Source organism: Fibrella aestuarina BUZ 2, assembly GCF_000331105.1.
Classification (GTDB): Bacteria; Bacteroidota; Bacteroidia; order Cytophagales; family Spirosomataceae; genus Fibrella; species Fibrella aestuarina.
On record NC_020054.1, the window covers coordinates 6,162,574 to 6,220,244 of the forward strand.

Annotated in this window: 49 protein-coding genes (2 of these 49 only partly in view); 19 read left to right on the forward strand and 30 right to left on the reverse strand. The window is 55.6% G+C overall.

Annotation, left to right across the window (positions count from 1 at the left end; all coding sequences use genetic code 11):
- From mreC to FAES_RS25550, 5 genes are all read right to left on the reverse strand, one after another.
- Positions 1-166: the 5' portion of a rod shape-determining protein MreC gene (gene mreC / locus FAES_RS25530; protein ID WP_041258399.1), read on the reverse strand. It extends 671 nt beyond the left edge of the window; 166 of the gene's 837 nt are visible here — the first part of the coding sequence; the start codon lies at positions 164-166; its stop codon lies off the left edge, out of view.
- A gap of 96 nt (positions 167-262) precedes the next feature.
- A complete protein-coding gene (locus FAES_RS25535) occupies positions 263-1,288 on the reverse strand; it encodes a rod shape-determining protein (RefSeq protein WP_015334093.1) in 1,026 nt (341 codons plus the stop codon).
- Positions 1,289-1,591: 303 nt separating this feature from the next.
- Positions 1,592-1,777, reverse strand: a complete 186-nt coding sequence (locus tag FAES_RS25540; RefSeq protein WP_015334094.1) for a BF3379 family histone-like protein — start codon at positions 1,775-1,777, stop codon at positions 1,592-1,594.
- 138 nt (positions 1,778-1,915) lie between these two features.
- The gene (locus FAES_RS25545; protein ID WP_041258400.1) at positions 1,916-3,220 is read right to left on the reverse strand and encodes an aminotransferase class I/II-fold pyridoxal phosphate-dependent enzyme; all 1,305 of its coding nucleotides are present in this window, start codon (positions 3,218-3,220) and stop codon (positions 1,916-1,918) included.
- Positions 3,221-3,381: 161 nt separating this feature from the next.
- Positions 3,382-5,049, reverse strand: coding sequence for an amidase (locus tag FAES_RS25550; RefSeq protein ID WP_015334096.1), 1,668 nt, complete (start codon positions 5,047-5,049; stop codon positions 3,382-3,384).
- 446 nt (positions 5,050-5,495) lie between these two features.
- On the opposite strand from FAES_RS25550, the gene FAES_RS25555 reads away from it, so the two are divergent.
- On the forward strand, positions 5,496-6,632 hold the full coding sequence (locus FAES_RS25555) for a type I restriction endonuclease (RefSeq protein WP_015334097.1): 1,137 nt from the start codon (positions 5,496-5,498) through the stop codon (positions 6,630-6,632).
- Between the two features lie 29 nt (positions 6,633-6,661).
- Here FAES_RS25555 and FAES_RS25560 read toward each other — a convergent pair whose 3' ends face one another.
- The 4 genes from FAES_RS25560 to tssD all read right to left on the reverse strand — a co-directional run bounded on the left by FAES_RS25560 (position 6,662) and on the right by tssD (position 14,930).
- Entirely contained in the window at positions 6,662-8,323 is a 1,662-nt protein-coding gene (locus tag FAES_RS25560; protein WP_015334098.1) for a S8 family serine peptidase, read from the reverse strand.
- Between the two features lie 867 nt (positions 8,324-9,190).
- The gene (locus tag FAES_RS29330; protein ID WP_051054316.1) at positions 9,191-10,030 is read right to left on the reverse strand and encodes an RHS repeat domain-containing protein; all 840 of its coding nucleotides are present in this window, start codon (positions 10,028-10,030) and stop codon (positions 9,191-9,193) included.
- Positions 10,031-10,058: 28 nt separating this feature from the next.
- Positions 10,059-10,700: a pentapeptide repeat-containing protein gene (locus tag FAES_RS29805; RefSeq protein ID WP_083891511.1), complete on the reverse strand. Its 642-nt coding sequence runs from the start codon at positions 10,698-10,700 to the stop codon at positions 10,059-10,061.
- 24 nt (positions 10,701-10,724) lie between these two features.
- Positions 10,725-14,930, reverse strand: coding sequence for a type VI secretion system tube protein TssD (gene tssD / locus FAES_RS25570; RefSeq protein WP_015334100.1), 4,206 nt, complete (start codon positions 14,928-14,930; stop codon positions 10,725-10,727).
- A 239-nt stretch (positions 14,931-15,169) separates the two neighbouring features.
- Between tssD and FAES_RS25575 the strand changes: the two genes are divergently transcribed.
- Complete coding sequence (locus FAES_RS25575) at positions 15,170-16,300, forward strand: ABC transporter substrate-binding protein (RefSeq protein WP_015334101.1); 1,131 nt, start codon at positions 15,170-15,172, stop codon at positions 16,298-16,300.
- Positions 16,301-16,388: 88 nt separating this feature from the next.
- On the opposite strand, the gene FAES_RS25580 is transcribed toward FAES_RS25575, so the two are convergent.
- The gene (locus tag FAES_RS25580; RefSeq protein WP_015334102.1) at positions 16,389-17,453 is read right to left on the reverse strand and encodes a DUF6807 domain-containing protein; all 1,065 of its coding nucleotides are present in this window, start codon (positions 17,451-17,453) and stop codon (positions 16,389-16,391) included.
- 166 nt (positions 17,454-17,619) lie between these two features.
- On the opposite strand from FAES_RS25580, the gene FAES_RS25585 reads away from it, so the two are divergent.
- Complete coding sequence (locus FAES_RS25585) at positions 17,620-18,342, forward strand: Bax inhibitor-1/YccA family protein (protein ID WP_051054318.1); 723 nt, start codon at positions 17,620-17,622, stop codon at positions 18,340-18,342.
- Positions 18,343-18,389: 47 nt separating this feature from the next.
- Here the strand turns inward: FAES_RS25585 and msrB are convergent, their stop codons facing one another.
- The 12 genes from msrB to FAES_RS25645 form a co-directional block, all read right to left on the reverse strand.
- A complete protein-coding gene (msrB, locus tag FAES_RS25590) occupies positions 18,390-18,905 on the reverse strand; it encodes a peptide-methionine (R)-S-oxide reductase MsrB (protein ID WP_015334104.1) in 516 nt (171 codons plus the stop codon).
- A 988-nt stretch (positions 18,906-19,893) separates the two neighbouring features.
- Positions 19,894-20,325, reverse strand: coding sequence for a hypothetical protein (locus tag FAES_RS25595; RefSeq protein WP_148289451.1), 432 nt, complete (start codon positions 20,323-20,325; stop codon positions 19,894-19,896).
- A gap of 81 nt (positions 20,326-20,406) precedes the next feature.
- Complete coding sequence (locus FAES_RS25600) at positions 20,407-20,886, reverse strand: hypothetical protein (protein WP_015334106.1); 480 nt, start codon at positions 20,884-20,886, stop codon at positions 20,407-20,409.
- A 30-nt stretch (positions 20,887-20,916) separates the two neighbouring features.
- Positions 20,917-21,477 (reverse strand): RNA polymerase sigma factor, encoded by a 561-nt coding sequence (locus FAES_RS25605; RefSeq protein ID WP_015334107.1) that lies wholly within the window; start codon positions 21,475-21,477, stop codon positions 20,917-20,919.
- Positions 21,478-21,577: 100 nt separating this feature from the next.
- Positions 21,578-22,531 (reverse strand): transketolase family protein, encoded by a 954-nt coding sequence (locus tag FAES_RS25610; protein ID WP_015334108.1) that lies wholly within the window; start codon positions 22,529-22,531, stop codon positions 21,578-21,580.
- Positions 22,532-22,578: 47 nt separating this feature from the next.
- Entirely contained in the window at positions 22,579-23,154 is a 576-nt protein-coding gene (locus FAES_RS25615) for a DUF4276 family protein (protein WP_015334109.1), read from the reverse strand.
- Entirely contained in the window at positions 23,148-24,125 is a 978-nt protein-coding gene (locus FAES_RS25620; protein ID WP_015334110.1) for an AAA family ATPase, read from the reverse strand. Before FAES_RS25620 ends, FAES_RS25615 begins: the two co-directional genes overlap by 7 nt.
- Before the next feature lie 63 nt (positions 24,126-24,188).
- Entirely contained in the window at positions 24,189-25,061 is an 873-nt protein-coding gene (locus FAES_RS25625) for a transketolase (protein WP_015334111.1), read from the reverse strand.
- A 42-nt stretch (positions 25,062-25,103) separates the two neighbouring features.
- Complete coding sequence (bcp, locus tag FAES_RS25630; protein WP_015334112.1) at positions 25,104-25,553, reverse strand: thioredoxin-dependent thiol peroxidase; 450 nt, start codon at positions 25,551-25,553, stop codon at positions 25,104-25,106.
- Between the two features lie 126 nt (positions 25,554-25,679).
- A complete protein-coding gene (locus FAES_RS25635; RefSeq protein ID WP_015334113.1) occupies positions 25,680-27,695 on the reverse strand; it encodes a M23 family metallopeptidase in 2,016 nt (671 codons plus the stop codon).
- A 91-nt stretch (positions 27,696-27,786) separates the two neighbouring features.
- Positions 27,787-28,497, reverse strand: a complete 711-nt coding sequence (locus FAES_RS25640) for a glycosyltransferase family 2 protein (RefSeq protein ID WP_015334114.1) — start codon at positions 28,495-28,497, stop codon at positions 27,787-27,789.
- Positions 28,498-28,580: 83 nt separating this feature from the next.
- On the reverse strand, positions 28,581-29,192 hold the full coding sequence (locus FAES_RS25645) for a fumarylacetoacetate hydrolase family protein (protein ID WP_015334115.1): 612 nt from the start codon (positions 29,190-29,192) through the stop codon (positions 28,581-28,583).
- Positions 29,193-29,441: 249 nt separating this feature from the next.
- Between FAES_RS25645 and FAES_RS25650 the strand changes: the two genes are divergently transcribed.
- The gene (locus FAES_RS25650; protein WP_041258402.1) at positions 29,442-30,260 is read left to right on the forward strand and encodes a M48 family metallopeptidase; all 819 of its coding nucleotides are present in this window, start codon (positions 29,442-29,444) and stop codon (positions 30,258-30,260) included.
- A 140-nt stretch (positions 30,261-30,400) separates the two neighbouring features.
- Here FAES_RS25650 and sucC read toward each other — a convergent pair whose 3' ends face one another.
- Entirely contained in the window at positions 30,401-31,618 is a 1,218-nt protein-coding gene (gene sucC, locus FAES_RS25655) for an ADP-forming succinate--CoA ligase subunit beta (RefSeq protein ID WP_015334117.1), read from the reverse strand.
- Positions 31,619-31,770: 152 nt separating this feature from the next.
- Here sucC and FAES_RS25660 point away from each other — a divergent pair, with 152 nt between their 5' ends.
- A complete protein-coding gene (locus FAES_RS25660; RefSeq protein WP_015334118.1) occupies positions 31,771-32,436 on the forward strand; it encodes an ABC transporter ATP-binding protein in 666 nt (221 codons plus the stop codon).
- Between the two features lie 306 nt (positions 32,437-32,742).
- On the opposite strand, the gene mce is transcribed toward FAES_RS25660, so the two are convergent.
- On the reverse strand, positions 32,743-33,159 hold the full coding sequence (gene mce, locus FAES_RS25665; RefSeq protein ID WP_015334119.1) for a methylmalonyl-CoA epimerase: 417 nt from the start codon (positions 33,157-33,159) through the stop codon (positions 32,743-32,745).
- Between the two features lie 112 nt (positions 33,160-33,271).
- Here mce and FAES_RS25670 point away from each other — a divergent pair, with 112 nt between their 5' ends.
- The 7 genes from FAES_RS25670 (at position 33,272) to FAES_RS25700 (ending at position 39,940) form a co-directional block, all read left to right on the forward strand.
- On the forward strand, positions 33,272-33,598 hold the full coding sequence (locus FAES_RS25670) for a HesB/IscA family protein (RefSeq protein ID WP_015334120.1): 327 nt from the start codon (positions 33,272-33,274) through the stop codon (positions 33,596-33,598).
- Positions 33,599-33,711: 113 nt separating this feature from the next.
- Positions 33,712-34,548 carry a sensor histidine kinase gene (locus tag FAES_RS25675; protein ID WP_229364536.1) on the forward strand — a complete coding sequence of 279 codons (837 nt, stop codon included), beginning with the start codon at positions 33,712-33,714 and terminating at the stop codon, positions 34,546-34,548.
- Positions 34,549-34,560: 12 nt separating this feature from the next.
- On the forward strand, positions 34,561-35,217 hold the full coding sequence (locus FAES_RS25680; protein ID WP_015334122.1) for a response regulator transcription factor: 657 nt from the start codon (positions 34,561-34,563) through the stop codon (positions 35,215-35,217).
- Positions 35,218-35,315: 98 nt separating this feature from the next.
- Positions 35,316-36,005, forward strand: coding sequence for a hypothetical protein (locus tag FAES_RS25685; protein WP_015334123.1), 690 nt, complete (start codon positions 35,316-35,318; stop codon positions 36,003-36,005).
- Entirely contained in the window at positions 35,992-37,635 is a 1,644-nt protein-coding gene (locus FAES_RS25690; RefSeq protein WP_015334124.1) for a S8 family serine peptidase, read from the forward strand. Before FAES_RS25685 ends, FAES_RS25690 begins: the two co-directional genes overlap by 14 nt.
- Positions 37,636-37,658: 23 nt before the next feature.
- Entirely contained in the window at positions 37,659-39,416 is a 1,758-nt protein-coding gene (locus FAES_RS25695) for a hypothetical protein (RefSeq protein ID WP_015334125.1), read from the forward strand.
- Positions 39,413-39,940 (forward strand): O-acetyl-ADP-ribose deacetylase, encoded by a 528-nt coding sequence (locus tag FAES_RS25700; protein WP_015334126.1) that lies wholly within the window; start codon positions 39,413-39,415, stop codon positions 39,938-39,940. The genes FAES_RS25695 and FAES_RS25700 overlap by 4 nt, the downstream gene beginning before the upstream one ends.
- Positions 39,941-39,946: 6 nt before the next feature.
- Here the strand turns inward: FAES_RS25700 and FAES_RS25705 are convergent, their stop codons facing one another.
- Both FAES_RS25705 and FAES_RS25710 read right to left on the reverse strand, forming a co-directional pair.
- Positions 39,947-40,348 carry a hypothetical protein gene (locus FAES_RS25705; protein ID WP_041258404.1) on the reverse strand — a complete coding sequence of 134 codons (402 nt, stop codon included), beginning with the start codon at positions 40,346-40,348 and terminating at the stop codon, positions 39,947-39,949.
- A 61-nt stretch (positions 40,349-40,409) separates the two neighbouring features.
- Entirely contained in the window at positions 40,410-40,985 is a 576-nt protein-coding gene (locus FAES_RS25710; protein ID WP_041258405.1) for an NUDIX hydrolase, read from the reverse strand.
- A 51-nt stretch (positions 40,986-41,036) separates the two neighbouring features.
- On the opposite strand from FAES_RS25710, the gene FAES_RS25715 reads away from it, so the two are divergent.
- Together FAES_RS25715 and FAES_RS25720 are read left to right on the forward strand one after the other, a co-directional pair.
- Positions 41,037-41,936 (forward strand): DUF2911 domain-containing protein, encoded by a 900-nt coding sequence (locus FAES_RS25715; protein ID WP_015334128.1) that lies wholly within the window; start codon positions 41,037-41,039, stop codon positions 41,934-41,936.
- A 93-nt stretch (positions 41,937-42,029) separates the two neighbouring features.
- On the forward strand, positions 42,030-43,148 hold the full coding sequence (locus FAES_RS25720; RefSeq protein WP_015334129.1) for a zinc-binding dehydrogenase: 1,119 nt from the start codon (positions 42,030-42,032) through the stop codon (positions 43,146-43,148).
- A gap of 15 nt (positions 43,149-43,163) precedes the next feature.
- On the opposite strand, the gene FAES_RS25725 is transcribed toward FAES_RS25720, so the two are convergent.
- From FAES_RS25725 to FAES_RS25740, 4 genes are all read right to left on the reverse strand, one after another.
- Entirely contained in the window at positions 43,164-44,375 is a 1,212-nt protein-coding gene (locus tag FAES_RS25725; RefSeq protein ID WP_015334130.1) for a n-acyl-d-glucosamine 2-epimerase, read from the reverse strand.
- Between the two features lie 89 nt (positions 44,376-44,464).
- Complete coding sequence (locus tag FAES_RS25730; RefSeq protein ID WP_158408814.1) at positions 44,465-45,604, reverse strand: glycoside hydrolase family 10-like protein; 1,140 nt, start codon at positions 45,602-45,604, stop codon at positions 44,465-44,467.
- A gap of 56 nt (positions 45,605-45,660) precedes the next feature.
- Positions 45,661-47,436 (reverse strand): RagB/SusD family nutrient uptake outer membrane protein, encoded by a 1,776-nt coding sequence (locus FAES_RS25735; protein WP_015334132.1) that lies wholly within the window; start codon positions 47,434-47,436, stop codon positions 45,661-45,663.
- Between the two features lie 8 nt (positions 47,437-47,444).
- Positions 47,445-50,477, reverse strand: coding sequence for a SusC/RagA family TonB-linked outer membrane protein (locus FAES_RS25740; protein ID WP_015334133.1), 3,033 nt, complete (start codon positions 50,475-50,477; stop codon positions 47,445-47,447).
- Positions 50,478-50,637: 160 nt separating this feature from the next.
- Between FAES_RS25740 and FAES_RS25745 the strand changes: the two genes are divergently transcribed.
- The 5 genes from FAES_RS25745 to FAES_RS25765 all read left to right on the forward strand — a co-directional run.
- Complete coding sequence (locus FAES_RS25745) at positions 50,638-52,215, forward strand: DUF4127 family protein (RefSeq protein ID WP_015334134.1); 1,578 nt, start codon at positions 50,638-50,640, stop codon at positions 52,213-52,215.
- A gap of 95 nt (positions 52,216-52,310) precedes the next feature.
- Complete coding sequence (locus FAES_RS25750) at positions 52,311-53,618, forward strand: hypothetical protein (RefSeq protein WP_015334135.1); 1,308 nt, start codon at positions 52,311-52,313, stop codon at positions 53,616-53,618.
- Between the two features lie 24 nt (positions 53,619-53,642).
- Positions 53,643-55,790 carry a hydantoinase/oxoprolinase family protein gene (locus FAES_RS25755; protein ID WP_015334136.1) on the forward strand — a complete coding sequence of 716 codons (2,148 nt, stop codon included), beginning with the start codon at positions 53,643-53,645 and terminating at the stop codon, positions 55,788-55,790.
- Positions 55,791-55,804: 14 nt separating this feature from the next.
- Positions 55,805-57,406 (forward strand): FAD-dependent oxidoreductase, encoded by a 1,602-nt coding sequence (locus FAES_RS25760; protein WP_015334137.1) that lies wholly within the window; start codon positions 55,805-55,807, stop codon positions 57,404-57,406.
- Between the two features lie 10 nt (positions 57,407-57,416).
- Positions 57,417-57,671, forward strand: partial view of an ImmA/IrrE family metallo-endopeptidase gene (locus FAES_RS25765; protein WP_041258406.1) — the 5' portion only. Its footprint extends 45 nt past the window's final position; 255 of the gene's 300 nt are visible here — the first part of the coding sequence; its start codon is at positions 57,417-57,419; its stop codon lies off the right edge, out of view.

Consider the following 57,671-nt stretch of genomic DNA (forward strand, 5'->3'; position numbering starts at 1 on the left):
AATTCGACCAGGCCAACATCTGCGCGGCGTAGCGGTTGGACGTGTTGAAGAAGCTCGCACTCCAGTAATTGTTGGTGTTAACCACGAAGTAAAAGCACAGTACTTCGAGCAACACAAACAGGATGAAGTTGCGGCTCTGGGCAATAAAGGCAAAGAGTTGTTCCACGCGGCGGAAGGTGGGAGGGTATAAATCGTAAAATTGCTGGCGCTTGGGGCGTCTAGTCGAAGCCCCAAGCGCCAGCAATTTTTATACGCTTCTGCGTTACGAAATCAGCACCGACTTGTACATATCGAGGTTTTTGATCACCTCGCCTGTCCCTTTCACCACGGCCTTGAGCGGATCATCGGCCACGTGAATAGGGAGTTTGGTTTTCGTCGCCAGCCGTTTGTCGAGGCCGTGCAGCAGCGCGCCACCGCCCGTCAGGTGAATACCGTTGGTGTAGATATCGGCCGAGAGTTCGGGCGGCGATACTTCCAGGGCTTTCATTACGGCTTCTTCGATCTTCGAGATTGACTTGTCGAGGGCGTAGGCGATTTCGCTATACGTCACTTTAATCTCCTTCGGAATACCCGTCATCAAGTCACGACCGCGGATTTCGTAGTCGGTTGGCGGGTTGTCGAGTTCGGGCAGAGCTGAGCCCACTTCCATCTTGATCTGCTCAGCCGAGCGTTCACCGATCAGCAGGTTATGCTCCCGGCGCATGTAATCGACGATGTCGCGGGTAAACACGTCACCGGCAATCCGGATCGATTGTTCACAAACAATACCCGACAGGGCAATAACGGCGATTTCAGTAGTGCCGCCCCCGATATCAACGATCATGGTGCCGTTGGGCTGGGTGATGTCGATACCGATACCGATAGCGGCAGCGATTGGCTCGTGCACCATGTACACCTCCTTGGCACCTGCGTGTTCGGCGGAGTCTTTAACCGCCCGTTTTTCTACCTCAGTAATGCCCGACGGGATGCAAATGACCATACGGTGCGAGGGCGAAAACAGCCGATTCCCCGACTCGATCATCTTGATCAGGCCCCGGATCATCAGCTCGGCCGCCGTAAAGTCGGCAATTACGCCATCTTTCAGCGGACGGATGGTCTTGATGTTTTCGTTGGTCTTTTCGTGCATCTGCATCGCCTTATGACCAATTGCCAGCACTTTCCCGCTGACTTTGTCCATGGCGATGATCGACGGTTCGTCTACGACGATCCGGTCTTTGTGAATAATGAGGGTATTTGCCGTCCCCAAATCAATGGCAATATCGCTGGTCAGAAAATTAAAAAGTCCCATTTCAGGCTTGTTACGAAGATAAGCAGAGCTTGCGTGTTGGGGTCACAGGTCATTAGTCATGGACAATCCGTAGCTAGTAGAAGCAACCAATAATCGATGACTAATGACTAATGACCGATTGCTATTACAAAAGTAGGGATAATTAAATAGAACTTTAGCCCACTGCCTGAATGGACTTTTCTTTTTGTCCGTGAGCGTTAGCGAATTACAGGCAATCGGGTATCGGTTAGCATGCCCTTAAAATACCAAACCCGCCCCAACTTGTTGTTAGGGCGGGTTTGGCCAGTTCAAAACAATGAACGATTACTTTTGAGTAGCAGCGTTTTTCTGATCCTGAACTTCAGCACGGATCTGCTGGGCCATCGTTTTCAAGTCCTGCATGCCTTTCCGTACGCGAGTTCCGGCAGCCTGGTTCTTTTTGTCGTAGAATTTATCAAAGTCTCCTTCCAGCGACATAACCAGGTTTTTAATCTCCTCAAAGCGTGTCATACGATTGGGGTTTAAGTGTGAAAAAGTGCTTAAATGCGCTAAAAACGCGCATTTCGGCGGAAATATAGTTATTCTGACATAGACAACAAGAGCTACGTCAAAAAAATAACCGAATAATCCTACTTAAACCCCGATACCTTACTCAGCGGCAGTCTCAGTGACCGCCGATTCGGCCATTGCAGTCAATCCAGAGGGTTTTTCCTGCACATAGTAGCCATTTTTGATCTTGTCGGAGATAGCGCTGAATGTGTTCAGTGTGTACTCGACATCCTCCAGCGTGTGAGCCGCCGTCGGGATGATCCGAAGCATAATCACCTCTTTCGGTACGACCGGATAAACCACAATCGAGCAGAAGACGCCGTAGTTTTCGCGCAGGTCTTTGATCATGTTGGCAGCCGCTACAACGCCCCCGTTATTCTGCATCAGTACGGGTGTAACGGGCGACGTGGTTTCGCCAATGTTAAAGCCACGCTCACGCAGCCCGTTTTGCAGAGCACGCACGTTTTCCCACAGTTTTTCGCGCAGTTCGGGGTGCTTTTTGATCAGTTCCAACCGCTTCATGCAACCCACCACAAACGGCATCGGCAGGGCCTTGGCGTAGGTCTGCGAGCGCATGTTGTACTTCAGGTACATGATGATGTCGTGGTCGGCCGCGACAAACGCGCCAATAGCGGCCATCGACTTGGCAAACGTCGAGAAGTAAATGTCGATACCGGCCTGGCAGTTGAGCAGTTCGCCTACGCCCGCGCCCGTGGCGCCCATCGTGCCGAAGCCATGTGCGTCGTCGACCAGCAGGCGGAAGTTGTATTTTTCCTTGAGCGCAACAATCTGATCCAGGCTCCCCACTTTACCCGACATGCCGAATACACCTTCGGTGATGACGAGAATACCACCGCCTTTTTCGGCCGCTTTCTTCGTAGCCCGCTGAAGGTTTTTCTCCAGGCTGGCCATGTCGTTGTGGTTGAACTTGTAGTACTCACCCATCTTGGCCTTGTGCAGCCGGATACCGTCGATCAGGCAGGCATGCGATTCGGCATCGTAAACGATCACGTCGCGGTGGTCGACGAGGGCTTCGATAGCCGACATCACGCCCTGATAACCGTAGTTGAGCAGGAAGGCATCTTCCTTACCCACAAACTCGGCCAGGTCTTTCTCCAACTGCTCGTGCAGATCGCTATTGCCCGACATCATGCGGGCGCCCATCGGATAGGCTAGTCCCCAATCGGCAGCGGCCTGCGCGTCGGCTTCACGCACTTCAGGATGATTGGCCAGACCCAAATAGTTATTCAGGCTCCAGTTGAGCATCTTCTTACCATTAAAGGTCATGTGCGGCCCTAATTCACCCGTTAGCCGCGGAAACGCGAAATAATGGTGACCGTTATATTCGCGTGCTGCGCCGCCGATAGGACCAAGATTGGTTCGTAGCTTCTCAAATAAATCCACTTTATATTGCCGTTTTAAGCCTTAATGGCTTGTTTTTAACATGTTTAGTGCAAAAATACATAAATTAAGAATTAAGAATAAAGAATTAACGAAACAGAGTACGCGCGACGGAGCCCAGAACGTGACGCTTGGCTACTGGTAAGCCCCTTTACACTTACTTCTTAATTGAGTACAGGATGCTTCTTGTGCCAGTCGGTGGCATCCTGATAAGCCTTGGCTACAGCCAGTAGCCGCCCTTCGGCAAAGAGCTGCCCGTTGAAGGTAATGCTCGTGGGCGTTTTGGCCGCGTTGAACCCGTTGGGCAGCACCACGCACGGATGTCCCGTCAGATTGGTCAGCGTCAGGTTACCGCCCGCGTAGGTCGGCGTGACGTAGACATCGACTTTCGCCTTCTTAAGTACATCGTACATCTGGTTGATGAGCTGGGTACGTATGCGGTTGGCCTGCACGTACTCGATGGCCGGAATAAACCGGGCCGACCGGAATTCGTTGGGCCAGGCGGCTTTCATCTGCCGCACCATCTGATCGTCGCGCCCCGAGCGGGTGAGTTCGTCAAACGCGGCCCCGCCTTCCACCCCGATAATGAGCGAGAGCGCTCCGTAGCGGAAGGGCGGCAACTCGATCGGTACAAACGTAGCGCCCAACTTACGGAGGGTTTCGAGGGTAGCCTGGTCGTTGGTTTTATTGGGGTATTCGCTATCGAATGCTTTTTGGACAATGCCAATCCGCACACCTTTGAGCGACGGCAGCGCCGCGTAGTTAAACGGTGTTTTCACCACGGTCGGGTCGAAGCCATCGGGCCCCTGAATGGCCCGGAAGACGAGTGCGCAGTCTTCGACGCTACGAGTCATGGGGCCAATCTTATCCATCGACCAGGCCAGCGCCATGGCCCCGTGCCGACTCACACGCCCAAAGGTGGGCCGTAGCCCCGTGACGCCGCAGACCGTCGAGGGTGATACAATGGAGCCGAGCGTTTCGGTGCCGATGGCAAACGGCAACAAACCCGCCGATACCGTACTGCCCGACCCCGCCGACGAGCCGCTCGAACCCGTTTCGGGTTTCCAGGGGTTGCGGCTCATGCCACCAAACCAAACGTCGCCCCAGGCCAGTTCGCCCACGGCCAGTTTGGCACACAGCACAGCTCCTGCCTCTTCAAGGCGCTTCACAACGGTGGCGTCGTAGTTGAGCGTCTGCTCTTTGTAGGGCACCGACCCCCAGGTGGTTTTATAACCCCGCCGGGCCAGCAAATCTTTGGCACCGTAGGGGATGCCGTGCAACGCCCCCCGGTAGTTGCCTGCTTTCAGTTCAGCATCGGCGCGGCGTGCCTGTTCCAGCGCCAGTTCTTCGGTAAGCGTGATAACGTTGAAAAGGCGCGGCCCGTAGGTTTTGAGCCGGTTCAGGAAAAAGCGGGTTAAGTCTTCTGACGAGACCTGCCGGGTACGTATCAATTCGCCCAACTGCGCCACGGTATAAAACGCCAGTTCGTCGCGGTTAGCCGGCATACGTACCTGACCCACCGCCGACGCGGCAAAGGAGTCGGGTCCCTTCGGGAGTTGAAAACCAGTTGGCAGCGGGTTAAAATAAAGCGCTGGCGCCACGTCGTTTTTCAGGTCGACAGCCCGAATGGTTTCGAAGTCTTTGCGCTGATCGTTGAGGTTGTCGAGCATCGAATCGCGCTCGGCCCGGGTGAACGGAATGCCGAATACCCGCGAGGCTACGTCGGCCATTTCGGCCGTAAGGGGCTGGGCGGGGTCGTCGTGGTGGCTGAAAAACGCACCGGCGGCAAAGGAGACGGCGCAGAGTGTGATGAAACGTACTACTTTATGCATGACAGGTGTATCATAACTACTTTATCCCTGTCAAGGTACTATATGTAGGCGTCAAATAGCGTACGAAACAAGCCCTCACCAACGGAAATTTCGTGTTTAGAAGCAATAGCCAAATAAGCCTACGGCCGATTACGACGATCAGGTACGTATCGATGACGCTACGGCAAGCTCGCGCCACTCGATCAAGTGCTTTCCGGCTGACAAGCAATCCCCTCATTCCGTCAAACAGCGTACCTGATACCTATACTAATAAATAATAAGTACGTCGTCTGATTGACTCCATAAATCCCAATTCGTACTGGTTGCCACCAAAAATACAGCTATCTTAATTGTAAGTATTGGCTAGTTATGGCACGCTCAGTAAACATTGATGCGGATAAAAAATAATTGATAGCCCTAACGGTACATTAGATGCCTTTACAATCCTCCTATCCCCCTTACCGACAATGGATTTCAAAGATCAGATTCGCCAATTAGGCGATCGCGTGGTTAAACTTAAAGAATCGATCCTTACCGAAGAAGCCACTAAAACGGCGCTCATTCTACCCTTTATTCAATGCCTGGGGTATGACGTCTTCAACCCCCTGGAAGTTGTCCCTGAATTCATCAGCGACATTGGCACTAAAAAAGGCGAGAAGGTTGATTACGCCATTTTGCGGGATGAGAAAACCCCCTGCATGCTTATCGAGTGCAAACACTGGGCTCAAAGCCTTACGCTGCACGACAATCAGCTTCTACGCTATTTTCATGTGACATCGGCTCGTTTTGGTGTGTTGACAAACGGTATTATTTATCGCTTCTACACCGATTTGACAGAGCCCAATAAAATGGACGAAAAGCCATTTCTGGAAATCAACATGCTCGATTTACGGGACAATCAAATTGAGGAGCTTAAGAAGTTTCATAAATCCTATTTCGATGTCGAGCAGATTATTTCGACGGCCAGCGATCTTAAATATACGGGCGAATTAAAAGGCCTGATCCAACACGAATTGGCCAATCCGTCCGACATGCTCGTGCGGCATTTTGCCAAACAGGTTTACCCCGGTATGCTCAACGCCAAAATGATGGATTATTTTACCGGTCTGGTGCGTAAATCATTTCAGCATACCTTTTCGGATCAAATTGCCGATCGCCTTAAAACAGCACTTAGCCAGGAAGAAGGCAGCGTTGCTACGCCCGCAGTCGAGACAGTAGCTATTGACGAGAAGAACGGGTCGCTGATTGTCACGACGGCCGATGAGCTGGAAGGTTTCTACATCGTGCGGGCACTGCTTCGGACCAAAGTCGATCCCACCCGTATTGTCCATCGCGACGCCCAGACCTACTTTGCCATCCTCCTCGACGACAACAATCGAAAGCCTTTATGCCGGCTTTATTTCAACACACAGAAAAAATACATCGCCTTCCTGGATGAGGCCAAGAAAGAAACCAGGTATGAGCTGACAGGTCTGAATGACATTTTCACGCATGAAATGACATTTTCACGCATGAAGAACGCCTGTTGCAGACGTTGGCGTTGTACATATAGCAACCACAAACAAGGCCCGATGATCCATCATCGGGCCTTGTTCACGAACTAGAATTAGGTGGCGCACCGGCCAATTAACTGCTACTTTACCGTCATGGCTAGCTTCACGGCTTCGGCCGCGTTGACGATGCCGCCCGAAATGCTGAGGGTGCTGAACGGGGCCATTCGGTTGGTGCCGGGCACGCGCACCATGATATCGGGTTTGTAAGCACTCTTCATCAGGATTTCCTTTACCTGCACAGCGGTCAGTTTAGGGAAATACGACCGAAGCAGTGCGGCCACACCCGCCACGCACGGAGCAGCCATACTCGTGCCGGTCAGGCTCTGGTAGGTGCTGTGGGGCGTGGTAGCGTCAATATCGGTGCCGGGGGCAAACAGATCGACACTCGTCTGTCCGTAGTTTGACGACGACGCAGGCAGACCCGAATCCATCCGGCGGGTCGAATTACCTACCGTGATGTAGTTTTTCGCGAGTTGGCCGTCTTCGTACTGCGGCCGTGGGTACGTTGGTAGCGAGTCGACATTCTCGGCGTTGTTGCCAGCCGCGTGGACCAACAGCACGTCTTTTGACTCGGCGTAACGGATGGCCGCATCGACGGCATCTTTGTAGGGCGAAAACCGCTTGCCAAAGCTCATATTGATTACTTTGGCGCCATTATCGACGGCATACCGAATGCCATTGGCCACGTCTTTGTCGCGCTCGTCGCCACCGCTGGGCACAACGCCGACCATCATCAGACGGACGTTATCAGCCACACCGTCCACCCCCACGTTATTCCCTCGTTTGGCACCGATGATGCCCGCTACGTGGGTACCGTGCATGGCCAGTTCTTCCGAGTTGCCGATGACCAGTTTCGGGCTACCGTAGTACCGCTCGGTTGGGTCGTCGGGATTGTCACCGACGGCTTTGCGGCCATTCTTGGCGGTAGCGACTTCCTTTTCGTGCTTATCGATCTCGCCTTCGAGCAGCGGTTTTAGCCGCGAGTACACTAGTTTTAGGCGATCGCCCATATTCTGGAAAGTGCCGAACTGGGCCATGAACAGTTCGCTCATAAACGACCGGGCACCCAGCGCAGCTGAGTCTTTGCCAACCTCGGCACTGGCAATGCTTTCGGCCGAAAAGGGTTTGTCTTTCACCGCCTGAATCACTTGGTCGATACCGGCTTCGTAGCGCGTCTGATCTCGGACGACGTAGCGCCAGTACGCAAACCGGGAATCGGCCTCCCCAACGCGGGCTTTGGCTTTCTGGTAGATATCATACTGCTTCTGCTGGGCAGGCGAGAGTTTGGTCCGGTCGGCATTACCGTATTTGGGCTCCCAGAGCGTGATAATCTGCGTGACCTCGTCCTGATCGGCTTCGTAGGTTGTGCCATCTTTCGCTCCCATAAAATTCCAGCCGTTCAGATCATCGACGTACCCGTTTTTATCGTCGTCGGCGTTGTTGCCCGGCTTCTCATTCGGGTTTACCCAAACCACGTCGCGCAGGTCTTCGTGAGCTATATCAATACCCGAATCGACCACCCCAACCGTGACGGGTACCGATTTGCGCCCCTTCAGCAGTTGATAGGCTTTATCGAGGCTAATGCCGGGAATCGAGTCAGTAGCGGGGTCCTTGTAGGACCATTGATCAAATTGGCCTTGTGGTTTCACAACCATCGATTGGGCCAGGGCTTGTGTGGCGATGCCAAGGCCAGCGCAAACGGCCATTGCAACGGGCCGAATCCAATACGTTTTGTGTCTCATTACCGTAAATAACGCAAACGCCCCCCATTTCTGCACACCGGATTTTGTTATTTAAATCAAAAAAAGCGGGCTTAAACGGCTGCTGCACAAGCGCTACTCAGGTACGATAATGACCGATAAATCGCCCATACTAACGATGCGGTTTGCATTATCCAGATACGTTACCCTCTCTGATCGGCCATGTCCAGCAGCGTACCTGGCCGGTCAGGATGCCCTGGCGACTCGCCCCTGCAACTTACCGATGGGGCTAAGCTGGCTCAGATAGCTAATGGAAGAAAACCGTGCTAGTCTCTAGGATACATAACCTCTCTTTATCCAATGTCAACTTGGCTAACTATCTTCTTTATTTAACACACAGGCATTTTATCAGTATGCATTAGATTAATAACTGCTTTATTGACAGACAATAAATTAGGTTAAGCGTTTGATTCTATAATTCGTTCTCTCAGCAAAGGCATCTTACCCGCGTCGACAAGGACATGCTTGATATGTTCTGACCTACTCTGTCTGTCCAAGCTCTTACCAGAGCTATTCGATACATACACTAAAATTTGGTAGTCTTTAAATGCCTCTTCTCGCCAGTCATTCTCGGTGGAATTATAATTACTCATTATACTTAATTCATCAGCTAGTGTCCCCCTGTAAAGACAATAATCACCAGAGTATGAGGAATGCCTACGGGTGAAGGCCACCTCAAGTAATGAGGCAATTTGATCAGCAACGCTATCAACGTCATTACCACTTGCCCCATATAGACAGTAATACTTTTTAACCATACTTGTATAAACGGCTCAAGATGAGTGAAAGTTACTAAATCTTTTCAGTTTAGGTAAGCATCATTTCACTGTCTATTTTAACCTGATTTACTTAAGAACAAGGCATGGTCATGCTCACCGCTTTGGCCTTCTCCGCTTCTTTATCTGGGAAGATCATAAAGTTGACTGGACGACCCGCTAACTTACTGAGTTTGTCACGCATGGGTTTGAGATTCAGCCTATCGGCCAACTCATCCGAGTCGATGGGTTGCACTCGGCTACCGCCCCCTTTGGTCAAGCCAAAAGATTTTGCTTTCTCGTAGAGGTCTTTGTCCGCTAATGCAACGTCGAAGTCGCTCACCCGCCCAACCTCGAACAGCTTGCTCGTATCATGACTAACGCCCGTAACCGCGCTGCCCTGCATAAGCGGAGTTACATTTGGATACCCCATCCGTGTGAGTTGCCCCTTAATAGATTGGGCAAACTGTCGATACTGTCCAAAACTCCTGAATCCTTTAGGGAGCTTAACGAGTCCGAAACCGTCTACCCAAGACGATGGATTATGAGGATAAGCATATAATTCCGCTCCACCCAGCAACCGAATCGGATCCTGACTCACATAGTTCCCTTGCTGCGGATCATAATAGCGGAAGCGATTGTAGTACAGGCCCGTCTCCACGTCCTCGTACTGGCCCTGAAAGCGGAAGGGACAATCTGAACGTGTGCCTGCCTCGATGCGTACCCGCCCGTAGGCCGTCGTCTGGGCCGCCCAGGTACGTTGCCCACGCTGATCCACCATGTCCAGCGGCGTACCCAGGTGATCGGTCAGGATGCTCTGGCGGCTAGCACCCTGTAACTTGCCGATGGGCGCGAAGCTATCTTCCTCGAAAAGCCAGGTGATGACCGCCTCGGTGTTGGTGCCGTCCAGGTCCACCATGGCCTGCTCGTGCACGAAATTGAGCTTTCAATACCAGTAAAAATTATGATTTAATTACGATGCGGTCCTTAGACCCACTACTCAATACATTAGGCTGGCTCTCATACAGTTTGTAAAGTATGGAATCGAATGATTGACCTTTAGGTGGGGTTATTGTAGAAAAATCACAATCTATAAAAGTCACAAATTCACCAAATACACTCTCATAAAAGTTTACATTTTTCAAAACCGGCATTCTTCCTTTATTTGTATCATATATACCATTAAATGTAATATCGCTCAACTTACCAATGAAATTACATCCATCGAAAGAACTACCATTAAAGTTTATATTTTTTAACTTGCAATTATCAAAACGACAATTAATGAAGTTCGTAAAATTAAACTCTTTTCCCTGAAAATTACATTTAAAAAATAAACAATCTTCATAATTACCATCATTACTGCCAAAAGTGGAATTATAAAAGTTTACTCCCATAAACTGGCAGTTTTTAAAACTTGATTTATGAAAAAGCTTAGAACCTGACACACCTGTCTTATCAAAATAACAGTCTACAAATATTACTTTATCAAAAATAGCACTATTAAAATTAGTTTGAGTAAAATCACAATTACTGAAAACATTTTCAATAATTCTAGTTTTCAAATCCCACGTAACCCCTTTATGATTTGTATTCTTTTCCATAATTTTGACATTTAAAACCCTAAATTACCAGAAAATCCCAGTACCGGCTCCAAAATCCTTGTCATATTTAGCTTGATGTGTCCCCTTATCCCAATCAGCTTTTGTCGTCAAATCCCAATACCTATTAGCCTTAAGATCATAGACATCAGGCCCAACTTTACCACGGGGGGTAGTGCTTAGATGAGCTAAATCAGGGTCAGCATCAACCTTGGCTTTGAACCGCGTATCTACCTGGGTACCCATATATAACCTTTCTTTACGTGTTACGTAAGCTTCATGATATGCCTTAACCTTTGGATCTGTTGCAGCAGCAGCACGATTGCGGGATCGTTGAATTGAAGCCTGCTGCTTAGGAGACAGAATAGCTTCAACACGGGCTTCATCAGCATGTTTTTGAAGTTTCTTGGTTATTTCGCAACTAAGTCCGGAAGGATCAATGTACAACGTTGGATTGATAACGTACGTATAAAATTTGTCACCGCCAATTAGCCGTATCGGATCCTGACTCACGTAGCTTCCCTCCTGCGGGTCGTAGTAGCGGAAGCGGTTGTAGTACAGGCCCGTCTCCACGTCCTCGTACTGGCCCTGAAAGCGGAAGGGACAATCTGAACGTGTGCCTGCCTCGATGCGTACCCGCCCGTAGGCCGTCGTCTGGGCCGCCCAGGTACGTTGCCCACGCTGATCCACCATGTCCAGCGGCGTACCCAGGTGATCGGTCAGGATGCTCTGGCGGCTAGCACCCTGTAACTTGCCGATGGGCGCGAAGCTATCTTCCTCGAAAAGCCAGGTGATGACCGCCTCGGTGTTGGTACCGTCCAAGCCCACCGCTGTCCATTCGTGGAGGGGCTTGTTGCCTTCCCATAGCCAATACGTCGTCTTGCCTTTGTAACTCTTACTGAGACGACGACCCAGCGCGTCGTAGGTGAACGCCACGCGGTGACCATCGGGGCGCAACACGCTAGTCAACGTGCCGTTGCCCGCCCACGCATACTGCCAGACCTCGCCCTTGCGGGTGATCTTCTGCGTCAGTTTGCCCTCCGCGTCGTAGTGATATGTCGCCTGCCGACTGCTGAGAAGCTGCCCACCCGGCCCATACTGTCGGTCGTCTTTGGCTTCGCTTTCGTAGAGGTTACCCACCGCATCGGGCAGCCGCAGTTCCTGGCTCCCATCGCCATAGTGCGCTTTGGTCAACGCACCGAATACGTCGTGCTCGTAGCGGTTTGAGCCCGTGAGGCTGTCCTCAATCTGGCTAAGGATATCCCCCGTTTGCCATTGGTAGGTACGTTGGCGCGTGGCGCTGCCCCCCGCCGTGATGCGCTGCTGGGTAGGCCGACCCACCGCGTCGCGTTGCCAGCCAATCTGGAGGTTGCCACTCAGGGTACGCTGCATCTCCAGCCCCCGGCTGTCATAGCCAAACTGCGCCTGCCAACGCCCCGCCGCCATCTGACTCACGTTGCCCAGCGCATCATACTCAAGCCCCAGATCAGCCCCCAACGACGAACGTACCTGGGTACGTTGCCCCAGCGCGTCGTAGCTGTACTCAATCCAATGCTCGCCCTGCGATTCCCGACGTACCCGGCCCAGCGCGTCGCGCTCTAGGTGTACAGCCGCCACTTCGTTATCGGCCCGGATTAAGGCACCCGCTTCATCGTAGTCGTACCGTTCGGTAGTACCATCGCTATACTGCACCGTCCTGATCTGGCCGGTTGGGCTGTACTCGTAGGCAGTGTATCGGTCGGCGGGGCGCAACACGGTGGTCACCCGGCCAGCCGCGTCGCGTTCATACCGGCGAAGCAAGCCATCGAAGCCTTCTTCTTCAATTACCTGCCCGTTGGCGTCCAACCCAAAGCGATACAGCAGGCCTGCTTCGTTGGTCAAGCCCGTCAGCCGACCTTCTTTGTCGTAGCTAAAACCCACCTGCTGCCCGGCCTGCCGACGCTGACTCAACCGACTTTGGCCGGTATACGTAAACTGGACCACCTGCTCACCCTGACGGGCTTCAATTACATTTCCCACGCCATCGTAAACCAGCGTTTGCTGCGCTCCGTCGGGCTCGGTAAGCTGAACCAGTTGCCCTAACCGATCATAGCGGCGCGCCTGAACGGCACCCGTTGGATCAGTCAGGGTTATCAAACGCCCAAGCGCATCATAACCTCTTGATCGGATTTGCTCGTCCGGAGTGATGATGTGCGCCAGTTGATGCGCATCATCGTAGCGAAGCTGCGTGGTTTGTTCCAGCGCATTGACAACGGTAACGAGCCTTCCCTGCTCGTCGTAGCCATAGCGGGTTTGCGCACCCAGCGGATCGGTTTGCCCAATGAGCAAGCCTTGCTCATTATAGCTGTATAGCCACAGGCTACCTCTGGCATCGGTATAGGCAATGGGCCGATCGTCCTCGTCGTAATCGGTATATTGGCTACTGCCGTCGGCATAACGGGTTGATAGCAGATTACCCGATTCGTCGTAGCGGTATTGTGTCGTCTGGCCCAGCCCATCGGTTTGCGCCAGCAGCTGGTTAAAGTCATTATACAACCACCGCTGGACGTTGCCTAGTGGGTCTGTCTGCTCCGTAACAACCCCACGTTGATGGCTGTACCGGGTTTGCTGGTCGTAGCTATCCCATACCAATGTTGTCTCGCGATCGATGTAGGTGAGCTTCGTGTCGAAGATCCCCCCGTCGCCCCAGGTATGGATGCAGCGGGCCGGTAAACCAGGCTGGGGGTTGGTTTCATACTCAAAATAAAAGCTAAGCCCGACAGCGTTGGTCTCCTGAATCAGTTGATGACCCGCGAACCGATACTGGGCCTGGTTCCCTTCTGCGTCGGTCACGGTGGTCAGGTTCCCCAATGCATCATAGGTATAGCGCACCAGTGGCATCTGCGCACTGCTGTCGTCGGGGTCAGGCCCACTCAGGGCTATCAGTTGCCCGTGCTCGTTGTAGGCAGCAGTAAGGAGACGGCCCGCCGAATCGGTGATCTGATCCAGCTGCCGGTTGGCGTGATAGCGAAATCCGATAAACTGCCCCGTGCTGTTTTCGATCGTATGCAACGGCTGATACGACCCATCCCCTGCTGGTGGCGCAAACGTATACCATAGCCCTTCAGCCCGATTGAAAACTAACCACGGAGTCGGCGATCCATCCGTAACGAGTGGTCGATGCAGGGCCAGTCCGCTTGTTCGGTCGAATACGGGCTGATCGGGCCGTTGTGGTGGTTCAAAGGCCACTTGTCGGCCATCGGCCATTCGCAACACGGCAACGTTGGTAGCCCTGTCAAGCGCTAAGCCCAGATCATAACGATGATGCCAGCCATACCCGAGTGGTCCCCGATAATCGGAAGCCGAGTACCAGGTACGTTCCCAGGCAAAGGGGATTGGGCCGGGCAGGCTGAAATCGACAGCTTCTGTAAACAGCAGGCCCGTGGCTACATCAATGGGGTGACCCACCTTTGTGCACAGTTCCTTGCCGGCGGCTTTCACCTCATCGAGTTTCGTTAGCAGCTTGGTTGGGACTACCCTTTCTGCTTTCTGTACCAACTTCAGACCACGCCGGGCCAACTTCGCCGCACCAACGGCGTTACCGGCCAGCGGAATCATAGACGCCGCGCTCAGGGCAGCCTCGCCATAGCGCCCCTCGGCCAGATAGATGGCGGCATTGGCCGCGTCGGCCACTTCGCCCAGTACCGGAATCATGCCCACCACATCCAGCACGGTGTGTAGACCTTCCGTGAAGGCACTGGGTTCCTCTTCGTTCTTTTTAGGCCTACTAGTAGTAGATGTCTGCTTGCCGAACGATTCGCCGGCGCCGTGGCTTTCCAGCGGCCAATTATTGTCATGCACAACGGCCCCTATCGCAATTCGCTGGGGGCTGATCTGTAGCTGAACTTGACTACTGCCTACCCTGGACGAAGAACCACCACCCTGACCCGGCAGAAAGCTGATGTCCAGCCCCGTACAATAAGCATTGAAGAAGCTGATGGTCTTCTCGGTCGCTTTAGACGCAGCCTCTACTAAGCGCACTTTACCATCCTGCTGCATGGTCGGCGACAGCATCCACTGATACAGAAATGAATCCTGATCGGCAGGAATAGTCAGCGTACACGTGATGGTACCACCCAACACAGGCGAAGCTGGCCGACCCAATTCGTCGACCTCCTGACGCACGTAGAGTTCATACCGATACAGGGGGTATTTCTTCCCGCCTACTTCCAAAAAGGCCGTGAATGATGCCATATCTTACGCAATCCGCCGCGCCATGAGCCACTACGACTGGCTATCTGGCCGTTCGCAACGCAACGGATAAGCTGATTATCCACTAATGTACGTGCCCTACAATTCAACAAGGCCCCAAATGCAACCATTTTGATCAAACGGCGACATCGTCACGTACTTGGCTAGTACCCTCTAGTAAATACTCTTGACGAATCCGGACCGAACGACCACTTTTATGCGCTCGGTTTCTTTCCTACCCTATGACTACCATTGGCTTACTGCTTCCTCAATCATCGCTTTATCCTACCCTACCGTTTGACATCACCGATGGCCTGAAAGCGGGGCTTCTGCAGGCGGGCATCTCCAACACCCGGGTGCTGATCGAGGGCGTCAACTTTGGGACGGATACGCTGGACGTGCAGGCTAAAGTCCAGAAGTTACTGCTTCAGGAAGGGGCCGACGTCGTGGTTGGTATGCTGAGCCGCCGCGTTTCTGACGCTCTTGCCCCCACGTTTGCCACCGCCAACCGGCTGTTGCTGTTGCTCGATGTAGTGGGTGAGTTTTTTGCTGGCCTTCCGCCTTCGTCCCACATCTACCACCACTCGCTTCAGGCCTGCGTGGGCAGCTGGCTCATTGGTCGGGACGCCGCCGCTCTTGGTAAGGTTATGCAGGTGGCCTCGTTCTACGAAGGGGGCTATCTACAGGGCTACGCACTGATGCACGGCGTTTTGGCTGGCAACAGCGAAATGGGTAAGTATGTCATCACGGCCCACAAAGCGGCGGATGTAACGCTGGCCGAGGTGCAAACCGGCCTTGCGGAGGGCAAAGCGCAGGCCATTACGGCCATTTACTCGGGCGACATGGCCAGTCAGTTTTACAACCTCTACGCCCAATTACCACAACACGCCCCGACCTGGGTATCGCCACTGACGCTGGAAGAACAAATGCTGGCTACAGTGCCTTACCGGCTCGACGGCATTCGTGGGTACGTCCCCTGGTCGACGCACTTGTCGAACCCGCTCAACGATCAGTTTCAGACCGCGTTGCGTCGACGGGGCCGGCAGCCTAATCTGTTTTCGCTGCTGGCTTACGAAGCGGCTTCGTTTCTGCCAACGTACCTGGACCAACTCGGTACACAGGATTATGCCGACCTGGGTGAGTTAGATACGCTTATGTTCGACAGCCCACGCGGTTCCATCGCGATGAACCCCGTAACGCATTACTCAGCCGGGCCGATGTACGCAGCCTCGCTGGAAGCCGACCAATCGGGGCTTTGCCAACTGGCAGGCTTAACACCCGAGTTGGCGGTTGGCGAGGCCGTCGACAGTCTGCTGGCTCAGGGCTTATTACCCAATTACGCCAACTGGTACAACACGTACCTGTGCATTTAGGCCTGTCATACGGCAAAACAGGTCTGAAACAGACCCGCTCCGTGGCGCTGCTCCAGACCTGTTGGCCGACGCGAGTCCGGCGTCTATGTTATTTCCCGAAGCGCTCGGCCTCTTTGTTTAGCTGTTGGGCCGTTGCCGTACCCGGCTCAATCAGCAGCCGATGGCGGAACGTCAGCGACTTACCGGCTTTCAGCACGTAATCCATAGCCGCCTCTTTTCCGTTCGAAAACACGCTCGGTGCCATCGGGTTTGCCGCAAACAACCCATAGCCGCGAGCGTGCCAGTAGGTAGGGTAACCCACGTTTTTGGGGTGATCAAAGAGCGTGACGCTTACGGCCTCATTGCCGGGTAACGTACCGGTGAGCTCGACCCAGGGGGCACGCGTACCCCACACGGCATCACCCTCGACCCCTTTGGCACTCAGGTACTTGCCGGTTACGCCTTCGTTGTTGAGCGCGGCCACAGGCGTGGCCTTCCCGCTAGCGTCGGTAAACACCTCGGGCTTGGTAGAGGGGTGTTCCAGCTGCCGGGCCACGCGCACGGCAATCATCCCTTCCTTGTTGTCTTTGAACGTCACGTCCTGATCCAGCGCCGTAAGCGTTGTTTGCCGGTCGATGCGGCGTGTGGCGCCATCGGCCTCAAACGTAAACAGGGTCGTTTCCCGGAGCATGGTCTTACCGTCTTTACCCCGCCAATCGGCCTCAACGGTCAGCTCCGCCCGGTTGCCTACTTCATTCAGCCGGGCAATGTTGGTGGTTACGATGGTACCCATCGGGCTTTTGTGGCTGGGGTCGATATCGTTGGAGTTGTTCCAGAAGTCGTGGCCATTTACGTCGCCGTAGTTGAACCACATACCCACGTGGTGCGGGTGATCGACGCGCTCGCCGGGGCGGGGTTCCATTGGCCAGCCGCGCGTGATCGGGTTCCCGGTGGCGGTCAGGATCGGGAACAGGGCACCTTTCTTCAATACCGACGCATCGGGGTAGATGTAGGCCGTAAACAGTTTGCCGTCAACCAGCACGTCGACCCGCTCTTTGCCTCGTTTCAACGTCACCTGTTGTTTCTTGGCGGGCGGGTTATCCATTCGGTCAAGGGAGGTTTGTGCTGACAGCAACGGCAACGCAAGCAGCCACAAAGCAGGAGAAAAACGCATAGCAATCGGGTTGGTTTAGAACTCATAAAGCCAAAACCAAGACCAGGTTACTTTGCGGCTCGCCATTTAGTCGATAGCGCTGTGACGTCGCACAAGTAGACAGAAAATGTGCGTAAGGCAACCTGTACTTTTTTCTATATTGCGATTACTAAACCGCGTCAACTGCATGGAATCTAGACCAAACCAATCGCCCTTTCAGCCTACCTTTCTCTCACCGGAAGCCATCGAGCGCGAGCAGGCTACCTTCATGACGCAGGTCTACGGCTGGATGACCGTTGCTCTGCTCGTTACTGCCTCCATCTCCATCTGGACAGCCTCGTCTGAAACGTTGCTGACGATCATCTTCGGCAACCGGCTTGTTTTTTACGGGCTGCTCCTGGCGGAAGTAGGGCTGGTGATGGCAATCTCGGCCATGATCAACCGCCTGACAGCCACTACGGCAACCATTCTGTTTCTGGTCTACGCGACCCTGAACGGCCTCACGCTGGCGTCGATTTTTCTGGTCTTCACCGGCGGGTCTATCGCGTCAACGTTTTTCGTTACGGCCGGTACCTTCGGTGCCATGAGCGCTTACGGGTACGTTACCAAATCAGACCTAACGCGCTGGGGGAACCTGCTACTGATGGCCCTCATTGGCCTTATCATTGCCTCGGTCGCCAACCTGTTCATGCACAGCGAGACACTATATTGGATCAGCAGCTTTGCGGGCGTACTGATTTTTACGGGACTAACCGCCTACGACACCCAGAAAATTAAGGCGATGAACGTCATCGGCAACGCCGGTACCGACGAAGACCGCAAGGAAGCCATCCTGGGCGCACTGAGGCTTTACCTCGACTTTATCAATCTGTTTCTGTACCTGTTGCGCTTCCTGGGCAATCGGAAATAAACCCGATTACCTGTCGCAAGAACGGTCTGGCCAGCAGTGGTCAGACCTTATTTTTTGGTGGCTAGCGCAAACGTCAACGCATCCCCGTTGAGGCAATAGCGCAGGCCGGTGGGGTCTGGGCCGTCGTTGAAAACGTGACCAAGGTGCGCATCGCAGACCGCGCAACGTACCTCGGTGCGGTTGCCATCGGGTTCGGTATAGACGGCATTGTCGACGATAGCGGCGTAGAAACTGGGCCAGCCCGTATGCGACTCAAATTTGGTCGCCGACGAAAACAGCGGATTATGGCACCCCGCGCAGTGATACGTACCGGCCCGATGCTCGGTTGTGAGGGCGCTGCTGTTGGGCCATTCGGTTTCGCCGCCCCACATCACCGCATACTGCGCCCGGCTCAGCTGGTCACGCCACGCCCGATCGGTTTTTACCACCCGCCTGCCCAGCGGCGACGTTGCGCCGGGTGGGCGCTGATGCGGTGGCCGGGGCGTAGCGCCATAATAGCCATACAGCACCAGTGCGCCGATCAGCAGCAGCGCACTTATCAGAAAAAGGCGGTTGGTCGACACTAGAAACGGGCGGTTTTAAACAACGTCAGGTACGTTGCTGGCCGCCAGTTTAGCAACAAGGCGATACGCCAATTAGCTCCCGAAACACAGGCATAAAAAAACTCAGAGACAGACCAGCGGTCCGCCCCTGAGTGACACTCTAACCCAAAAAAGAACCTACATTTTCCAGTAAATTCAATCAAACGATCTTACTTAAAAACTAAACAAACCTCACTCTCCAAACTGGTAAACTCGGCGCGGTAGTTATAACCGACTTGACCGCTCATTTTTCGTATTTATTCGTCCGGTTTATTACGCCTGAGATTACGAATAATGAGCACGATCAGAATAGTCAGACAGGCAATGATCCAGAGCCCGATAACGCCCACTATAATTTCGCTGGCCATGCGCTTAGACGTGGTAAAAATGACTTAGTAAGCTGGCGTAATGCAGTGCAATACGGTGAACAAAGGCACCATTAGAGCTCGACGAATACGCGTTGCCTAGTTGCTGCTTTACTCAATCGATTCTGTCCTTCTCACCGATGCCGTCCTCGTAGGGGCAATGGGTAGGACACATTCATTCGCAACGGTCTGGCTTCAGATAAAAGCTGGTACATAAAACGTATAGACTGATTTTGTTCGGTGGGGCCGGTAGTTTCTTCTGCATCACAAACCGGCATGATTCGATAAATACAATTAATACGCCATTATCTTTTTGGCGAGCCGGGCAAAATAATTTCTGAACGTAAAATGACGTATGTGCTAGCTTACAGCGGGCCTTTCAGGTAAAAAAAGACATATGATGCCATCCGGACGTCTCACTTTCTTAAATCCGACAACTTGAGCACCAGCCAATCACCAACTGGCTATTGGGTTAGGCATAGTCTTTGAGTATTGGCGTGGCCTGGTTTGGGCGACTGAAAACAAAAAAACCTGCCTGTATCGGGATCAACAACCGCAGTCATTGATCCCGATACAGGCAGGTTTTTCGGCGAGATCGCGTGGGCTTAGTCTTGCCCGCTATTAAGTTTTTCGAGCAACATGCGGTTGAAATTCCGCTCGGCTTTGTACAATTCCTGAAGCTGCTGAGGGGTAATTACTTTCAGGAAGCGCGACATGTACTGATCGTCCAGTTCACCCAGACTCTGCCGGGCAGCGTTGATCTCCTTCAGGTTCGATAAGGCGGCTTTGTCATCAATGACGCCCTGCTTTGTGTTTTCGCCGGTCAGTTGACGGATTTTGCGGTTCAGTTCCTTCTTCTTGCCGTTATAATCGCTGTAAACGGCCCAAAACTGGGGCGCCTGCTCGGTGGTTAGGTTCAGCCGGTTGGTAATGTAGCCAATCTTTGCCGATTCAATTTTCTGCGAGCCGTTCTGTGCCTCAGCATGGGTCAGCGAGAGGGTCGTCAGTAGTAGAATGGCTAAAAATAACTGTCTCATAGTAGCAATATAGTCATTAGACTCCCTGTTGTCATTCGACATTGTTGTCACGTCCACTGCCGACTGACAGCAGCGTCAAGATTAAGAACCGACGGTGTTTAGTTCTTCACTGATATCCTGCATATCCAACTCGCGCCGGATGGCATCGGGCTGAAGGTCGAGGTATTGAATGGTCGTCGAATCGCTGTTGATGGCCTGATTAGGTTGCATCGTCTGCACTTCGTCGGGGTTAAGCCCCTGTTCATCCAGGTAAGCGACAATCGCGGCATCGCTTACCCCGCTCAGCGACTCCTGCCCCAGGCTATGCTGCTGCTGCGGCCAGGTAATCCAGACCAACGCGGCCACCAGCCCGGCACCCGCCAATGAGGCTACCGTGCGGCCCCACGACCAGCTGATCAGCGGCGTGGTTTCCTGCGGCTTGGCCACTCGTGCCTGCACCCGGGAAGCCAGCGTATCGAAGTAACCGTCGGGAACACCGGCCTGCATCGACTCTATCGGATGCCGACGAAGCGGATGGCCCGCATCCAGTTCTTCCAATCGTATCGGTTGTTTACTGTTCATATTGCTTTGACGTTCAGCCGGTGTAGAGGTTTAACGGTTGGTTAAAAAATCCTCGATCTTTTTGACGGCCAGGTGATACGATGCTTTCAACGCGCCAACCGACGTACCTGTAATCTCCGAAATCTCCTCATACTTCATATCGTCGAAATACTTCATATTGAAAACAAGCCGTTGTTTGTCAGGCAATTTGAGCAAGGCTTTTTGCAACGCCATCTGCACTTCCTCGCCGCTTGGATCGCCGCCGCTGGTGGTGTAGTCGGAGTTGCTCTCGAGCTTCTCCATCAGTTCACCTTCCACGTCGCCAATCGGCAGAAAAAAGCGCCGCCGCTTCTTATTCAGAAAGTTGAGGCATTCGTTGGTGGCAATGCGATAAATCCATGTGTACAACTGACTGTCGCCCCGAAACTGTTCCAGACTCGCCCATACCTTCACGAACGTCTCCTGCACGAGGTCGTCGGTATCGTCGTGGTCGATCACCATCTTCCGGATATGCCAATAGATTTTCTGCTGGTACTTTTTCACCAACAGATTAAAGGCATAGTTCCGACTCGACGGATCGCGGTATTTTTCGAGTAGTTCCTGGTCAGTCATTGTTAAGAATGATGAATGATAAATGATGAACCACCGCTCTGAAAATCAGCAATAGCTGGCGCTCAGGCTTAATTCATCATTCATCATTTATCATTCATCATTATTTCCGTGCCATCGCCCGCTTGACGGCGTCAACAATATTAGCGGCTTTCAGGCCATATTTTTCCAGCAGCTGGTCGGGCGTGCCGCTTTCGCCAAAGGTATCTTTCGTTCCCACAAATTCCTGCGGGCTCGGCAGATTTTGCGTCAGCGTGTGCGCGATGCTCTCGCCCAGACCACCCAGAATGTTGTGTTCTTCCACGGATACGGCGCAACCGGTTTTTTTCACCGACGCCAGCACCGCCTCTGTATCCAACGGTTTAATCGTGTGAATATTGATCAGGTCGATCTCGATGCCTTCGGCGGCCAGTTGCTCGCCAGCCAGCACGGCCTCCCACACCAGGTTACCCGTAACGAACACCGAGCAGGCGTCGCCCTCGCTCATGTGCCAGGCTTTTCCGATCTCGAATTTCTGATCGGCCGGCGTGAACACGGGCAACACCGGACGGCCAAACCGCAGGTATACCGGCCCGTCGTATTCGGCGATGGCGATGGTAGCGGCTTTGGTCTGGTTGTAGTCGCAGGTATTGATGACCGTCATGTTGGGCAGCATCTTCATCATGCCCAGGTCTTCCAGAATCTGGTGCGTAGCGCCATCTTCGCCCAGCGTCAGGCCGGAGTGCGAGGCGCAGATTTTGACGTTCTTCTTTGAATACGCCACCGATTGCCGGATCTGGTCATACACCCGCCCCGTGGCGAAGTTGGCAAACGTGGTGGCAAACGGAATGTGCCCGCCGATGGTGAGGCCCGCCGATACGCCAATCATGTTGGCCTCAGCGATCCCGCACTGGATGAAGCGGTCGGGAAACTCCTTGATGAAATTATCGAGCTTCAGCGACCCGGCGAGGTCGGCGGTGAGGGCCACCACGTTGGGGTTGGTTTTGCCCAGCTCATAAATCCCCGCGCCGAAGCCCGACCGGGTGTCTTTTTTGTCGGTATACTCGAATTTTGTCATAGTCGTTTATGCTGGCGACGTACCCGGCAGGTACGTGTCCCGGTTAATTAATTCGCTGAAGCGAGGGTTTGCAATTTGGTTAAAAAATACCGCGCCGACGGGCAGTTAGGGTGCGCCGCCGCTCGTTCGATGGAGAACCCATTATTGACCATAGCCGTTGCAAATCCTTTCTTGTCTCTGATACCCCGCTGTGTGTACTGCACACGTTGATCATGCAAAAAAGCGGCTGGTCTTGGAATCGTTTCTGGGGCGTCGTGATAAAACGACGTACCGAACAGCACAGACAACGTACCTGAATCCGCTACAAACCAAGCTTCTAACTCTTGCACAGCCAGGCAGGCGATAATGTCATCAGCTTGATAAACCTCCGCTTTCACGGTGTCAAACGAAGCGGCATTGTCCAGGTCACGCAAGACGACAATCCATTCAGCACCCAGATCACGCAATGTTTTCACCTGGCTCTGCATCCGTTTACTGCTCACTGTGAGATTGCCCTTACCATCCATATCAATCACATCGCCGGTTTGCTGAATTTGCTTTTCGGCTAAGTATGCCTGAAAGGCAGCGGATTTCAGCACAATGCGCTCGCATCCGCCTTCCACAAGAAAGCCCACTTTCACCATGGCAAACCTCCTCCTAACGTACCTGTAAGCCACGCTTCATCGGTTGGAATATCATAGATAGCCTTTCCTTTGATCTGCTTCGCTTGCGTGGTGCCATTCACCTTGTTGACCAGAATCAACTCGTCGGTAGTCAATTTCCGAACTACTGCTTCAGAGTGCGTATTGAGCCAGATATAATGACCTTTCTCTGCGCACATCGTTCGGAAGAACTCAATGAGTGACATCAGCACCTGAGGGTGAAGCCCGTTCTCAGGTTCTTCGATACACAGAAACTGCGGTTCCTCAGACTGGTAAACAGCCGTCAGTAGGGCAATGATATTGTATGTCCCATCAGAAATCAGGTCTTTGGTAAACGGCTTTTCGACTGTCTGTTCATAGACGAGTAACGTATCCTTACTATCAAACGCACCTGAAACTACCTCGATCTTTTTGAAGCCAGGAATGAATAGTGTCAGCCACTCGTGAATTTCCTCGTTTACAATTGGATCGTTAAGAAGCCGTTTAAGGACCGCTTCCAGATTAGAAGCAGAGATTGTTAGGCGAAGATCGTCAGTAAAATTCAGCTTGATAAGGCTGTCATTACCAATAAAAAGGCGGGTAAATTTTAATAAAAAACTGTTGACTTCATCTCTAGCGACAACTGCATCAGAATCTTGGAGAAAGTCTGTTGGTATCCTCGGGTCAGTAATGAGGGAAGGATCAACGGTTACAGAATTATGTTCCAACTGAATCTCCATTCTGTAGCTTGATTCAGTTGCTTGTCTTCTTCTGATAGTGTCCAAGCCTCTTACAAAACTTAAAGCCAAATCACGACCAAAAAGACCATTAAGGTTCACAAACTCCAACGCTTCGAAAATAGTCGATTTGCCGGAGCCGTTGGGGCCGACAAAGACCGTGAACGGATTGGGCTCGATGAGCTCGATCCGTTCAATGGACTTGAAATTTTCGATGACGAGGCGTTTGATCTGCATGACTGGCAACCCCAAACCTTATAGGTTTTTAAAACCTACAAGGTTTGATTTATCAGAGGCGGATTAATAATCTTCCTGGCCGGCATAAACGGGCAGTTGGCCGAGGGCGTTGGCGAGTTGCTCGGTGCTGAGCGCCGTGCCGTGCCACTTGTAGTTACCCTGCATAAAGTCGACGCCGTAGCCCATCAGCGTGTGCATCAGGATCAGCGTGGGTACGTCGGGGTCGCTCTTGGCGTCTTTCAGAGTTTTGATGATGTCGGCCATGTCGTTGCCCTGCATCTCCACCACGTTCCAGCCAAAGGCTCTGTACTTCGCCGCCAGGTCACGGTTGTCGTTGACGCCCATCGTGGTGCCGTCGATCTGCGCCAGGTTGTAGTCGATGATGGCCGTGAGGTTGCCCAGTTTCTTGTTGGGGGCAAACTGCGCGGCTTCCCAGATTTGGCCCTCCTGCTGCTCACCGTCGCCCATCAGCACATACACGTGCTTGTCGTCTTTGTTCAGCTTTTTGGCGAACGCGGCACCGGCGGCTACCGACAAACCCTGTCCCAGTGACCCCGACGCGATCCGGATACCCGGCAGGTGTTCGGCGGTGGTGGGGTGGCCCTGCAAGCGGCTGTCGATCTTGCGGAAGGTAGCCAGTTCCGAAACAGGGAAGTAGCCCGCCCGCGCCAGCACCGAGTAAAACACCGGTGAGATGTGGCCGTTGGAGAGGAAGAACAGGTCTTCATCTTTCCCATCCATGTCGAAAATGGGGTGCCCGTCGGCCCCGCGTTTCAGACGCATTACGTCGAAATACAGCGCGACAAATAAATCGGTGCAGCCCAGCGACCCACCCGGGTGGCCTGAATTGACGGCGGTTACCATCCGCAGAATATCGCGACGTACCTGCGACGCGATGTGTTCAAGTTGTTCGATTTCCATAATCTTCAAAGTCATTTGCCTTCGGCGTCACGGGTGCGGTCCGCCAAAGGCAAATGACTACTCTAAAATTTGTTTTGCGTGGTTTTTGGTATCTACTTTCTCGATGATGTTGATGATGATGCCATTTTCGTCGATGATGAAGGTTTTCCGTACCGTACCCATGTACGTCCGACCATACATCGACTTTTCTGCCCACACGCCGTAGGCCTCCACCACCGCTTTGTCGGTGTCGGCAGCCAGGGTGAAGGGCAGGTCATATTTCTTGATGAATTTCTGGTGCGACGCTTCACTGTCAACACTCACGCCGATCACCTCGTAGCCCGCCTGTTTCAGCTCGGTGTAGTTGTCGCGGAGGCTACAGGCCTGCGCCGTACAGCCCGACGTATCATCTTTCGGGTAAAAGTAAAGCACTACCTTTTTGCCCTTGAAATCGGACAACTGCAACGGGTTGCCGTGCTGATCGTGAGTGGTAAAGTTGGGGGCAGGATCGCCGACAGAGAGAGCCATAGCGTCAAAATTTTGGCACAAACATACATTTTGAACCGGCTAAAGTTCAACGTCGTACCGCTTTTCGGTTAGGTAGGTATAGCTAGAATGCACCAGACAGCCCACCATACCCTTTGCCCGGCGCGGTTATCGCCGCCGTTTTACGGGCCGGGGCGCAGCGGGTTTGGCAATCGTGGTGACGGCTTCGGCCACATTACCCGCCCGGTCACGTACCTGGATTTTCACTTCAGTATCAGCCTCGAAAGGGGTAGCCGGGTCCAGCTTATCCGACCAGATCAGCGCCCGTTTGTAGTCATACTGCATGAGCAACCACTCCCCGTTGACAAACGCCCGGAACTTATCAATGCCCGCCAGATCGTCGCTGATCCGGGCCGTGATGCCGTTAGGTGTGGCACTCACAATCCGAATGGCGGGTGGCGTTACGTCGGTGAGCAGGCCAAACCGGCCCAGCGTGCGGGTCGTGAACTCGATGCGGTTACCCGTCCAGGTGCCGCCCACAAAATTCTGCCGACCGTTGTTGAGTGCATACACCTTCGTCCGTAGGGTATCGATACCTACCGGGTACGTTGGCGTGAACCGTACATGAATGGCGTCGTTGAGCGGAATGGTATGCTGGTTAATTTCCAGTACGTTGCCGGGCAGCGTCCGGGTGGCCAGGTAGAGCGTATCGAACAGCGATTCGACGTTGAAGCGGATGCTCACGTTACCCGCGTTGACCACGTCGGGGCGGCCGGGCAGAACCCGCTGCCGGAAGTTGAGCGGCACCCGTCCGCGTCCCACTTGCACGGAGTCTGGCAGGGTTTTGTTCAGGTCGATCAGGTACGTTGCTTTGCCATCGCGCACGTAGGCCACGGGCAGTTCGGTCACGTTGCGGCCCACATAAAGGCGGGCGTTGGGCGGCGTTCCTGGCAGGCCTTTCACCGCCAGTTTCAGCACGTTGTCGTCGGGCGTAATGGTCGCCGAGGGGATGGCTGTGGCCGACAGGGCAGCCAAGGCGGTGGTATCGACCTCGGGCGCCGGACCGGTGGGCAGGGTAGCGGGCGGCGTTTCGGGCAGAACGATAAACCGAAGCGTAGCCCCGTGTTCGTAGCTGTCGAAGAGCGTGATCGTTACCTCGTGCGGTTTACCATCAAGTAGCGGCAGGCGCCCCCGATAAGCGTTGGTGTGGTACAGACTAAGCCGGTTGCCATCGGCGATGTAGCCGCGGTGGTAGCGTTGGCCGGTTAGTTGCTCGGCCTCGTAGTTCATGTGCACGTTGATGAACCGGGTCTGCTCGTGCGGGAAGGCGTTCATGCTGTAGGCAAACACTTCCTGCCCGTCGAGCCGGATTTCGACGCAATTGAGTCCGTTGCGGTAGGGCGACCCGTTGGCTTTGTCGTAGGCGAGCAGTTCGATCCCCAGCAACCCCGACGCCGAAATAGGTTGGCTCAGGGCGTAAGAGCCGTCAGCGCGGCGCACGGGCACAAACGTCTGTCGGCCAAACTCGCCGTTGAGTCGCGAGTCGGGCGTCATCGTACGTAGGGCGATCCGCTCAAAATACGGGGGTACGTCGTCGCTCAGTTCCGAAAAACCGTAGAGTAATGGGTTGATGAGGTTGTCGTTGGGATCACGCACTTCAAAGTGCAGGTGCGGCCCACCCGATCCGCCCGTGTTACCCGACAGGGCGATCACATCGCCTTTCTTGACCGGGAACTGATTGGGTTCGGGGCGCAGGTCGATCTCGAACGTCTGTTTAGCGTATTGGGCCGAGCGCAGGTACGTTCCCAGCGTGTCATTGAGCGTCTTCAGGTGCCCGTAGTAGGTCGAGAGGCCGTTGGGGTGTTTCAGCACGAGCAGATTTCCGTAGCCGCCCGTAAACACGGCAATGCGCGACACGTACCCATCGGCGGCGGCATGCACCGGCACCCCTTCTACCCCACCCGTGCGGATGTCGAGCCCCGCGTGAAAGTGATTGCCCCGCAGGTCGCCCATGCCGCCCGACAGCGAACCGGCTTGCCCCGGATTGATCGGAAACGCCAGATAACCCGGCTGAATCAACGGACTGGAGGGCTTTTTCGATTGGGCGAATACGGCGGTGATTCCCAGCCAACTCAGCAGCAATACAGTACGAACGATCACTCGAGAAGGGTATTTTACAGACAAGAAGCACCATCAGCCGCAGTTGTAGCGTCGACGGCGTCTTTGCCCGGTTGTGCTTTATTTTCCGCCGTTGGTGGTCAACGGCTTTGATAGGCTAACGAAATAAGCCGTACCGAATGATGCAGTAGATGGCCCGGAAACCATCCTGCCAGTTGATTTTTTTACCTTCGGCGTAGGTACGTCCGTAATACGAAATACCCACTTCGTAGAACCGGATGTTCTTGATACGAGCGAGTTTGGCCGTGACTTCCGGCTCAAAACCAAACCGCTTTTCGAGCAAGGGCATCGACTGCACCATGTCGGTCCGGATCAGCTTGTAGCAGGTTTCCATGTCGGTCAGGTTCAGGTTGTTGAACGCGTTGCTCAGCATGGTCAGGATCTTGTTGCCGATCGAATGCCAGAAAAACAGAATCCGGTGGGGACGCCCGCCCATAAACCGCGAGCCATAGACCACATCGGCGACACCCGCCAGCACGGGCTTCAGCAAGATGTTGAATTCGTCGGGGTCATACTCTAAATCGGCATCCTGCACGATCAGGTAGTCGCCCGTAGCCTGCCGAATGGCGGTGTGAATAGCGCCCCCCTTGCCCTGGTTGACCTCGTGCCGAAAATAGCGCACATCGACTCCCGGATTAGCCGCCTGAAACGCCCGGATGCGCGCTTCGGTCTGATCCGTCGAGCAGTCGTTAACCACGATAATTTCTTTGGTCACCTGACCCGCCAACGCAACGTCGGCCACGCGCCGCAAAATGCCTTCGACGGTGCGCTCTTCGTTATAAGCCGGGATTAGTATGGATAGCTTCAAGCAGTGTAGTCTGGTTTATAGGCATACGCCCCGCGGTTAGTCACACAGCCAGCGTTGCTGGTGTGTAACCGACCACCTGGTGATTATTTCACGTCAAAGTTGAGCAGTTCGCGGCCTTCAAGGCTAGCCACCAGCCGGTCACCGACCTGCACCGGCCCAACACCTTTGGGCGTTCCGGTGAAAATGAGGTCACCGGTTTGCAGGGTAAAGTAGCGCGAGACAAACGCGATGAGGTAATCGATTTTGAACAGCATCAGGCTCGTATTGCCCTGCTGCCGGGTTTCGCCGTTGACATCAAGCTGAAAGTTGATGTTCTGAATATCGGCAAATTCGCTTTTCGGCACAAAGCCCGAGATGGGTGCCGAACCGTTGAACCCCTTAGCCAGGTCCCAGGGAAGCCCCTTAGCTTTGAGCTTACTCTGGATGTCGCGGGCGGTAAAATCGATTCCGAGCCCGATCTCGTCGTAGTATTTGTGCGCAAACCGTTCTTCGATGCGCTTGCCCATCTTGCTGATCCGTACGACCACTTCCAACTCGTGGTGCACATCCTGCGAAAAATCGGGGTAATAAAAAGGCTCGTTGTTCCGTAGAATGGCTGTGTCGGGCTTGGTGAAAATGACGGGGTCGTCGGGCTGTTCGTTGTTCAGTTCCCGGATGTGTTCGACGTAATTGCGGCCAACGGCAATGATCTTCATGCAGACGTTCCCCTATACGGTAAGGGCTATTAAACAAATGGACTCGCCACAAATCTAAGGGATAAACGCGGCGTAACCACGCGTAACGCATTTTGGCCAGTAAACGGTCCCAACGAATCGGCCACCAGGAGGCGGTTGAGGTTAAAATTGGGTTACAAATTTTCCCGTTGCGTGCATTGCTAAAACAAAGCGCGTCTTAAGCAAGTCCTTATGGGGCAATTAAATACGACGAACATATCCCTACACACGATGAAACGTACATTCCTGGGCTTTGTCCTGCTCACTGTCGCCTTTGCCTGCGCGAAGGTGCCGCTTACCAACCGTAAGCAGATTTTGCTAGTCCCCAACGATCAGATGCTCCAACTGAGCGCTACCGAGTACAAAAGTTTTCTGGATACGAGCCAAGTTATCAACAGCACGGCCGACGCGCAGATGGTCAATCGGGTGGGCGACCGGATCCGGCGGGCCGTTGAGTCTTACATGAACCAGAACGGCTACGCTCAGCGCCTCGAAGGGTTTAACTGGGAGTATCACCTCGTGCAGGATCGGCAGGTAAACGCCTGGTGCATGCCGGGGGGTAAAATTGTGGTGTACTCGGGCATTCTGCCCTACACGCAAAATGAGGCGGGGTTGGCCACCGTACTGGGCCACGAAGTATCCCACGCTGTAGCCGAGCATGGCAACGAACGGATGAGCGAAGGGCTGGTAGCCAATGGGCTGCTTCAAGCCGGACAGGTGGTTACGGGTATCGCAACAGCCAACAAGACCCCTCAGGTACAGGCGCTCTTCCAGCAAGCTATTGGCACGGGCGGGCCGCTTGCCTACCAGTTCTTCGGCGCACTACCACACAGCCGCCGTCAGGAATCAGAGGCCGATCATCTGGGCCTGATTTTTATGGCTATGGCTGGTTATGACCCCAATGAGGCCATCTCGTTCTGGAGCCGGATGGCCAAAGCCAGCGCCGGGCGCGCCCCTGCCGAGTTCTTCTCCGATCACCCGTCTGACGAGCGCCGGATCGCCGACCTGCAAAAGCTGCTGCCCGACGCCATGAAGTATTATAAGCGATAGGCTTATCTAGCCTGGAAAGTCTGTAAGAAAAGAAGTCCGTAGTCTGGAAAGTCAATTGGTTTGTACAGCGCAAGCAATACAACATTGACTTTCCAGACTACGGACTTCTTTTCTTACAGACTTTCCAGGCTAGATAAGCCTTACAGCGCTGCTACTACCTGCCGAACTTTCTCGGCGGCTTCTTTCAGTTCAACGGCCGACTGCACTTTCAGCCCCGACTCGTCGATGATCTTGGCACCTTCGGCCGCGTTGGTACCCTGCAACCGGACAATGATCGGTACCGGGATGTCGCCGATGGCTTTGTAGGCTTCCACAACGCCCGTAGCTACGCGGTCGCAGCGAACGATACCGCCGAAGATGTTGATCAGGATGGCCTTCACGTTCGGGTCTTTCAGGATGATCCGGAAGCCCGCTTCCACCGTCTTGGCGTTGGCGCCACCCCCTACGTCGAGGAAGTTGGCCGGCTCACCACCCGACAGTTTGATGATGTCCATGGTGGCCATCGCCAGCCCGGCGCCGTTTACCATGCAACCCACGTTCCCGTCGAGTTTCACGTAGTTGAGGTCATTGGCCGACGCTTCTACTTCGAGCGGATCTTCTTCCGTTACGTCGCGGTAGCTGGCCAGATCGGGGTGACGGTACAGGGCGTTGTCGTCGATGTTTACTTTGGCATCGACCGCCATAATTTTATTGTCTGACGTTTTAAGAACGGGGTTGATCTCGAACATCGACGCGTCGGTATCCACGTAAGCTTTATAGAGCGAGGTCACGAATTTGACCATCTCTTTGAAGGCTTCGCCGGTCATGCCCAGGCCAAACGCAATTTTGCGGGCCTGAAACGGTTGCAGGCCAACCGCCGGATCGATCCATTCTTTTACGATTTTCTCGGGTGTTTTTTCGGCTACCTCTTCAATGTCCATACCACCTTCGGTGCTGGCCATGATCACGTTGCAGGCTTTCGAACGATCGAGCAGAATGCCCAGATACATTTCTTTCGGCTCGGTTTCGCCAGGGTAGAATACGTCCTGTGCGACCAGCACTTTGTTCACTTTCTTGCCTTCGGGGCCGGTTTGGTGCGTAACCAGTACGTTGCCGATCAGGTTTTTAGCAATATCGCGCACCTCGTCGACCGATTTGGCCAGGGCTACACCGCGTTGCTCGCCGCCTTTGACTTTTCCTTTCCCGCGGCCTCCCGCGTGGATTTGCGACTTCACGACCACAAACTTCGAGTTTGTCTGAGCCATGATCTGCTTCGCCGCTTCAACGGCCTTCTCGGGCGACTCCGCCACGATGCCTTCCTGAATCCGAACGCCGTAGCGCTTCAATATTTCTTTACCCTGATATTCGTGGATGTTCATACGGACAGCAACACGCGTTAATTTTGGGCCGCAAGTTAAAACGAAAAAGAGTTTTCAGTTTGGAGTTTTCAGTTTAGAGTTGGCTGGCGCGTCAGCATTACTCGTGCGTTCGCCAACTTCAAACTGAAAACGCTAAACTGAAAACTGGAAAAATGCCCATTCTCCACGCTACGAACCTTCGCCGGGCCTACGGGCCGCTCCCCGTCCTGAACGACGTCAGTTTATCCATCGATGCGGGCGAGGTCGTCTCGATTGTGGGGGCTTCTGGAGCGGGTAAGAGTACCCTGTTGCACATCCTGGGTACGTTGGACCGCCCCGACGGTGGTTCCGTTACCCTGGCCGGGCAGGATGTTTTTTCGTTGACCGACAAACAGCTGGCCCGCTTTCGGAATGAGCAGATCGGCTTTGTGTTCCAGTTTCACAACCTGCTGCCTGAGTTTACCGCCCTCGAAAATGTGGCGATTCCGGGCTTCATTGGGGGGCGCGATGAAAAAGCCGTGCGGCAGCGGGCCGCCGAGTTGCTTAGCCGCCTGGGCCTGGCTGACCGGCAGCAGCATTTCCCCGCTCAGCTGTCGGGAGGGGAGCAGCAGCGGGTAGCCGTAGCCCGCGCACTGATCAATCAGCCGGCCGTCGTGTTTGCCGATGAGCCCAGTGGCAACCTTGACTCCCGCAACGCCGAAGAGCTTCACCAACTGTTTTTCGACTTGCGGGATACCTTCGGCCAAACCTTCATCATCGTAACGCACAACGAAACGCTGGCTATGCTGGCCGACCGGTCGATCACGTTGCGCGATGGCCACGTTGTAAAGACCGAATAAGCCCTAATTGAGTATAAATCCGCACCCCATTGAGTGTCTTTACCCAGACACCAAGCCACCTGTTATAGTATTAAATACCCGGAAAAAGCAGTTTTAATCAATTTTTAATACAACATAGCTACTTGATAAATAACCACTTACACAGTTTACTACATGAATTTATAGGCCGACGAACCATTAATTCAGAATTGTGTTTTATACTTGTATCGAAAAGAAAAGTTTTTCATAACGTTGAGTAAATCAGAAAGCCAAGGGGGAGTCTCGCTTGGCTTTTTTGTTTGTAGCCCTGTAAGGTCGTCAAAAGCCTTACAGGGTTTCCTGTTTTATCGTCTGGCACAGTTCAACCAGTACCCCATTGGCCGTTTTGGGGTGTAGGAAACAGACAAGCTTATTGTCGGCTCCCCGCTTGGGTACGTCATTCAGCAGCGTAAATCCCGCCGCTTTCAGCCGCTCCATTTCGGCCCGGATATCATCGACCTCGAAGGCCAGATGGTGAATGCCCTCCCCCCGCTTTTCCAGGTACGTGGCAATAGGGCTATCGGGCCGGGTAGCGGCCAACAATTCGATCTTGGTCTGATTGACCTGAAAAAAAGACGTCATGACGCCTTCCGACGCGACTTCCTCGGCTTTATAGGGCTGGCTGTTGAGCAGCAGGCTAAACAGGTCATTGGAAGTGGCCAGATCGCGGACGGCGATACCGATGTGTTCGACGTTGGTAAACATAGCTGTGCAGAGTTCAGAGTGTATAGGAAGCTGACCCGGTGGGCCAAATAAGCGCGGCTCGTGAACTTTGGCCTTTCAACCTGTTGTTTTGCCTGAAACGAGCTATACAAACATGGTTACGGTAACTGAACAGGCCAAGAATAAAATTGTGGAACTACGCCAGAAAGACGGCCTTAACGATAATTACGCCATCCGGGTGGCAGTGCAGGGCGGCGGTTGCTCAGGGCTGATGTATGATCTTCAGTTCGACACGGCACAGCAACCAACCGACCATGTTGTGGAAGATAAAGGGATTCGGATCTACGTTGACCGCAAAAGTCTGCTGTATCTGGCCGGCACCGAACTCGATTTTTCGGATGGGTTGAACGGCAAAGGCTTCCAGTTTAAAAACCCCAATGCGTCACGTACCTGTGGCTGCGGAGAGAGCTTTGCTGTCTGAGGCGCACCGTTTGCATCATTTCTCAGACCGAATACTCTAAAATAGGCCACCCCGACCGTGCGGTTTAGGGGTGGTTTTTTATATTTATAAGCTGCTTAAACCCCATTTGCGCTTTGGATCTGTACATGAAGCTATACATTGCCGTTGGGTCGGCCATGTTGGTGGTGATGACGTTGTTCATCATCCTCTTCGTAGCATTCTATCAGAACCGCCAGGTACGTCACCTGCTTGCGCTCAACGAACTCCGCGAAGCCAACCGGAAGGAACTCATGGAAGCCACCTTCCAGGGTCAGGAAGCGGAACGCCGCCGCCTCGCCCGCGACCTGCACGACGAGATCGGCACGATGCTCTCGGTGACTAAGCTGAGCCTCAACCAACTGGAGCGACGACTGGCCGTGTTAGCAGAGCAGCCCATCAACGGGGGCGTTGACCGCGACGAATCGGTCGATCTGGAACTGAGCACGCAGCAGGTGCAGAAAACCCGCGCCCTGCTCGACGAAACCATGAGCAATGTGCGCCGCATCAGCCGCGATCTGGTGCCGACGACGCTGGAACGCTTTGGCCTGCTGGCCGCCATCGAAGAACTCACCGAAAAAGCCAGCACGCCCGACATCACCGTGACCCTCGAATCGCCCAGCACGCTGCAACGGCTGACCACGGCGCAGGAACTGATGTTTTACCGCATTGCACAGGAATTGCTTAATAACGCGATCAAGCACGCTTCGGCCACGCTGATCGAGGTGCAGTTTGTCTGCATCGAAGATGCCGTCAGGATGTCGGTGATTGATAATGGGCAGGGTTTTGATTACGACGACGTGGTGAAAGATCAACGCAGTGGGTTAGGTTTGCGGAATATTGAGAGTCGATTGAGCGTAGTAGACGGACATGTAACGTTCGATGTGGCGCCGGGGCGTGGTTCCCGCGTCCATGTTGAAACGCGTAGTCATTAGGCAGCCTTTATCATGGCTAACATCAAATTAGCGTTGGTCGATGACCACAATTTATTCCGGCGGGGTATTGCCTCTATTCTGGGGCAGGTAGCCGATTTTGAGCTGGTGCTGGAAGCCAGTAATGGGCAGGAGTTTATCGAAAAAATACCCCGCAAGATGCCCGACGTCGTGCTGCTCGACCTGCAAATGCCGGTGCTGGATGGCACCGCCACGGCCGATTACCTGCGTGAACATTACCCGCTCATCAAGATCATCGTGCTGACGATGCACGACGAAGACCGTATGGTGCTGCACCTGCTGGAGAAAGGCGTAAGCGGCTACTTACTAAAAGACTCCGATCCCGATGAAGTGGAGAAGGCCGTTCGAAAGGTGATGGACGAAGGGGTGTACCTCAACGAGTTTGTGTCGCGGGCCATGCTGCGGAAAATGACCAACAAAACGACGGTCGTGAAGCAGTCAACGTTGTACAACAGCAAGATTTTACTCTCGGAGCGCGAAAAAGAGGTGCTGAAACTGATTTGCGAAGGCCTTTCTACGGCTGAAATCAGCGACCGCATTTTCCTGAGTCCGCGTACGGTTGAGGGGCATCGGCTGCGCATTCTCGAAAAAACCGGCACCAAAAACACGGCCGGGATGGTCGCCTACGCCTTCAAGAACGATCTGGTGTAGACGGGGTTCCTGGCCAGTAACGGCTTACTATCAACTGGTTATAGAGGCTGGCTGGGCAAAAATGGCCCAATCAGCCTGAAAACGTAGTAATTTGCCGTATGCGTTACATATCCGCTTGTATCGTGGGGCTTGGCTCGGTAGCTCTCTTAGGCTGCACCACGCCGACGACAGAGCCCGTTAGCCTGGGCCCGGATTTTATGCCTTTGGAAACGGGTCGGTTTATCGTATATGACGTGACGGAACAACGCTACTCGCTAACCGCGGCCCCCACCACCACGACTTATCAGCTTAAGGAGACCGTTGGCAACAGCTACACCGACGTGACGGGCCAAACCGCCTATCGGCTGCAACGCTACCGCCGGGCTACGGCCGCGGCCACCTGGACGCCCGACTCGCTCTGGACAGCCCGCCTCACCGACCGCGCCGCCATCCGCACCGAAAACGGCGTTGATTTCGTAAAACTGCAATTCCCGGTTCAGGAACGTGACCGCTGGAACGGCAATCAGTTCAATCAGTACGATGACGACCAGTATCAGACCCGGCAGGTACGTCAACCATACACAATTGGCAGTCAGTCGTTTGACGAAACGGTGCAGGTCGTTCAGCAGGACGATTCGACGCTGGTCTCGCGCGACAAACGGGTAGAAGTCTATGCCCGGCAGCTCGGATTGGTTTATAAGGAGCGGGCTCAGTTTCACTATTGTTCAACGGGGGCTTGCCTCGGCAAAGCACAGATCGATTTTGGCGTGCGGCAGGTGTTCAGACTGGTAGCATATGGAAAGGAATAGGTGGTTGGTTGGCTTACTGGTGCTGAGCATGTGGCTGGTGGGTGCTCGACCCATCCAGGCGCAACGGCTCGGCCAATACCTGCTCCTGTTTCGTGACAAGGCCAACACGCCCTTCACTACCGGCCAGCCCACGCAGTTTTTATCGGCCCGATCGGTAGCGCGGCGGCAACGGCAGGGCCTTCCTATTACCAGCCGCGATCTGCCCGTAACCCCGGCCTATGTGCAAGGGCTGCGGCAGGCCGGGGCGCGGGTACTCTATACCTCACGGTGGCTCAATGCGGCGCTGGTCGAAGCCAATTCGGCGCTATTGCCCACGTTGCTGGCTCTACCCTACGTACAGGGCCTGGAAACGGGACGGGTGCTCAACAATGTGAATGCCCGCCAGAACGCCAGCGTCGATGCTCAGCAACGTACCCAGAAGTTTAGTGAAACGATACCCAGCTACGGGCAGGCCGATTTTCAGCTTCGGCAACTGGGCGTCGATCAGATGCATGCGCAGGGCTTTCGGGGCGAAGGCATGCTCGTGGGCATTCTGGATGCTGGCTTTCTGCGGGCCAATCAGGTGCCTTTTCTGCAAAACCTGTTCGCCGAACAACGCATTGTGGCTACCTATGATTTTGCCGACCGCGAAGCCGACGTTTACGACGATGACACCCACGGCCTGAATGTGTTGTCGGTGATGGCGGGTGAACTGCCCAATCAGTTTTACGGCCCGGCGTTCAAGGCTTCCTACGTACTGCTACGGACCGAGGTGGCGGCTACCGAAAACCCCGTTGAAGAGGCTTATTGGCTTTTGGGAGCCGAATATGCCGACAGCGTCGGCGTCGACGTGCTGAACTCCTCGCTAGGCTATACCACCTTCGACAACCCCGCCGACAACCACACCTATGCCGACCTGACCGGCACCCGAACCCTGGTCAGCCGGGCGGCGACCTGGGCGGGCGAAGCGGGCATTGTGGTGGTTAATTCGGCGGGTAACGAGGGTAACAGCGCCTGGCGGTACATTGGCGCTCCGGCCGATTCGCCGTCAATTTTGTCAATTGGCGCCATCGACCGAACCGAGCAATTGGCCGGTTTCAGTTCGATTGGCCCAACGCCCAACGGCCGCCTGAAGCCCGATCTGGTTGCGCTGGGCGTCGGCACCGTTCTGGGCTCACCCAATGGTACTATCGTTAGTGGGAATGGCACGTCGTTTTCGTCGCCCCTGGTGGCGGCACTGGCAACGGGTTTCTGGCAGGCCAACCCACGCCTCACAGCCGCTCAGGTACGTGAAAGCCTTCGCCTGTCGGGCTCTCAGGCTAGTTCGCCCAACCCTTTTTATGGTTACGGGATACCTTCATTTAACCGAGCCACGGCGATTGCCCGGTCTCATTACGGGGCCGATGCCCCTGCCGTGTCGGTGTACCCAAATCCCGTCAGCGGTCTCGACCCGCTCAACGTATTCTGGAGTGAAACAGACCCTGGCCAGGAAGCCACCATCCGCGTCACCGACCTGACGGGCCGGCTTGTTTACCAGGAGCGACTGCTCTCTGGCCAATCGTTCAGTGTCCCGTTTATGGAACGTGGCCTGTATCTGCTGACCATGACGACCAATACGAAGTCACGAACAGTAAAATACCTGCGCCTATAATCGAAACGTAGTGATATTTGCTTATGCGTCTATCTCCACCAACTTTACCTGAGCCTACTGTACACCCACTTTCTCCCTACAGCCAACCGGAGACAGCCACCCTGCGCTGGAGTTATCTGGCCTTTGCCCTGTCACTCGGCTTCGCCCTGTTCATCAGTTACGTACGACCGCCACTAAGCGGCTACTTCACGACCGACGAGCAGTTCATTGCCGACTCGGGTGTCTTTATGCTCTACGGAGCTACCCCCCGTTGCCTCGACTGGCCAGGCATTCCGATGGTGCTGGTTTTCTATGTACTCGCCATCGGGCAATGTGGTCTGAACCTGCTGGCCGCTGCCACGTCTGGCCCACTTACCGCCGTCGATGCGTTCGGCATCGTTGACAAAACCGTCTATACATACCTCACCGATCGCGTACCGTTGCTGGTGGCTGGACGGACCGTACAGCTTCTGCTGGTCTTCGGACTGCTCTTTTGGTGCATTCAACTTATTTACAAAAGTCAGGTAGCGCTGTTGCCCCGCGTCATGCGGTTTCCGCTGGTGGTGTTGCTATGCCTGTCGTTCGATGTGCTGGCTGGCGCTCCTGTGGTGCGGCCTGAGGGGCTTGCCTATGCGCTGTTTGCGGTAGCCAGTCTGCTGGTCTTAGTGGGCAACTTTCGGGAAGGGTCCTGGCGCTTGCCGGTGATCGTGCTGGGCGTGATGGCGCTGATGATCAGTCAACGGCTGCTGTTTGTCTTTACGTTTCCGTTTTTGCTGGGTGGCTTGCTGCTCCAAATGGGCTTTAGCCTGCGCCGGGCGGTGGGTACGTTGGCGTTGTTGCTACTCTGCACGTTGCTCGCCATGCCGTTCCTGTTTACCGACAGCTTTGTGGTGCTGAAGGCCTTTCTGGGTGGTATGCTCCAGAAGGTAAACGGAGCGCCACAACCAACTTATTTCAATTGGACGTATATACGCGATAGTGTGCTGGGTACCCCCACCGTCTGGCAGGCCGCGCTCATCGTGATCGGCAGCGTGGCCTTCTGGCGTTTTTATCCAAAGCGCGGTGTTGCGGCTCTGCTGCTGGGCAACCTGTTGTTTCTGACGGTCACCATCTTTCATGCCTCAAAGATCTACCACACCCATACGCTGCCCATTCGGTGTCTGACCCTTTTTCCGCTGCTGTATGGCCTGTATTGGCTCTACCGCGCCACGAACCGGATCTGGGTTATGTATGGACTGCTGGCCATATATGTGATGGCCAATGCCTACGAAGGCTGGGATATGGTACGGGCGTCGTTCATCAGCAACCCCATGTGGGACGTGGTAACGTACCTGAAAACCCTACCCGACTCCAAGCGGGTGCTCATTGATCCCATCTTCGATAATGTGGCCCCACGCAGCCAGAAAACTCTGGCTCGTGAGCTGAGCAACATTCAGGATATGACCCTGACCCAGGTTAAATACAAACGGCAATTGGGTGGAAAGGTAGAGGGAGACGTACCGATAGCCATGGTGGCTACGTTATCAGAAGACGAGCGGCTGGCGGTGCTGCAACGGCAGGTTCTGGCTCGCTATACTCCGGCAGGCCGGTTCCCCGATTCCTTCGTGTATACCGACTACCCCGGGTTTGTGAATTACTTTATCGACAAAGCCAGCGCCATGGCCGATTTCGATAAAGGACAGTACGACTACCTGGTTACCTACGAGGCACTGCCCAACCGGCAACCGGTACGAATCTTCTGGACCGAGGCCTATTGGCCCGCCTTTTTCCTGTATCAATCACCCGCTTTAGCGCGCCAATGACCTTTCCCTACCAACACGCTACGATCGAGCTTCGGCAAGGCGATATCACCAAACTGGCGGTGGATGCCATCGTCAATGCGGCCAATAGTAGTTTGCTGGGTGGGGGCGGCGTCGATGGGGCTATTCACCGGGCGGCGGGCCCCGAGTTGGTGCAGGAATGCCGCCTGTTGGGTGGCTGCAAAACCGGCAACGCCAAGCTCACAAAAGGCTATCGCCTGCCAGCCAGGTACGTCATTCACACGGTAGGCCCCGTCTGGAACGGGGGTCAACTGAACGAACCGGCTCTGTTGGCCAGTTGCTATGTGCGATCACTGGAGGTAGCCGTTCAGCACGGGCTAAAAACGGTTGCCTTTCCCAACATTAGCACGGGCATCTACGGTTACCCAAAAGACGAAGCCTGCCAGGTGGCGATTCGCACCGTAGCAGGCTTCCTAGAAACTAATCAAGCTATTGAGACGGTGTATTTTGTCTGCTTCGATGCGGACAATTACACCTTATATGCACAGGCATTGGCCAAGCTGTAGCCCCGTTTACTCGCCCATTGTTGAACCGCTTTTAGGGGCTTTCTCCCGCTTCCGGGCCACTTCCCCTTCGCTCGATTCAGTAGACCGGGTCTTCTGGTTCTGGGCCTTATAATTCCGGTTGGCCAGCCCTTCGTCAGTCACGTGATCAACCGTGATACCACCCGAGGGCAGCTGGTTGGGTGCCTGATTTTTATAGCTAGTCTGCCGGTTGGCGGGGCCGTAAGGCGGCCGAACCTCAACGCCCTTATCGCCTTCCCAGCGCCGGGCCGCCGCCGCCTTGTTGGGATGCTTGTAGTTATGCGTCGAGTAGGTCGGATCGTTGCGGAGTTTGGCATCGTCCTGCGCCGCCGTATCGTTGCCGCAGGCCAGCAGCCCTAGGCCAGCCAGCAGTGAGAATACCAGTTTCATAGCGTTCTGTGGTTTTGTTGTCCAAAGGTAAAACCCAGAAAACGACCACAGAGTTAATGGCTTAAATCCTACTTTTTCTGACCATTCTGCTAATAGACTCAGAATCGGATAAACGTTCGGCTTCATCCAGCGTAACCCATTGGGTATTTTTCACTTCCCTATTTTCACCAAGTAAAATTTGGTCATTAGAAAAATATTGGAAGCGGATATCATAATGTAAATGCGCCGGTATGGCATCGGCAGTGCCCTCATTGCGGGCAGGAATCGGGTGTATGTCGACGTCAAAAATCTGGGGACTGGCCAGGCGCAGGTTGGTCAGCCCAGTTTCTTCCTCAGCCTCCTGCCGGGCCACCGCCTGCACATCGGGGTTGCCGTCGGCGTGCCCACCGGGTTGAAACCATCGGTCTAGTTTGCGGTGGTGAATCAGCAGGGCTTTGGGTTCCTCAGGTACGTTGGTGGTCGATGGGTCGGGCGACAGGATCCAGGCTGAACCCGTAACGTGCCCGGTCTGCAGCGACCGCTCGAAACAAGCGGGATTGGCCTCCACGAAGGCAATTGTCTGGGCCGTCATGGCGGCTTCGTTGGCATCAGCCGGTACGTGCTGGCGCAGTAGTTGAAGGAGCGGTTGGCGGTGCATCTTTTTTTGCCCAATTTCGCACCCAAACAACGTCTAAAAACCCCTCGTATCATGAAAAAAATGATGCTCTCGGCTGTTGGTCTGTTGCTGCTGGCGCAACTCGCTACAGCTCAGGTGAAATTGCCTTCACCCAGCCCAGGTGCCACCATCATGCAAACGGTCGGCATCACCGACCTCACCGTTAAGTATTCGCGACCCAGCCTGAAAGGCCGCACGCCCTTCACCGACGCATTTGTGCCCATGGGTAAAGTGTGGCGGACGGGCGCCAACGGCGCGACAGCCTTCACCACCTCGACTGACCTGACCATTGACGGAAAAACCCTGCCGGCTGGCACTTACGCTATCATGTCGATCCCGGCGGCCGACAAGTGGACCCTTATTTTCACCAAGAACGCAGGCGTAACCGAGCAAACCTATAAGCAGGACGAAGACGCGCTGCGCGTGAGCATGACGCCAAGCAACCTGGGCGAAAAAGTGGAAACGTTCACCATCGGCATCAACAACGTGACCGACAGCACCGCCACGATGGACATCATGTGGGCCGACGTGAAAGCTTCGGCCAACCTCGGCGTTAATACCACGGCGCTGGCGATGGCTGGCATCGACAAGGCCGTTGCCGAGAAACCCGATGATGCCGGTACGCTGATGGCTGCCGCCAACTACAACCTTTCGAAAGGCCGCAAACTGGAAGAGTCGCTGATGTATGTCGACAAGGCGATTGCCCAGAAAGAAAACTACCGCAACCTGTGGGTGAAAGCGCAGTTGCTGGGTAAGATGGGCAAATACGCCGAAGCACTGCCCGTAGCGCAAAAAGCCCTGGCGATGGGCGAGACCTCGGGCGATGCCGCCTTCCCGTTCTTCAAAGACGCCATTGCCAAAGGCGTAACCGACTACCAGGCCAAAATGCCCGTGGCGATGCCCGCCAAAGGGAAAGGCAAGAAAAAGGCCTGATCTGGTCAGAATAGTGCATTCTTTTCCGCGAAAGCCCGTCCATTTTTGGCGGGCTTTTGTCGTATTCATACCATTTTTTCCGCCAACACCCCCATGACCCATTCTGTTAAAGCTGCCATTGCCAACGGCACCGGCCATTTCCAGATCGACACCATCGACGTCCACGAGCCGCAGGGCGACGAGATCCGGGTGCTGCTCAAAGCCGCTGGCCTTTGCCACACCGACTGGGATTCGCAGTCGTGGGGCAAGGCGCTGGTGATGGGCCACGAAGGGGCGGGCATCGTGCAGGCGGTGGGGCCGCTGGTGACGCGCTTCCGGGTGGGCGATGCCGTCATGCTCAACTGGGCCATTCCGTGCGGTACGTGTTTTCAGTGCCTGGAGGGCAACCAGCACATTTGCGAGGTGAACTCGCCGGTTACGAGCGGCAACCGGGCGAGCGGTGGCCACGCCGCCCCGGAACGTACCCAGTGGCACGGCCAGCCCATCGAACGCTCCTTCAGCCTGGGTACGTTGTCGGAGCAGACCGTGGTGCGCGAAGCCGCCGCCGTGAAGATCACCGTGGCTATCCCCTTCGCGTCGGCGGCCATCGTGGGGTGCGGCGTCATGACGGGCTACGGCTCGGTGGTCAACGCAGCGAAGGTGAAGCCGGGGCGCAGCGTGGTGGTGCTCGGAACGGGGGGCGTAGGCCTCAACGTCATCCAAGGGGCGCGCATCGCCGGGGCGGGGCAAATCATTGCCGTCGACGTCAACGCCAACCGCCTCGATATGGCCCGCCGCTACGGGGCAACGCATACCCTGCTGGCCGACCGCGCCGACACGGGGTTGTTGCAGGCTGCTCAGCAGGTAAAGGCCCTGACCAACGGCCGCGGCGCTGATTACGCCTTTGAGTGCACAGCGATTCCGGCGCTGGGCGCAGCGCCGCTGGCCATGATCCGTAACGCGGGCATTGCCTGCCAGGTGAGCGGTATCGAGCAGGAAATCAGCATCGACATGAATCTCTTCGAGTGGGATAAGGTCTACATCAACCCGCTCTACGGCCAATGCCGTCCCGACATCGATTTCCCGATTCTGCAACGCCTCTACGAGAAAGGCGATCTCCTGCTCGATGAACTCGTCACCCGCACCTACACGCTCGATCAGTTGGGCGATGCCTTTGCCGATATGCTCGCGGGCCGGAATGCCAAAGGCGTTATTCTGTTCAACAATGAGTAAGGACTAGCCCAAGCGCTATCCCTTTGCCTCGGCCGTCAGCGGGGCGGTTTCGGTTGTCTTTGCTTCCAGTTTTTCGAGTACCTGCCAGCACTGGTACAGGGCACGCGGAATATGGAAACAGCCCTTCCATTTGCCGCCTTTGAGGGGCAGCAACACCTCGCCCTGCCGGTTGAGGTAGCCAAACCACTCGCCATAATCAGCATCGCGGAAGCGGCTGAAGGTGTAGTCATGCACGGTGTTGAACCAGGTCAGGCAGCGCTCGTCGCCCGTAAACTGATAGCCTTTCAACAGGGCCACCAGCGTTTCGACGTGCACCCACCAGAGTTTCTGATCCCATTCCAGGTGCTGCGAGGGATAGCCTTTGCTGTCGAGGAAATAGAAAATGCCCCCATGAATCGGGTCCCAGCCGTATTCGAGGTGCCGCAGCGTCAGGTCTTTGGCTTTTTCGATTAGTTGGCGATTGTTGAGCCGTTCGCCCAGGTCCATGATAAACCACATCGCTTCGATGGCGTGGCCAGGATTGAGGTGGCGCCCTTCGAAACTATCGACGACCGCGCCGCTGGGCGACACGTTTTCCCGAATTAGCCCCAGTGACTCATCGTAGAAGACCTCCATCACTTCGTGAATGCACTCGTCGATCAAGTTGTTGACCAGCGAGGCATCCAGCAGGTGTTCCAGTTCGAGCGACAGGTTGCACAAAATCATGGGCAGGGCAAAATTCTTCAGCGGGCGGGTACCGGCCACGCTTTTATCCCAATGTCGTTTGGGGTTGTGCCGCCGGTCGAGGATGCGCTGAAAGGTGGCCTGAGCAATGTCGGCGTGGCGCGCCTCGTTGGTGGCTTTGTAGAGTTGCCCAAACCCCATTGTGGCAAAACAGTCCGAAAAAATGTTGTACGGCTGCACCAGCGGTTTGCCCGCGCGGGTGGTCGAAAAGTACCAGGTTCCGTCGGCGGCGCGGCCGTGTTTTTCCATGAAATCGGCCCCGTGGAGCGCCATGTCGAGCCATTCGGCTTTCGGGCTGAGCCGATTGTAGAGCATGGCGAAGGTCCAGACCTGCCGGCCCTGCAACCACATAAACTTGTCGGTGTCGAATACGGAGCCGTCGCGGTTCAGGCAGGTGAAAAAGCCACCCTGTTCGGTATCGACAGAATGTGTTTGCCAGAACGGAATGATGTTGGTCAGTAATTCGCGCTTATAGAGGTCGGCAAGCTGGTCAAAAACAATCATGGGAATGAAGGGAAAAGGGTGGATACGCCACTGAAAAACCAAGCGAAAGATAACGGGCTATCGCCATGAAGTATACCGTATCCACGCAATCAATACGTAAAATAAGTGTTAAAAAAGCGGGGCTGTTCGGTCAGTCCTTCGTAGTAAAAAAAGACTTCGCCGTTGAGTTGTTGGCGTCGGTTTTCGTTGATCATCGCCTGCAAAAAGCTCTCGTCGGGTTTGTAGCTTCCCACTTTGAGCAATACGCCGGGCACCAGCAGGCGCCGTTTATCGGCCGAAATCTGCTGCGTGGTGATTTTGGTCAGCTCATTGCGGTAGGCGTCGATGTTGTAGCGGTAGATCTGCGGGGAAATCAGATCAACCCAACCGTTCTGCACCCAGGTTGGCCAATCTTGCAGGTACTCGGTTTTGGCAAACGGATAAATGCTGGGGGCCATGGCAATCTGTAGCGTTGGCCGAATGGCTTTCAACTCGGTATAGAGCCGTTTGGCAAACCCATTGAGCCGGTTGGCCCGCCAGTTCACCCAGGCAACGTCTGTTTTAGGATCGGTGGGCATCGACCCGCCCGTTTCCTGCTTGTATGCCGCCAGAACAGCCGGGTTATACCCACATTCGGTGGGCAGCGCAGGCAGGCGATCGTCGCCCTGAATACCGTCGAGGTCGGGGTAGTTGGTGGCTACCTCTTTCAACAGCGACAGCATAAAATCCTGCACCTCCGGGTCGAGGGCGTTCATCCACTTGAAGCCATTTTTAACCACGACCTTGCCATCCTGCCCCAAAGCGGCCCACTGCGGCTTCATCCGCAGTATGTGCTCGCCGAAGCCATTATTTTCGGCCGCAAAGCCGTACTCCATCCAGGCGTAGACCTTGATCGAATCGGCATGCGCCGCGTCGAGCAGTTCGCGCAGTGGATCGCGGCCCTGCAGGCTTTCGTCGATTTCGATGCCGAAGGTGTTTTTCATCACCGCCGACGGGTACAGGGTCCGGCCTTTGTTCCACATGACCACGAAGATGTGGTTGATGCCGCTCTGCCGACAGGTTTTCACGGCCTGGCGGATGCCCGCCGACGTACCCAGCACCTGACTCCCTACGTTGGTGAGCCAAACGCCCCGCACATGGCGGGAAACGGGGGGGTCGGTGCGGGCAGGTTGTGCAACCGTTGTGGACCTGCACTGCCCAAACAGGGCAGGCAGGGCACACAACAGACAGAAAAGAACGCGTTTACGCATAGAGGTTGAGTAACGAATCATTGGTAGCTAGTTATACTGGCCGTGGGCGCGGGGCGTTACCAGCCCAGATTCTGCTTGAGGCCTTTGTTCTTATCCAGCTCGCCCTGTGGAATTGGCCAGAGCGCGTGCTTGTCGACGTTGACGCGGGTCTCGTTGCGGCTTTTGATCCGCTGGGCCACGCTGGCCGAATAGTCAGGGATATCGTTCAGGTCCTGCACCGATCCTTTGGCGCCAAACGTTGGCACAGCCGGTACGTTGGCCGGATTCAGCGCCGCCCCCACGATGGGGCCGTTTAGGACTTCTTTGACGATCCCCCACCGCCGAATGTCGAACAGGCGCAGGCCTTCGGTCGCAAACTCGACGGCCCGCTCCCGACGAACCAACTGCCGCAGCTTGGTCTGGTCAGACAGGGTGGTAGCCGGTTGTCCCGCCCGCCGCCGAACGGCGTTGATGGCGTCCGTCACTGACCCGTCGATCTGGTTCAGTTCGATTTTAGCCTCGGCGTAGGTCAGCAAAATTTCGGCGTACCGCATCAGAATGAACGGCGTTTTCAACTCCCAGGCATACTGGTCGGGGTCGTTGTACTTGCGCCAGACGTACCCAACGCCGCCCACGGCCCCCGTCGACCCAAACTGCCACACGCTGTTGGACGAGGTCACGAAGTCGGGGTTGCCGTTGACGACATCGTACTTCTGCGTATTCCAGTTGAAGCGGAAAATCTGGTCGCTGTGGATGTTGTAGATAAACCGCTGATTGGGGTTCTGATACGGCAGGCTGGCCGTTTTGACCATTCTGACTTCGATGGTATCGCCCGGCATGTAGAGCGTCCAGCGCAGGCGGCGGTCGCGGTTGCGGCTCGGGTTGGCCGGGTCATACAAGGGCGATTCGTCGATGCGCTTGCCGTCAGTGCATTCAAACTTGTCGACCATCGCCTGCGTCGGGAAGTTGTTGCTCTGGGCACCCAGCGTCTGGCGGGGGGTGTAGCCTACCACCTGCCACGAGGCAATGTTCGGGTTTTCGGCGGGGTACATCATCTGCCCGATCACCTCCCGGCCCGCATTGGCGGTTTGCCCGGCCAGCGTAAACAAGGCCTGATAATTGGGGTTCAGGCTGTGGTTGCCGCTTTTGATGATGGTGTTGGTGGCCTCGGCGGCCGTCGCATAGTCTTTGATGAGCATAGCCAGCCGGGCTTTGATCCCCAGCGCCATGTGTTTGCTCATCCGGCCCCGTTCGGCGGGGTTGAGTTCCAGGCCCGCATAGGCTTCGTCGAGGTCTTTGTAGAGCGCTTTGGCAATCTCCTCCTTCGGGCTTTGGGCCTGCGTTTCGTACTGATCGGGCTGGAGCGGTTGGGTGTAGTACACCACGTCGCCATACCAGGTGATCAGGTTCAGGTAGGCCCAGGCCCGCAGCGTCAGGGCTTCGCCCCGCATCCGGGCATAGGCGGTCGGGCTGCTCTGGGCCTGCCCCCGTTTCATGCCTTCGAGCAGGTCGTTGGCGCGGGCGATGAGTCGGTAGCCCTGCTGCCAGCCCGTTTCCGACATGGCGTTGCCGATCACGAATGGCCCCTGATTACCCATGGCTACCAGTGCTTCGGGATCAGTTTTGCGGGAAATGATGAGGTCAGTGGTGCCCTCAACGCGCTTCAGGTCAGGTACGTTGCCCCGGCTGTTCCAGAAGGCCGCGTTGTAGACCCCGGTCAGGCCGATTCGGATTTCGGCTTCGTTGGCGTAAAAAGTGGCGCTTGAGGGCGTATCCAGCGGCTGCCGGTTCAGGAAGTCCTGACAGCCAGAGGCCAGTATAGCCAGCGCAATAATCGATACTATCTTTTTCATGGCGATGTTCAGAATTTCAGGTTTAGACCAACGGTGTAGGTTTTGATGAGCGGGTAAAACTCAGCCGTGTTGTTGTTGATCTCCGGATCGAAGCCTTTCCAGAAGGGCGTAAGGGTAAACAGGTTCTGCGCGCTGACGTAAAAACGGGCCGAGCCAATGCCCAGCTTGGTGGTGAGGGCGTCGGGCAGGCGGACGCCCAGATTCACGTTTTTGAGGCGGAAATAGGCCGAATTTTTCACCCAGAACGACGAGTTGGTTCCGTTGACACCGATGGCGGGCAACAGGCGCGGGAACGTAGCGTTGGGGTTCTCGGGCGTCCAGTAATCTTTATGAATCGCCAGCAGCGACGGAATGAAATCCCCGGCGAAGAAAGGCCAGGCACCCGTGCCCGAGATGTAGTTTTCTTTCTTACCCACGCCCTGCCCAAACAGGTTCAGGTCGAAAATGCCGTACGACAGGTTGGCGTTGATGCTGTATTCGTAGCGGGGAAAGCTGTTGCCGATAAAGGTCCGGTCGTCGGCGTTGACTTTGCCATCACCGTTCAGGTCAGCATATTTGATATCGCCGGGCGCCGGGGTGAAAAAGTGGGTGGGGCTGGACGCAATCTCTTCTTTCGACTGAAAATAACCGATGGCCTGATACCCGTAGTACGACCGAAGCGGGTAGCCCTCGGCCGAGCGCAGCAGCCCCTCGTCGATGTAGGGCACGCCTGGCAGCTCGGTCACTTTATTTTGTACGTCAGACAACACGCCCGTTATGTCGTAGCGCAGCCCGCCGATGCGGTTGCGGTAGGTAGCCGATACCTCCCAGCCCCGGTTTTCCATTTTGCCCAGGTTAAGCAGGGCCGGGTTCAGGCCCACATAACCCGGGATTGGGCGGCGCATCAGAATGTCCGAGATCTTTCGAACGTAATAATCCGCCGTGATGCTCAGGCCTTTGAGCAATTGAAAATCAACACCTACGTCGAATTGCGTCGATTGTTCCCAGGTAGTACCCGCATTTACCGCGTCGGTCAGCGCCAGGCCCTGATTGATGGTATTGTTGAAATAATAGTCGTTGCCCGACGCATACGTACCGGCAAACGGATACAGTTCAGGTACGCCCTGATTGCCCAACGTGCCGTACGACGCCCGGATTTTGGCGAAGGAAATCACCGAGCTCAGCCCCGAGAAGAATTTTTCATTGCTGAATACCCAGCCCGCCGACGCCGACGGGAAGAAACCCCACTGCCGGTCGAGGGCCTGCGCGAACCGCGACGAGCCATCGTAGCGGCCATTTACCTCAAGCAGGTATTTGTCCTGAAACGCGTAGTTCAGACGGCCATAGAAGCCCGCCAGCGCATATTCGTTGGCCCCACCCGAGTTATCTCGGTTGGCGCCACCCAGCGAGAGGTACGGCAGCCCTTCGTTGATGAAGTCAGAGCGCGAGGCACCCAGGCTGCGGGTAACGCCCTCCTCCGTCTGAGCGCCCACGAGCAGTTTCGCTTCGTTTTTAGCATCGCGGTAGGTGTAGGTAGCCTGCGCCAGGTACGTTGTCCGGTAGTTGGTCGAGTAGCTTTCCGAAAGGGCGTTGGTACCGGGATACGGCGCCACCAGGTCGTAGGACTTATTGGCGATGTTGGGCGCATACACATTGTAGTTTTTCTGGAACCGCTTCGTGTTGGGATACCACTGCTCACGGGCCGCACTTGCCTCAATTTCCAGCGCCTTGATGGGCGTATAAATGAACGAGGCTTTACCCAAGAAACTAGGCGTAATCACCTGCAACAGACCGCTTGATTCAGCCTGGCCCAACGGGTTACGCCGGTTGGACTGCCCAGCATCCCCATACATGCCATCGCCAAACTTCGCGGGGCCGGTGGCCGGTAACCCAATGGCCTGCCGGATGATGAATTCGGGGCTGCCGCCAGCGGGTTCGGTGCGGGTCGACTGGTTGAAGAACAGCACCGACGTGAGCCGAAGCTTGTCATTAAATCGAATGTCGGGGTTCAGACGCAGGTCAAACCGATTAAAGCTGTTGTTCGGAATCAGCCCCTGCTGATTCAGGTACGACACCGAAGCAAACAGGCTGGCCTTTTCGCTGCCCGCTTCCACGGTAAGGTTGTGGTTCTGCATCAGGCCGCTGTTGGTCAGCAGCAGCTTCACCCAGTCGTTGTCGAACACCTCCAGGTTGTCGGGGGCAGTGCTTTTGTACTTATCGATGAGCGCCTGCGAAAACACAAACGCATTGGGGTTGCCGGTCTGATTGCGCTGCGCCACATTGCTCAGCTCCATGTGCTCCACGGCGCTTACCTTCTGGGGAATGTTGGTCGCTTCCTGCTTCGTCACGAAGACGTTGTAGCCCACTTTGATGCCGCCCGTGCCGCCCCGTTTGGTCTTGACGAGCACGACGCCGTTGGCCGCCCGCGAGCCGTAGACGGCGGTCGACGCGGCATCTTTCAGCACCGTAATGCTTTCAATGGCGTTGGCATCCACGTTGTCGAGGCTCGATACCACCCCATCAATCAGGATAAGCGGCGCCTGGCTGGAGAAGATCGAGCCAATACCCCGAATTCGGATGGTGGGGGAATCGGCACCGGGCTTACCCGACCCCTGAAATACGGACACCCCGGGCGCCAGGCCCTGCAACAGGTTGCTGGTCGTACCCACCTGCCGTTTCAGCAGGTCGGTCGACTTCAATTGGGTGACCGACCCGGTGAGGTTGGCTTTCTTCTGAACGCCATAACCGACCACCACCACTTCCGACAGGGTGCGGTCGTTAGGCTTCAGCGTAATCGCTAGCTCCGCGCTGTTGGCAATTACCTCGGCGTTGTCATACCCAATGCTGGAGACAATCAGGGTAGCGCCCTGATCAACAACCAGCGAAAAGTTGCCGGAGGCATCAGTGGAAGTGCCCTTGTTGGTGCCTTTCACGGCGACGTTGGCACCAACCACGCCTTCGCGGGTGTCGCCGTCAATAATTTTCCCCTTAATGGCAATCGACTGCGCCATTGCCGAGGTCCAGCCTATCGCCAGCAGGAGGAGGAATAGAAATCGTTTCATAAGAAAAGAAGGAATGGACTATTATCTGGATGATGCACAAACGTAATCTTTTTACATAAATTAATAAAACTTCTGTAAAATTTTTATTAAAGTTTATTTGGATAGCGCCGGTTTATTCAGACATTTGTTTCGCACATCCCCCTAAAACCCGTCTTTTATCATGCGTAGCTGGTTTTCACTGTGTTTGAGTCTGCTACTGACGCTGCTTGCTTGTAATCAAGTTGAGGCGCAGGCAACGGCTCGTATCCTGCTGATTCCCCTCGATGATCGCCCCCCCTGTTTGCAGTTTCCGGTGCAGATGGGCAAGATTGGCGATGTCGACGTGGTGACGCCGCCACGCGAGTTGCTCGGCCGGTTTACGGACGTAGGCAAATCCGACGAGCTTATCCGCTGGCTACGTACCCAGTCGCTGACCCAGTTCGACGCGGCCATTATCTCGGTCGATATGCTCGCCTATGGGGGGCTCGTGGGTTCGCGCATTCATGGGGTGCCCGAAAAAGAAGCGCTCGACCGCCTCGCGGTTATCCGGGAACTGCGCCGTAAAGCACCGACTCTGAAGATATATGGGTCCAGCGTGATTATGCGGCTGGCCCCAACCGCCGACGGCAAAAACGAAGCCTACCGGGAGAAGCTGGCGAAATGGGCCGAAGTCTCACCCGATCCAGTTCAGCAGGAACTGACCCGACAGCTCGAAGCGGCCATTCCCGCCGCGGCCTTAGCCGACTACAAACAGGCCCGCGTGCGTAACCTACGGGTCAATGAATACGCAGTTAAGCTGACCAACGACAAAGTATTTGACTACCTGATTGTCTCGCAGGACGACGCCAAACCGAAGGGCGTGCACATCCGGGACCGCGAGACACTGACCGCCGCCGTCCAACGGGCGAAGCTGACCGGGAGAGTAGCCATTCAGCCGGGGGCCGACGAGGTATCGATGCTGCTGCTGGCCCGGGCGGTCTCGGATCGGTATGACTACCATCCGCGCATCAAAGCCATTTACTCGTCTGAAACCGCTGCCAATACGGTAATGCCCTACGAAGACCGGCCCCTGCGACAAACTGTTAGCTTTCACCTGAACGCGGTGGGCGCGCGGGAGGTAACCGACCCGGAGCAGGCCGACATCTTGTATTATGTGTTTGCCTCGCGCTTCGACACGGGCAGCGCGCAGCAGTTTGCCAGCCAGATCATCAATAGCCCCCCGGCCAAAGGCCTCATCATTGCCGACGTAGACCCCAAAGGTGACGTGCAGGGCGGCGACATTCCGTTCACCGAAGCGCTGAAACAGACCTCTATCTTCGCTCGGGCGTATGGCTACGCCTGCTGGAACACGGCCGGTAACACCATCGGCACGGCCCTCCCCCACGGCATCCTGGCGGGCGTGTCGCGCGTGGTGGCCAAACGCAATGCCGCGGCTGTCGGGCGGATGAATCGGGCGCAGCTATGGTTCATGCTGAACCGATTACTGGATGATTACACGTATCATTCCATCATTCGCCCCAAGGCCAACAAACGGTGCCGCGCCAACCAATGGAACGCTTACCGGCTGACGCCCGAACAGACGGCGGCGGTTGAAGCCTATTGCCAGCAGGAACTGACCCCCATCGCCAGCGAGGTCGCCGCCGAGTTCTTTCCGAAAGCGAGTGGCCGCTCGTGCTCCATCAACAATCTGCGCTTCAGCCTGCCCTGGAACCGTACGTTTGAAGCCGAAATCGATTTCGACGTAACTGACCGTCCGTAACCAACCGTCCGTGACAAGACAAAACAGGCCGTTTCTGACGGCGGCTTATCCACCCCATACGTTCATCAGCCAGTTGATTGCCTAAACTTGCCCCTATGATAGCCATCGGTCTACTCCTCATCTTTCTGGTTTTCGCCACCTTGATGTTTTTGCGGAAGATGCCCGCCCTGATTGCCCTGCCCGCCATGGCCGTGCTCATCGCAATACTTGCCCGGCTCAGTGCAACCGACATCCTGAACGGCATCATTGCCAACGGCTCGGTCAAACTGGCGCCCGTCTACGTGGCGGTGTTTGCCGGGGCCATGATGGGTCGGGTATTGATTCAGGCGGGTATTGCCGAAGAAATCATCAAACGCGCCGCCGAATTTGGCGGGGAGCGCCCGCTGGTGGTGGCCTTCGGGCTAATGCTGGTCACGGCCATCCTCTTCACGACCCTGCAAGGGCTGGGCGCCATCATCACCGTTGGGTCGCTGGTGCTGCCCATCATGATGAGCCTCGGCATTCCCCGCAAGCTGGCGGGCGTGCTGTTTCTGCTGGCCTTTGCGACGGGCTTCATCTTTAACCCCATTCTCTTTACGCTTTACCGACAATTACTCCAATTGCCCGACAACCAGCCCATGCCACCGCAGGCGCTCACGTTTGCCTTCATCCTGCTGGGGTTGATGATTGTCTTCGTGATCGCCTACGCACTTATTGCCGCCAAACGCTCGGGCGAGGTCCTGCTGCTTTCGGCCGTAGCCGCCAGGGAGGTTGCCACACCCACCACGAAGCCCGCCAAGCGGAAAGCCGTGCCTGCCATTGCCCTGCTTACGCCGGTGGTGCCCCTCGTCCTGTTCATTGGCTTCAATGCGCTCGGCATCAAACTCGACTTCATCGCGGCCTTCATCATCGGATCGCTCTACGGCGTCGTCACTACCAACCTCCGCACGTCCATTCAGATGCTGGCGTCGTCGGCCATCAAAGGCATCGAAGACGGAGCTCCGGCGGCCATTCTGATGATGGGCATCGGCATGCTGCTCAACGCGCTGAACCTGCCCCCCATCAAAACCGCCCTCGAACCCTTGATTGTGGCGCTGCCGTTTGGGTCGGCGTTCTTCTACATCGCCTTCTTCGGGCTGCTGTCGCCGCTGTCGCTGTACCGGGGGCCCCTCAATATTTTTGGCATCGGGGTGGGACTGTTCACCATCATGTTCGCGACCGGCATCTTACCGGCTCTGGCCTTACTGGCGGCGATTATGTGCGTCGTGCAGGTGCAGAACATCTGCGATCCAACCAATACGCACAACGTCTGGATTGCCAATTTTGTGGGGGTGCCCGTCGAAGGGTTGACCAAAGAAACCCTCTTACCCGCCATGCTCGTGTGCATCGTGGGCCTGCTGATCGCCGTGGTCCTGTTCTTCTAACCCCGTATTGACCATAACCAGCGTATGAAAAGACAAGTCCGGGTGGGTATCGACGTCGGCGGTACGTTCACCGATGTCGTCGTGGTCGATCATGCCACGCGCGAAGTCATTTCGCAGTTGAAGGTCCCAACCACGCACCATGCCACGCAGGGTGTCGCGCTAGGCATTATCAACGCCATCAACCGCGCCCTGGCCGAGCTGTCCGTCGACCCCGACGACGTGCTGTTTATTGCGCATTCCACCACCCAGGCTACCAACGCCCTGCTCGAAGGCGACGTCGCCAAGGTCGGTATCATTGGAATGGGCAGCGGCTGGGAAGCCCTGAAGGCGAAGTCGGATACCAACGTACCTGACATCGAACTGGCGCCAAGCCGCTGGCTGCATACCGAGCATGTTTTCTGCTCGAACCGGCACCTGAACGCCGACCTTATCGACCGGCAGTTGGCGGCCTTCCGGCAGCAGGGCGTCGACGTAGTAGTGGCTTCCGAAGCCTTTGGCGTCGACCACAACGAGAACGAGGCCTTCGTGGGCGAGCGGGCGCGACAGGCAGGGATGCTCGCCACCAGCGGCCACGATGTATCGACGCTCTACGGCCTGCGCACCCGTACTCGCACCGCCGTGATCAACGGGGCCATTCTGCCCAAAATGATCCACACCGCCACCATGACCGATGCCTGTGTGAAACAGGCGGGCATCACCGCCCCGCTGATGATCATGCGCTCGGACGGAGGCGTAATGAGCGTGGAGGAAGTGCACCGCCGCCCCATCATGACCATGCTCTCCGGCCCGGCGGCGGGCATTGCGGGGGCCCTCATGCACGAGCGCGTATCCGACGGTATTTTCATCGAAGTGGGTGGCACCAGCGCCGATATTTCCGTTATCCGCGATGGACAGCCTCAAACCAAAAACGCGCGGGTTGGCGGGCATCGAACGTACCTGAACACCCTCGATGTACGTACCCTGGCTATCGCCGGCGGCAGCATGATTCGCGAAGCCGGGGGCAAACTGGTCGACGTGGGGTCGCGGTCGGCGCATATTGCGGGTCTCGCCTACGCCTGTTTCCAGCCCGCCGAGTTGTTCGAGAACGCCCGGCTGGTACACCTCCGCCCCACCGGCAAAGACGCTGACGATTACACGGCCATCGAGACCACCGACGGGCAGCGGTTTGCGCTCACACCCACCTGCGCCGCCAACCTGCTCGGTATCATTCCCGACACGGCGTTTGCCAAAGGCAATACCAACGCCGCCCGGCTGGCGTTTAAACCTCTGGCCGACAAAATCGGGATGACCGCCGACGAGACAGCCCGACTGGTGCTGGACATTTCGTGCCGGAAAGTCGCCAAACAGTTGGACGAGCTCATTGCCGAATATCACCTTGACCGCAACACCGTTGAGCTGATTGGCGGGGGCGGCGGCGCGGCTTCCCTAGTGTTGTTTACGGGTGAACTGATGGGCCTGCCTGCTCGCCTGGCCAAGAAAGCTGAGGTCATTTCGACCATCGGCGTGGCGCTGGCGATGGTGCGCGATACCATTGAACGGAACATGGTTGACCCCTCGCCCGAGGATATTCTGGCCGTTCGGCGCGAAGCCACCGAAGCGGTCATGAAAATAGGCGCGCTGCCCGAAACTATTGAAGTGCAGATCGAAGTCGACATTCGGCGGAATCTGGTGCGGGCTACGGCCTTCGGCACCACCGAGCTCCGCAAAGAAGACGCCGCCAAACGCACCACGCTTGAGGATTGCCGCGCTTCGGCGGCCCGGTCAATGCGGGCCAACGTACCTGACGTGCAGTTGTTGGGCCAGACGAGTGGCTTGTACGCGTTTGGCGTCGAAACCGAATCCAGCACCTTTTTCGGCCTCTTCCGAAAACGGCAACTGGCCGTTCGGGTGACCGACAAAACGGGCGTTGTGCGGCTGCAACGAAACCAGGCCGAGGTCTACACGACCGAAATCAGCCAGGTAACGGCCGAGCTTGAACAGGTGATTACCAACCTGACCAACTTCGGCGACGCCGGCCGCAGCCTGCCCGACATCCAAATCCTGACCGGTAACCGCATCATCAACCTGTCGGGGCTAGCCGAGTTGGAACAGGCGCTGGCGCTGGCCCAGACCGAACTCGAAAACAGACCCGGCGACGAACCCATTGTGCTGATTGCCGCCCGCAAGCAATAGCCCTATCCTGACGAATGGCTCCTTTACAAACAGACTTATTGATTGTTGGTGGCGGTGTGGGCGGATGCGCCTGCGCGTTGGCCGCCTGCGAAGCCGGCCTATCCGTTATCCTGACCGAAGACTCTGACTGGATCGGCGGGCAGTTTACCACCCAGGCCACCCCACCCGACGAACACGGCTGGATCGAACAGTTTGGTTGCACCCACACGTACCGCACCTTCCGCGAGCACGTTCGGGACTATTATCGCACCCACTACCCACTGACCGACGAAGCCCGGAGCAACCCGACGCTGAACCCCGGCAACGGCTGGGTATCGCCACTTTGCGCTGAGCCCATCGTGTTTCTGCGGGTGTTGCAGGCGATGCTCCAGCCCTACATCGACCGGCAACTTCTGACGATCCTGTATGAGCATACGCCCGTTTCGGCTCAGTATGAGGGCAATATCGTTCAATCGGTCAACCTTCAGCATACCCGAACGGGCGAAACGGTTTCCGTACAGGCCCGCTATTTCGCCGATGCGACCGAACTGGGCGATCTGCTTCCACTGACCGGTACCGAGTACGTGACGGGTGCCGAAAGCCAGGCCGACACCGGCGAACCCAGCGCCCCACCCGCCGCCCACCCCGGCAACGTGCAGGCCTTTTCGATGTGTTTTGCCATGAGCTACCACGAAGGCGAAGACTGGACCATCGAGAAGCCCGCCACCTACGCGTTCTGGCGCGAATTTATTCCGTCGCTGTCGCCCGCTTGGCCGGGACCGCTACTGCGCCTGACTGGCCTCAGCCCACGCACACTGCAACCGGTTCACTACAATTTTCAACCCAACCGCGAACCCAACCGGGCTTTTGCGGGCCTGTGGACGTATCGGCGCATTCTGGACAAAACGGTGTTTCAGCCGGGCGCCTTCGACTCGGATATTACGCTCGTCAACTACCCGCAGATCGACTACCTGCTCGGCGATTTGTGCCACGCCAGTCCCGCCGAACGTACCCAGTACATCGAGGAAGCCAAAGCGCAAAGCCTGTCGTTTTTGTATTACCTGCAAACCGAACTCGGCTTCCGAGGCCTGAAACTCCGGCCCGACGTGGTTGGCACCACCGACGGGCTGGCCAAACGACCCTATATCCGGGAATCTCGACGGATTCAGGCGGCGTTCACGATCACCGAACAGCAGTTGTCGGCGCAGCTGCGGCCGGGCGAAACCCTGGCCCAGCCCTTTGTCGATTCGGTGGGGTTAGGCTTCTACCGCATCGATCTGCACCCGAGCGTGGGCGGCGACAATTACGTGGATGTCGAAAGCCTGCCGTTTCAGATTCCGTTGGGGGCGTTGTTGCCGAAACGGGTCGAGAACCTGCTGCCGGTCTGCAAGAACATCGGCACTACGCACATCACCAACGGCTGTTATCGCCTGCACCCGATCGAGTGGAACATCGGCGAATCGGTGGGTAACCTGCTGGCTTATTGCCTCAAACGCGGCGTTTCGCCCCGGCAGGTCCGCGACATGCCCGCGCTGCTGACCGATTTCCAGTCGGTGCTGATCAGCCGGGGGGTCGAAATTAATTGGCCCGATGATCTCGTGCTGTCGGAAGGCGACCCGCACCGCCATGCTCTTTAACCTCACGGAAATGACTGGTTCTGAACTCGCTCAGCAGGTGATGCAACGCTACCAAACTACCGACGTGGCCCAACTGGCACAGCAGGCGGGCGTGGTGGTCCGGTACGAGCGCTGGCACCCGATCACGCTGGGCGAGTATCACCCCAAAACCCGCACCATCTGCATCAATCTGAACGCACCGGGGGCGCAGGCGCGCATTCTGGCGCACGAATTGGGGCATTTCTTCATCCACGAGGCTGGGCTTGTCTTGTCGCGGCGGGATGAG

Coding starts and splice junctions, on each gene's coding strand:
- FAES_RS25535 (WP_015334093.1), bottom strand. CDS start 1,288: ATGGGACTTTTTAATTTTCTGACCAGCGATATTGCCATTGATTTGGGG.
- FAES_RS25540 (WP_015334094.1), bottom strand. CDS start 1,777: ATGACACGCTTTGAGGAGATTAAAAACCTGGTTATGTCGCTGGAAGGA.
- FAES_RS25550 (WP_015334096.1), bottom strand. CDS start 5,049: ATGCATAAAGTAGTACGTTTCATCACACTCTGCGCCGTCTCCTTTGCC.
- FAES_RS25555 (WP_015334097.1), top strand. CDS start 5,496: ATGGATTTCAAAGATCAGATTCGCCAATTAGGCGATCGCGTGGTTAAA.
- FAES_RS25560 (WP_015334098.1), bottom strand. CDS start 8,323: ATGAGACACAAAACGTATTGGATTCGGCCCGTTGCAATGGCCGTTTGC.
- FAES_RS29805 (WP_083891511.1), bottom strand. CDS start 10,700: ATGGAAAAGAATACAAATCATAAAGGGGTTACGTGGGATTTGAAAACT.
- tssD (WP_015334100.1), bottom strand. CDS start 14,930: ATGGCATCATTCACGGCCTTTTTGGAAGTAGGCGGGAAGAAATACCCC.
- FAES_RS25575 (WP_015334101.1), top strand. CDS start 15,170: ATGACTACCATTGGCTTACTGCTTCCTCAATCATCGCTTTATCCTACC.
- FAES_RS25580 (WP_015334102.1), bottom strand. CDS start 17,453: ATGCGTTTTTCTCCTGCTTTGTGGCTGCTTGCGTTGCCGTTGCTGTCA.
- FAES_RS25585 (WP_051054318.1), top strand. CDS start 17,620: ATGGAATCTAGACCAAACCAATCGCCCTTTCAGCCTACCTTTCTCTCA.
- FAES_RS25595 (WP_148289451.1), bottom strand. CDS start 20,325: ATGAGACAGTTATTTTTAGCCATTCTACTACTGACGACCCTCTCGCTG.
- FAES_RS25600 (WP_015334106.1), bottom strand. CDS start 20,886: ATGAACAGTAAACAACCGATACGATTGGAAGAACTGGATGCGGGCCAT.
- FAES_RS25605 (WP_015334107.1), bottom strand. CDS start 21,477: ATGACTGACCAGGAACTACTCGAAAAATACCGCGATCCGTCGAGTCGG.
- FAES_RS25610 (WP_015334108.1), bottom strand. CDS start 22,531: ATGACAAAATTCGAGTATACCGACAAAAAAGACACCCGGTCGGGCTTC.
- FAES_RS25615 (WP_015334109.1), bottom strand. CDS start 23,154: ATGGTGAAAGTGGGCTTTCTTGTGGAAGGCGGATGCGAGCGCATTGTG.
- FAES_RS25620 (WP_015334110.1), bottom strand. CDS start 24,125: ATGCAGATCAAACGCCTCGTCATCGAAAATTTCAAGTCCATTGAACGG.
- FAES_RS25625 (WP_015334111.1), bottom strand. CDS start 25,061: ATGACTTTGAAGATTATGGAAATCGAACAACTTGAACACATCGCGTCG.
- bcp (WP_015334112.1), bottom strand. CDS start 25,553: ATGGCTCTCTCTGTCGGCGATCCTGCCCCCAACTTTACCACTCACGAT.
- FAES_RS25645 (WP_015334115.1), bottom strand. CDS start 29,192: ATGAAGATCATTGCCGTTGGCCGCAATTACGTCGAACACATCCGGGAA.
- FAES_RS25650 (WP_041258402.1), top strand. CDS start 29,442: ATGAAACGTACATTCCTGGGCTTTGTCCTGCTCACTGTCGCCTTTGCC.
- sucC (WP_015334117.1), bottom strand. CDS start 31,618: ATGAACATCCACGAATATCAGGGTAAAGAAATATTGAAGCGCTACGGC.
- FAES_RS25660 (WP_015334118.1), top strand. CDS start 31,771: ATGCCCATTCTCCACGCTACGAACCTTCGCCGGGCCTACGGGCCGCTC.
- mce (WP_015334119.1), bottom strand. CDS start 33,159: ATGTTTACCAACGTCGAACACATCGGTATCGCCGTCCGCGATCTGGCC.
- FAES_RS25670 (WP_015334120.1), top strand. CDS start 33,272: ATGGTTACGGTAACTGAACAGGCCAAGAATAAAATTGTGGAACTACGC.
- FAES_RS25680 (WP_015334122.1), top strand. CDS start 34,561: ATGGCTAACATCAAATTAGCGTTGGTCGATGACCACAATTTATTCCGG.
- FAES_RS25685 (WP_015334123.1), top strand. CDS start 35,316: ATGCGTTACATATCCGCTTGTATCGTGGGGCTTGGCTCGGTAGCTCTC.
- FAES_RS25690 (WP_015334124.1), top strand. CDS start 35,992: ATGGAAAGGAATAGGTGGTTGGTTGGCTTACTGGTGCTGAGCATGTGG.
- FAES_RS25695 (WP_015334125.1), top strand. CDS start 37,659: ATGCGTCTATCTCCACCAACTTTACCTGAGCCTACTGTACACCCACTT.
- FAES_RS25700 (WP_015334126.1), top strand. CDS start 39,413: ATGACCTTTCCCTACCAACACGCTACGATCGAGCTTCGGCAAGGCGAT.
- FAES_RS25705 (WP_041258404.1), bottom strand. CDS start 40,348: ATGAAACTGGTATTCTCACTGCTGGCTGGCCTAGGGCTGCTGGCCTGC.
- FAES_RS25710 (WP_041258405.1), bottom strand. CDS start 40,985: ATGCACCGCCAACCGCTCCTTCAACTACTGCGCCAGCACGTACCGGCT.
- FAES_RS25715 (WP_015334128.1), top strand. CDS start 41,037: ATGAAAAAAATGATGCTCTCGGCTGTTGGTCTGTTGCTGCTGGCGCAA.
- FAES_RS25720 (WP_015334129.1), top strand. CDS start 42,030: ATGACCCATTCTGTTAAAGCTGCCATTGCCAACGGCACCGGCCATTTC.
- FAES_RS25725 (WP_015334130.1), bottom strand. CDS start 44,375: ATGATTGTTTTTGACCAGCTTGCCGACCTCTATAAGCGCGAATTACTG.
- FAES_RS25730 (WP_158408814.1), bottom strand. CDS start 45,604: ATGCGTAAACGCGTTCTTTTCTGTCTGTTGTGTGCCCTGCCTGCCCTG.
- FAES_RS25735 (WP_015334132.1), bottom strand. CDS start 47,436: ATGAAAAAGATAGTATCGATTATTGCGCTGGCTATACTGGCCTCTGGC.
- FAES_RS25740 (WP_015334133.1), bottom strand. CDS start 50,477: ATGAAACGATTTCTATTCCTCCTCCTGCTGGCGATAGGCTGGACCTCG.
- FAES_RS25745 (WP_015334134.1), top strand. CDS start 50,638: ATGCGTAGCTGGTTTTCACTGTGTTTGAGTCTGCTACTGACGCTGCTT.
- FAES_RS25750 (WP_015334135.1), top strand. CDS start 52,311: ATGATAGCCATCGGTCTACTCCTCATCTTTCTGGTTTTCGCCACCTTG.
- FAES_RS25755 (WP_015334136.1), top strand. CDS start 53,643: ATGAAAAGACAAGTCCGGGTGGGTATCGACGTCGGCGGTACGTTCACC.
- FAES_RS25760 (WP_015334137.1), top strand. CDS start 55,805: ATGGCTCCTTTACAAACAGACTTATTGATTGTTGGTGGCGGTGTGGGC.